This window comes from Pediococcus damnosus (assembly GCF_001437255.1).
Classification (GTDB): Bacteria; Bacillota; Bacilli; order Lactobacillales; family Lactobacillaceae; genus Pediococcus; species Pediococcus damnosus.
In genome coordinates this window covers 1-52,180 of record NZ_JQBD01000006.1, presented here as the reverse complement: position 1 = coordinate 52,180, position 52,180 = coordinate 1, and the positions used below count along the sequence as shown (strand labels likewise).

Here is a 52,180-nt window from a genome sequence, read left to right as displayed (position 1 = left end):
TTCACCAATACCAGAAAGTGTAGACCCTAAAAAGCCATCTGATTTTGAAATCAGATGGCTTTTAGTGTTTCATTAACTAATTAGTTAAATTAAGTTCAATACTTCATCAAGTGTTTTTACAGTATGAGTCGGTTCCACGTTTCCATCTGGGGTTTCGTTGTCACGATTTACCCAGATGCTTGGCCAGTTCATTTGGTTAGTTGCAACGATGTCAGAATCGAAGCCTTGGGCAATATGAATGTGATTTTCTGCAGTAAATTGATATTTATTTTGAACGTATTGAAAGAATTTTAGATCCGGTTTATACGCGTGAGTTGTTTCAGCAATTATGACATCTTCAAACGGGTTTTCTAAAGCTTTAACATTGGCTGGAATAATCGGCCAAGAGGAATTGGACATGGCAATCAGGTGATAGCCACGTTTGACTAGTTTATTTAAAGTTGGAATAACTTCTGGAAATGGCTTTAAGTCACGGATCGCTTGTAATACTTCAACATAATTTTCTTCAAATTTGTGTTCCAAGTTGAAGTGCTTATCCATTTCAGTTAAAGTCTGGCGAACTAACCGATCATAGTTTAAGTAAGGCACCATATGATTGCGGTCGTCTAAATAATTAATAAACCAGTTACGCGCAACTTGACCATCCACGCCGATTTTGTTAGCAATTTCCGCTACTTTAGTGTAAAGCCCTTCTTCGTTAAGCAGGGTCCCATAACAATCGAAAGTTAAATACATTTAGATATCCTCCATCTTAAAAATTTTATCAAATCAAAATTAGTGATCCTTGAACTAATTAATCGAATTATCCTTCATATTCGATTATATCTGATTATAAGTTAACTTGGTAGTCCTTATTAAAAAGTTCAAGTTTAGCAACTTATTCCTTAATTTCTTGTTCAACGGTATTTTCTGGGAGGTCTAATAACTTTTGTTTACGCATGAGGGTTAAAATCGAAATTGTGAACACAAGCAATGCAATCCCAGTAAGCAGGAAAACCGGGAGAGCAGCAACATGATCGAATAAGAAGCCAAAAATAAGGGTCCCAACTGGCATTAACAACATACTAATGGTGCTATCCAGTGAAAAAATCCGTCCTTGCATATGTTGGGGAATTAATTGTTGCATATACGTGCTCATCGGTGTATTGATGAATACTAATATTCCACCGTTTAAGACATTTAGACCGATAAAATATAAAGTGTTTAAGCTAGATGACCAGCCCAGCACCTCTGGAACTCCGGTGGCAATCAAAATAAATGACAGGAAGGCAATATTTAAGTAAGAGATAATAATAGGATGGTGTTTTAGTTTCAATAGACTAAGTAGGATACCACCTAAAAACATCCCAACTGCAAAGGCCGAGTCCGTGACCCCGTACTGGGTGTTAGACAGTTTTAGAGTTGTTACCAGCAGATAAGGCTGGCCAACGTTAAGGGCTGAAAAGAAGAAATTAATGGCTGCAGCTGAAACTATTAAAAGACTCATGAGGTGCTGGTTACGTAAATATTGAAAGCCAGTTCGAAAATTCTGCCAAACTGTTTCTGATGAACCAGTTTTTTTAATTTCAGGAGTTGAATTTGGGATTGGTTTCGAAAAATGAAGGAAAGCAATGGTGACTAAAGCGATTACTTCAAATCCAATCTCAATAAATGCAAAGCTATCAATTGAAACAAGGGTGTAAACAAACGCCCCCACAACGGGAGCTAAAAAAGAGGCCAACGAGGAAATGGACTGGTTTAACGAATTAACTCTTTGTAATTCATCTGAATCAAATAACTGAACAAGACTAGCCGTAAGCGTTGTTCCGAGAAAGTTGTCGGTTATTTGTAAAATGATGATTAAGCCAATCAATTCCGGATAGTACTGCGCCGGCCATAACCGAAAAACAAATCCGAATAAAAGCAATCCTAGACTGGTCGTAATTTGGGCCATAATCATGATTTTGCGATGGTTAAACGTGTCCACAATAAAGCCAACGAAAGGAGTCAGAATTAATGAAACGAGGGGACCGGTAATTAAAGAAATTCCCATGCCTAATGCTGAGCCAGTGCGATGAAGGATATATAGGCCGATTGCAAAAGATAACATGCCACTGCCAAATGTCCCGGTAAACTTGATAATTAACAATTTGATGGTCTGCGCCGATAATTTAAATTTGTTCATAGTAACACTCCCAGTTCTGAAGTAGACTTGTCCTTCAATTGTTTTTTTGAAAGGACTTAAACGTAATGGATCGTGATATCTCCCATTTTAAAATCGCCATTAATCACAATGAGTGGCCCGGTTTTGGTTGGTTTCAGGCCAACTTCAGATGTTTCTACGATAAAAGAGTTAAGTTGAATTTGTGTATTCCATTCTTTAGGAAAATACAAATCGATATCTCCCATGCTACCAGTGAGTTCAATATTGGCCTGGTTTTGGATAACTGCAGCTTTGTCAAAGTAAACCTTGGCATCGCCCATCGTGACGTTAATTAAAGCATATTGAAAGTTGGCAGATTGGACATAGCGAATTGCACTACCCATGCGCACATTGACAGTAACGTCTGATTCATAATCACTAGTTGTGCTTTGAGAAAAATGTTCACCGCCATTGATGGATTCATTTACAAAAATGTGTTGATGATGGCGATGTGATCGTCGTTTTAAAGGTTGCAAAACTAATGACAGGCCAATACTTAATAAAAGCGCGGCGCCTAAAATGGTCCATGGAACCAAGTTGGTAATGCCAAGCGGTTTTGAGTAAAGCATACTGATAAAGGCAAGACTAAAAATTGTGCCAGGGACACTAAAGTAAACGATACTTTTAATTGTGGCGGCCGCTAAAATTAACGTGAGAATTAGTGTCCACATATTGAGATGATAAGAAAACCAGCCCATTTTACTGGCAACGAGAATAACAGCACAGACTAAGAAAAATAGTCCCCAGAACCAGTGGCCCCATTTTGTTTTTGTGTTCATGATAATTACCTCATTTCGTTTAATCGTTCTTGAAGCTGTTTGTAGTAACGACGGGATGCATAGATCTGTTTATTGGAATTCTGAAAAGATATTAGGCAATTTGAAATTGATTTATTCAATGCGTTAACCTGATATAAATTAATAAGTGCAGATTTTGATATTTGTAAAAAATAACCAGGTAGGCGATCCGCTAATGCGTAAAGATGGTCTTTACTGATATAAATGTTATCTTTCGTATGGACTTGTAACCGCCGGTCTGCAGTTTCTATAAAGAGAATAGTGTCTAAGTTTATAAAATATTCTGTTGATCCTTGATAACAGGTCAGGGTGTTCGTAAGAGAAACTTTTTCTAATAATTTTTTAATTTTTTCAACATTGGGATCATGATTGGATGCTTTAATGATAACTTCGGGTTCCTGAAGGGTGTTATCAACTTCTAGTCGTATTTTCATTCCCGTCGCCTCTTTCCTTTTGGCTATGGTATTATTAGACTCCTTTTGAGCGAGAAATGGAATGCTTTTTGTTTAAGTGGTATAAAATTCTGCGTAACCGGTTAATTAGTTCTATGTTTAAAATTAAAATGTAATGTGAAAAAGCACTGCGATAATAGACCCAATTAAAAAGAAAACGTGGTAATTTTGAAGTTTCATTCATATTGTTGTCACGGATGAATTGGTAAATACTAATTGAAAGGAGGGGCATATGATACAATGAGATAAATGTAAGAATTCTGGTTTGTAGAGAGGAAACAGCAAAATGAATGTTTTGTATTGTGGGGATGCGAACATGGCCGATGGACTGATAATCTCGGTCCTATCGCTTTTAAAAAATAGTGATCAACCACTTTCAATATATGTTTTAACTGCTCAAATACATGATAAAAAGCATAAATTTCAAGCATTGCCAGATGTTGTTGTAGATACCCTCAATCAAGAGGTTCAAACAAAAAATCCTGCTAATAAAGTGATCAAGATTGATATTACTAAGCAGTTTCAAAACCATTTACCAACGGCAAATCTGAACACAATGTACACACCCTATTGTATGCTGCGCTTATTTGCTGATTTGGTTCCGGAAATTCCTGATCGTGTCTTATATCTAGATACAGATGTGGTCGCACGTCGCAATTTTGATAATTTTTACAATCAACCACTTACCGAAACAGATTTTGTGGGCGTGCTAGATTACTATGGGCGTTGGTTCTTTCACCATGAATTAAAAACCTTTGATTATATAAATTCCGGCGTGCTATTAATGAATTTAAAAGAAATTCGCCACGACGGCTTTCTTGCACGCTGTCGAAAATTATGTACAAACAGAAAGATGATTATGCCTGATCAGTCTGCTTTAAATAAATTAACGCACAAGAAAAAAATCGAATCCAATCGGTTTAACGAACAACATCGATTGCAACAAGATACTGTTTTTCAACATTTCACCACTAGCTTTCGGCTGTTTCCTTTGATTCATACGCTAACTGTTAAACCTTGGCAGATTAATTTAGTTCATCGTGAACTGAAGTTACATGAGTATGACGACCTGTTCGATCAGTATAAAAATATTTTGCAACGTTTAAAAGATGCAGCTTAATAAGAATCTTGCAAACAGGGACTTTAACTAGGTTGTTGTTCTCAGGATTCTTTTTGAATTTCAATGAACTTTAGAAACAAGAGGTTACTACTCCTTGGCCAAACTATTAAGTGGTAAACTATTGCTAGCTTATAAGATGCGGGTGGTAAATAATTATGAAACAAAATTCTCAATGGACGTTACTTTTAGCTACTTCAATGGTTTCTTTTATGTCGACCATTGACGCGAGCATCGTTAATATTGCAGTTCCACAACTTTCCCGTGACCTTCATGCACCTATGAATGAAGCTGAATGGGTTGTTTCTGTGTACTTAGTTTTAATTTGTGTACTGTTAATATTTTTTGGGAAACTATCGGACCAAATTGGGAGAATCTCAATCTTTCAAATTGGAACTTTAGTTTTCGTTGCGGGCTCGCTTGGCTGTGGACTTAGCGTAAACTTACCAATGATGCTTGGCATGCGTGTTATTCAAGCTGTTGGTGCTTCAATGACAATGGCCACAAACTTTGGGATCATTACTCAGATTTTTCCTAGTAATCGTCATGGGGTTGCCTTAGGAGTGAATAGCTCATTTGTGCAAGTTGGTAATATCATGGGTCCTGGGTTAGGTGGCTTAATCCTTGCAACGCTGTCGTGGCACTTTATCTTCTTTATTAATGTTCCCATTGGGCTAATTGCTTTTGCGTTCGGTCACAAGATCTTTCCTAAAGAAGAGCGGCCAAAACAAAAGATTAGCATGGATTATTCTGGGTACTTGGCTTATGTTTTAGCCATTATCAGTTTTTTTGTAGCCATTTATTGGGGACAAGAAATTGGATTCGTCAAAACACAAATTATCGGGTTATTCGTGATTGCGGCCGTGTGTGTTGCAGCTTTTATCCTACGCGAGAACCATACAGACAAACCTCTGTTAGATTTACATATTTTCAAGAATGCCGGGTTTTCAATTGGTGTTATTTCTGCGATGTTAGTGTTTGCGGTTAGTTACTTCAATAACATGATTATGCCCTATTATCTGCAGGAAACGTTAAAATATTCGTCTGCCATTGCTGGTTTAATTTTGATGTCGATCCCGCTGCTAAATATTTTTTCAGCTCCAGTTGGAGGAATGATTGGCGATCATATTGGCGCCGAAAAAGTATCATTAATTGCGCTTGTTCTTTTTCTGATTCCGGAAGCAATTTTCATGACGATTCAGCCAAGTTGGGGAATTGTTTGGTTAATCATTGGTTTAATGCTATATGGCTTGGCCAATGGCGCCTTCCAAAATAATCCGATGATCATGGGTAATGCTGGTAAACAGTATCAAGGAATTGCGGGATCCATTGCAGCCCTTGCTCGAAACCTGGGGATGTCAATCGGGCTATCCTTATCCACGTCATTGCTATATTTTGGAATTAGTCAAAAAGCAGGAAGACGCATTACTACTTACCCCACGCAACATCCAAGTTGGTTTGTTTATGGGATGCATTTTAGTTACCGGTTTGCATTTGCGATGATTTGTATTGCGTTAGTCCTGCTAATTAGTCTGGTTTGGCATAAAAGTCGTAAAGAAAGTTTATGATTTATGAAAAAATTGGGTAGTTTTGACCTTTAAACGAGATTTTTAAGGGGCTTTGCTCTAATATATAGATATAAATAATTTTAATGAGGAGTTTTCATGAAAACTTTAAAAAGTATTATGAGTTGGGTTGTACCGATTTTAATTGGTTTAATCATCGCATTGTTAGTTCGGTCGTTTCTTTTTGAGATTGTCCGTGTCGATGGGACGTCAATGGAACCTAATTTGCTTAATAACGAACGTGTTTTTGTTATGAAACAAGAAAAAATTAAGCATTTGAGTGTCATTGTTTTTGATGCATATGGTGCGGATCCAGAAGCAGCCCCTGGGACAGAATATGTTAAACGTGTGATTGGCATGCCCGGTGATAAAATTTCATATAAAGATGGTAACTTATATGTGAATAATAAATTGGTCCCACAAAAGTTCATTAATACCTACCAACGTGAAAACGGAACGGCAATTGGTGCTGAAGCAAACCAGTGGTCGTTGGCTTCTGTTGCCAAAGCACGTGGCTGGGGAAATAATCCAGAAACGGTTCCGGCAGGTCAATACTTTGTAATGGGTGATCATCGAAGTGTTTCGAATGATAGTCGTTATTGGGGATTTGTTAAGAAGAATGAAGTAATGGGAGTTGTAAAGGTTCCATTTTGGGGAAGTTCATCCGCTAAGAAAAATATTAATGATCGTACGGGTGACTATTAACGGAAGTGAGTGAGACAAGTCGGTAAAAAGAGAATCCTAAGTGTGACGGATGCGGGATTACAATCCCGCCGGAGTCATGCTTAGGATTCTCTTTTTGACTTGTCGAGCTGTCCTAAAGCTCAGCGGAAAGTAGTAGGCAAAGACGGACGGATGCGAGTTCTTGCGGCTGAATTGTGCCACAAGAATCGACAGCGTATGGAAGATAAAAGATTTTCGGAACGAAAATCACTCAATGCAATGAACTAGTGCGGGATCGCAATCCCGCGGGAGTCATGCTTAGGATTCTCTTTTTGACTTGTCGAGCTATCCTAAAGCTCAGTGGAAAGTAGTAGGCAAAGACGGACGGATGCGAGTTCTTGCGGCTGAAGTGTGCCACAAGNTGCTTAGGATTCTCTTTTTGACTTGTCGAGCTATCCTAAAGCTCAGTGGAAAGTAGTAGGCAAAGACGGACGGATGCGAGTTCTTGCGGCTGAAGTGTGCCACAAGAATCGACAGCGTATGGAAGATAAAAGATTTTTGGGACGAAAATCGTCCAATGCAATGAATTAGTGCGGGATCGTAATCCCACGGGAGTCGTACTTATTTAGCACCTTTTGCATTGTCGAGCTGTCCTGGAGAGTGGGAAAATAAAGTGATTAGAGTCTGAGCATGAATAAATCCATGCTCAGTTTTTTGTAAATCGGAAAAGGTTTGCTATTTATTGTAAAAGGATTAAAATATGCTTAGATTATTCTTATTTTAGAATCATAACTTTGGAGGTCGCTTATGGGAAAAGAAATATCACAAGAAAACGTGACGAAATTTAGAAAAAATTTTGGTAAAGATAATCGCAACAGTGCGGTTCAACGGGCTGCTACGAAGAATGGTGTTTTAAATGCCAGTGAGGACATTGCCGCTAAGGTTCGTTTGAATCGGACATTCTCAATCGAATTAGACACCGGTAAGGTAACTAATCAGCGTCATAGTGGGCGTTGCTGGCTATTTTCTCTATTAAATACCCTTCGTCATCAACTCGCAGATAAAGAGAACATGAAGGATTTTGAATTTTCCGAATCTTATTCTTTTTTCTGGGATAAAGTTGAGCGAGCTAATGTTTTCTATGAGAACATTATTCGGACTGCCGATAAACCAACGAGTGATCGAGAAGTGGCAGTTTATTTAGACTCACCTGATGATGATGGTGGCCAGTGGGCAATGGCAGCTGGCTTAGTTCAAAAGTATGGCGTGGTTCCAGCTTCTGTAATGCCGGAAAGTTTTAATACAAATGATACGAGCGGTTTTGCAAGTTCATTAAATTTAAAATTACGTAAGGATGCAGTTGAATTGCGTGAGCTTAAAAATAGTGGTGCAACTGAAGGTCAATTGAACGCCAAACGTGATCAGTTACTGGGTGAAGTTTACCAGATGACGGCGATTGCGGTTGGAACACCACCCGAAAAGTTTGATTTTGAATATTGGGATGACAAGAAGAACTATCATCGTGATGCTGATTTAACGCCTAAAGCTTTTTACGATAAATATATTGGGGTTGATTTGGATGATTATGTTGTAGTGACTAATTCACCCGACAAACCTTTTGATAAGTTATATAGTCTCCCTGCCGAAGACAATATTGTAGGTGGCAAAAAGATTACTCTATTAAATGTCGACATGGAAGTTTTGCGGAAAGCAGCAATTGCACAACTCAAAGACGGCGAAACAGTTTGGTTTGGCAATGATGTGCTGGAACAAATGGATCGTAATGATGGATTATTAGATAGTAAGCTTTATCGAACAGATGAGCTATTTGATGTTGATTTGAGTATGAGCAAGGCGGAACGTTTGCAATATGGCCAAGCGGCAGTTTCTCACGCAATGACCTTAACTGGGGTTGATGTGGTTAACGATGAGGCTACTAAATGGAAGGTAGAGAATAGTTGGGGCGATAAGAGTGGCGAAAAAGGCTACTTTGCGATGACTGATGACTGGTTTGAAAACTATGTTTATCAAGTTGTTGTCCACCGCAAGTATTTAACGGCTGCACAATTGAAAATCGCTGACTCGACACCAGAGCCATTACCTGTTTGGGATCCAATGATGTGATAAATTTAGTTTACTGAAGGCCGGGATAAAATTCAGGCCTTTTTGTTTTGGAGGTAAATATCAGGCGGTTGAACATTAAATGAAAATAAAAGAAAAGTATTTACATTTTTTTTCAGAACGCCTATAATATCATCTTGTATATTAAACTGGACATTCAAAGGAGATAAACATGCACAAGTTTGTAAAAAACCATGGTATCTCACTAATCATCTGGATTGGGATTATTTTGATTAGTGTGATTAGTTTGCCAAATATAGATCAATTAGTTAGAACACATGCGGAAACTAAGATACCTAGTTCGGCGCAAAGCCAAGTTGCGAATCGAATTCAGTCCAAATGGGGATATGGACAAGGAAATACGACGCAAGTGGTTGCCATTTTTAATAATGGTAAGCAAAAATTAACGACGGATCAAAAAGAAAACGTTAATAGTACAATTAGCTATTTACGTGATAATAAAAAGAAATTCGGGATTAAGTCTGTCACAGCGGCAAACGATAATATATATACCCGGAAACAACTAATTTCGAAAGATAAGACAACCGAGTTAGTTCAACTGTCTGTATCTAAATCTCACGGATCTTATAAGGAGATTGATAAGCAACTAACTAAAGCCGTTAAAACACCAGGTGTGAAATCCTATATCACTGGTGGGGAAATCTTGAACGAAAAGTTTTCCGAAGCGACGCAAGAGGGTGTTAAGAAAACTGAAGTAATTGCGGCAATTTTCATTTTTATTGTCTTAATTTTAGTTTTCCAATCGCCAATTGTGCCGATGATTTCGGTTTTTACAGTTGGTGTGGCGTTTATCACAACGTTATCAATTGTTACAAATTTAGTTGCTCGGGTTAATTTCCCATTTTCAAACTTTACCGAAGTCTTCCTTGTAGTGGTTCTGTTTGGGATTGGAACCGATTATAATATTTTACTTTATGAACAATTTAAAGAGGAATTAAGCAAAGGTGAAGATCGACATACAGCTAGTCGTAAAGCGACTCGAACGGCGGGACGCACGATCCTATTTAGTGGATCCACGGTATTTATAGGATTTTGTGCCCTTGCATTTGCGAAGTTCTCAATTTATAAATCTGCCTTTGGAGTTGCTCTCGGGGTTGCTGTCTTGGTTGCCGTTTTACTGACATTAAACCCATTCTTTATGAGTGTATTGGGCAAAAAGATGTTCTGGCCTTCTAAAAAATTCGGTGGCCATTCACAAAGTAAGATGTGGCATGCATTAGCTAATTCATCAATCTTGCATCCTATTATTGCGGTTGCCTTAGTCTTATTGTTGACGATTCCGTTTGTGATTAAGGGACCTGGAACTTTAGACTATAACGATTTGGATGAATTAAGCGACACGTTACCTGAGAAGGTTGGTTTCAATGTTGTTAAGGATCATTTCTCTCCCGGAACAGCTGAACCTTCGACGTTATACATTCGTTCGAATAAAAAGTTAGATAATGAACAAACCTTAAAGTTAGTTGATCAAATTACAAAACAACTGCAAAATGAAAAAGGTGTGAAGACTGTTGCATCGGCCACTCAACCAGGTGGTTCGCCAATTGCAAAGTTATATGTGAAGGGCCAAGTTAAGACCGTGACAACGGGAATTGATAAAGCTCATGGCGGTCTTAATACCATTGGTAAAGGATTAAACAGTGCTTCTGATCAGTTAGCGGCAACCAACATGGATAGCGGTTTAAACAGTGTCCAAAAGCTGATTGCTGGTACGGAAGTTTTACGTGACGGATCGCTTAAAGTCACTGATGGTGCAAACCAATTATCAAATGGGGCAACTAAGATTTCTTCAGGTGTTTCTCAAATGAGTGGTCAGATGGCACCATTGATTACTGGATTAAACCAGTACACAGGAGGCGTTAACACCCTGAGTTCTGGATTAAACACACTTAATGCTAATTCAGGTCAGTTATCTGGTGGTTCACAACAATTACTAACTTCAGCACAGCAACTTTCAACCGGAGTTTCTACGTTGAATAGCGCGGCAGTTAGCATTGATGGTCAACTAGATGGGTTACAACAAACTCTTAACTCTGGGAATGCGGCTATGAGCCAGTTATCTGGTTTAAGCAGTAGTGTCAAGCAACTAGATACTTTGAAGGCTGAGTTAGCCCAATCACAAAGTGCTATTAACAGTCTTGAACAGTTGGCACCATTATTGACTGAATTAAATTCAGCCAAGAAGAACTTAGCTTCTGTAAATAGTTCGTTTGCAAGTCTAAACAAGGTTTCAGGATCACTTACTTCAGCAGCAACAGATTCTGCAAAGGCTGCTGAATCAAATACAGCAGCCCTTAAGACTTTATCTAGTTTGGATCAAAGCACGATGTCGACAGCGGATAAGCAAAAATTAGCAACAGCGGAATCGCAAATTACTGCTGGGGCTAAAACAGCCGGTGCATCTGCTCAGACCATTAAAACAACTGGTAATACTTTAAGTGGACTGTCAAGTGTTCAGGCACAAGTATCCAGTTTAGAAAAAGAGTTAAATTCAGTTAATATTGACTCCAATACAATCAGTGAATTAAATAAATTAAGTTCTGTGATGAAACAAGCAGAAACATTGATAAATTCGACGAATATTAGTACGGATCAGTTAAATCAATTAACAGCGCTTGGGTCACAACTACAAGCAGCTTCTGGCAGCATTTCAAAGCTGAAACAATTTACAGCAGGCGTCGAACAACTCAACGCACAAGTTAATAAGAATTCAGCCTTAGTGAATGGTGTTTCTAAACTAAATAATGGGATTAATACCTATGCTAATAGCGTTCAATTGGCTTCAAGTGGTGCTTCTACTTTGGCTGGGAAGAGCGGTGAACTTACTGGCGGTGTTGGTCAATTAACTAGCGGTATGGGAACTCTTACAAGTAGTTTGAATCAGCTTTCAACTGGTGCTGGAAGTTTGGCAAGTTCAACGCCAGCATTAACAAATGGCCTTGATCAAGAAGTTTCTGGACAAAAACAAATGTACGGAACTTTGAAGGGCATGTCTGGCAAGGTAGATACGCTTCGGTCTGGTTTAAAGACTGCGGCCAAAGGAACTAAGACAATTGGTTCTGGAATGACCTCTGCAAATGGCTATCTCAATGGAATGGGTAATTCCTCAGTTGGGAAATCATTCTATATTCCAAATAGTCAATTGCACGGTAAAACGTTTGAACCAGTGCTTAAGTCTTATTATTCTGAAGATCGTAAGGCAACCAAACTAACGATTGTGCTTGATTCGGATCCAAGTTCAAGTGCATCAATGGCCAAAGTCCGGGATCTTCAAAGACAAGTTAAGGATGATCTTCGGGGTACAGAATTGAAAGGTGCCACGGTAGCAATTGGGGGACAAACTGCTCAAACAGCTGATATCAATAAGACGGCAAGTGGGGACTTTACTCGAACAGCCGTAATTATGATTGTTGGAATTTTGATTGCATTAGTATTTGTTACCCGTTCAGTCTTAATGCCGTTTTATATCATTGGAACGTTACTTTTGGCTTACTTTGGTTCATTGGGAATTACCAAGGCAATTAGCACGGTCGTCTTAGGGCAACCAATGCTAACTTGGAATACACCTTTCTTCGGATTTATTATGATCATCGCACTGGGTGTAGATTATAGTATCTTCTTGATGATGAGGTATCGTGATTTCAATAAGGATCTTAAACCAAGTGCAAGGATTCTTGAAGCTGCCGGGGTTATCGGTGCAGTTGTGCTTTCCGCAATGGTTATTCTTAGTGGAACATTTGCTGCGATGATTCCTTCAGGAGTACTTACGTTAATTCAAGTAGCGATGGTAGTTATTATTGGACTGATAATTTTAGTTATTATTATTCCAATTCTCTTGCCAAGCTTAATTAAATTAACTTACGAGGGTGTTTCGTTTAAGAAGAAAAAGAATAAAAAACATTAATTTTGGGGATTAATGTGAAATTAAGGATGTTGCGAATTAAAAAATCGCAACATCCTTTTTGTTTTAAACTAGAATTCACCAATTAACTAGATAAACAGGATATAATACAGATGTTGGGGGATGAGACAATGGATTTTGATCCGAACTGTGTATTTTGTCAGAAGCAGTCATCAGATTTTGTTATTGAAGGTGATTTGTGCGTCGCTTTCTGGGATATTCATCCAGTTAGCAAAGGACATCTACTGATTGTTCCTAAACGGCATGTCGCGCAAATTTGGGATGCCACAGCGTCAGAAAAGAAAGAACTAGGACAAATGGCCGAAGATGCAAAGAAACTGTTAGACAAGCAATTTAAGCCGGATGGCTACAATGTGTCAATAAATTCTGGTGCGGCTGCTGGTCAAAGCGTTTTTCATTGTCACATTCATCTAATTCCGCGTTATTGGAATAAAGTAACTAAAGGAGTTGGTGCCGTTCCAGGACAATTTTTGGTGCCAAAGCAACGACCAGAATTTAAATAACTTTGATAGTAAGCAAATTTGAAACGAAGTATAATCTAAGTAAGAAGTATAATCTAAGTAAATAGAAATAATGGGGTGAGTAACATGAAACGAATGAAGAAATTGTATCTGATGATTGGGTTACCACTGGTTTGTTTGTGCTTGCTTTTGGCAGGCTGTGCAAAGACTGGAACCGATTCAGGAACAACCATTAAATCGAGTGTACCAAGGGTTTCAAAGGTTTCAGCTCGTAAACAAATTCGCAACAACGGTGGATTATGGTATTTCGCCAAAGATTTGAAGTATAAATCTAATTCAGGAATAGAGGCCTTTACGTTTACCAAGAATGGCAAAGTGACAGCTTACAACGTTAAAAAATATTATGCGTCTTATGCGGCTGCAAAGAAAGCAAAGGGGTTAAGTTCATTTGGAAAAGGGACTTATAAACTAACAACAAATAAGCAAAAACAAACTGTGCTAACTTTGAAAATGAAACTTTCTGGAATTCCAGCAACATATTCATTTAAATTAAAAAAAGGTCTTGCTAAGAAATATAAGGGGCTTACGTTCCATGGCTTCAATGCTGCCCGAACGGTAGACAGTGATACGGTTAACGGAATTCTTGTCCAAGCCAAGAAGTAAACAAAAGGAAGATTATCCCAACAACGGGTAATCTTCTTTTTTGGTGTCCATGAGGGTGTAATAGGCAGGCGATTTCCATAATGATTTGCCAACAATTTTAAAACCTTTTGTTTTGTAGAAAGCCAAGGCGTCATGGTTTTGGCGGACGCAATTTAAAGTGACCGGTGCTGTAGCCAATTGACGAATTGCGGAAAGCAATTGGGAACCAATCCCAAAATGAATATATGCAGGATCAATGAATAAAAGATGGATGAAGTTTTCTTGGCTATAAAAACTGAGAAATCCGACAATGCGATTATCTAAAATGGCTTTTAAAATGAATTCGTCTTTGGAATCACGAATAAAGTCAGTTGACTGGGGATTTTTAACCCAAGAGAAAGTAGCAATTCGAGATTGGAGATAAATTTCAGCTAATTCAGAATTATCTGAAGCTGTTGCAGGTAAAATTGTTATATTTTTAGTTGATTTCATCACATGTTTTCCTTTTTAAATAGAATTTTTTCCAATAATTTTAAATGTAATTTAACTGACACATGTTCTTCACAAAATATTCACATTTTGTGAATACTATTAAATACATAAATAACTTTTTCATTTACTCCCCCCATAAAGTGAATGGATGATCATATAATGATCATGTTACTTATTAAGCGTTGCGACGGCAGCGCTTTTTTTGTGTCTAAAAGTATTTTTAATTAGGTTTGAAATATCAGTTGATCTACTGACTGTAACAGTTTTTCTCGTATTTAAGCGCCAACAGTTTTAAATTAGTGGCGATAAGGGTAAAATGAAAATATATTTAGCTGGGAAGTTATCATATTAATTCATATTTTTTATAAAAACCAGTAATAACTTAATTATCGGGGGATAGCCATGAACTGGGTACATATTGTTATAGAACTTATTATTGCTGTGAACTTAATTGCTGCCGTCATAACCGTTTTTCGTGAAAAGCGGGATATCGCAGCAACTTGGGCTTGGCTGCTTGTCCTCTTTTTTCTTCCTGTTGTAGGATTTATTTTCTATTCTTTTGTAGGACGTAAATTGCCGAAGAATAAGATGTTCCAATTAAAAAAGGAAACCAAACTCGAACTGGAGATCATTCTTGAACGTCAATCTAAAGAGCTAAATGATGACCATACAGAGGCTGACAAAGTCGTTGAAGATGCTAGTGGCATGGTGACGATGTTCATGAATGCTGATTCTGCTTTTTTAAGTCACCGTAATCGGGTGAAACTAATTACGGATGGTAAAGAATTGTTTCATGATATGTTTGAGGATATTGAAAAAGCTAAAAAACATGTTCATGTTGAATTTTACACCTTTTACGATGATCAAATTGGTCGTGATGTTTTACATTTATTAGAAAAAAAGGCTAAAGAAGGCGTTGAGGTTCGTGTGCTCTGGGATTCATGGGGCTCAATGGGAACTAAAAGTAAATTTTTCAAACACCTTCGTGAATTGGGTGGTTATGCGGCCCCTTTCTTGGGAACCCATTCGGCAGTAACTGATTTTCGTTTAAACTTTCGGGATCACCGAAAAATTGTGGTGATTGATGGACAAGTTGCGTATACTGGAGGCTTTAATATTGGTGACCAATATTTAGGACGGAGTAAAAAATTTGGTTATTGGCGCGATACCCATATGCGAATCGTTGGTTCTGCTGCATACAGTCTTCAAGCACGATTTGTGCGAGATTGGAATGCAACCGATCATGAAAATCCAATTAATACGGTGTTTGATCCAGGGTCTGAGTATTTTCCAGTGGCAAAGGTAAACGGGAATACAAGTCTTCAAATTGTATCCAGTGGTCCTGATTCAGAAACTGAAAATATTAAACTTGGATACTTGAAATTGATTAATTCTGCTCATCGTTCAATTTGGATTCAAAGTCCCTATTTGATCCCAGATGACAGTGTTATGGATGCCCTGCATATGGCTGCATTATCGGGCGTTGATGTTCGAATTATGATCCCCCACATGCCGGATCATGTCTTTGTTTATCGGGCAACACAATACTATGCACGCCAGTGTGCTAAATGGGGAATCCAGGTTTATAACTATGATGCCGGGTTCTTACATGCTAAAACCATGGTAGTAGATGGTAAACTTGGATCAGTTGGTTCCGCAAATATGGACTTTCGCAGTTTTAGTTTAAACTTTGAAGTAAATGCTTTTATTTATGATAAAAAAATTGCGCACGAATTAGAAGAAATTTTTAAAGATGATATTCAAAAATCAACCTTACAAACAACGGAAATGTACGATAACCAGTCTTGGTGGCTAAAATTCAAGCAAGATTTTTCCCGATTACTTTCACCAATTCTATAATTTGTTTTTAATTATTGGTTGACGAACATATTTTGACGTGGTAAGATGCATTCAACTTAATATTTAACGTGAACTTTCATACCAAGTAGCTAATTATCTGGGTGTCAGAAAGTCGGTGGTTGCTGCGAACCGATCAGGATAATTTAGATGAAATACCATGAAACAGTTTCAATTGAACGGATAATAACTAGAGCCGTTACCTTCTAGTGAGTGGAAAGAATCTGATTTTTGGGTTCCTTCAATTTGGGTGGTACCACGGTTTATTTATCGTCCCTGTTGTAAAAAAATTACAGCAGGGACTTTTTTATTACCTAAAATTTGAAACTAAGGGGCACGATGATATGGATAAATGTAAGTGCGGAGGCATATCTCGTTATTAGTCTTTAAAGCTAACTGATTGAGCTGGTGAATAAAAACTAAAAATGAGGTGCAATATGGAAAATAAAGTAAGTTTTAAAGAAGCAAGCATTGTGTTATTGGGAATGCTGTTGGTAATGGGATTAGGAGTTATTAAATTTGGATTATCTCCTCAAACTCCCGTTTTATTGGTGTTAGTGATTGTGACTTTCTGGGCCAAGTTTCGGCATTTTGCCTGGTCAGATGTAGATGACGGAATTAAAGAAGGTATTCAAACGGGAATTATTCCAATTTTTATTTTTATTCTAGTTGGCGCACTGATCAGTACGTGGATCGCCGCTGGGATCATTCCTTCAATGATGGTCTTAGGATTTCATATGATTAGCGTTAAATGGTTTGTACCGTCCGTATTTGTCGTTTGTGCGTTAGTAGGGACTTCGATTGGATCAGCATTTACCATCATTTCAACCATCGGCATTGCATTCTTTGGAATGGGACTCACAATGGGCGTAAATCCAGCCTTGGTTGCTGGTGCCATCATTTCTGGAGCAATTTTTGGAGATAAATCATCACCACTTTCAGATTCAACCAATTTAGCTTCAGCGGTTGCTGACGTAGATTTGTTTAAACATATTAAGAATCTCATGTGGTCAACAATTCCAGCCTTTATTGGTTCGCTTATTTTATACGCGATCTTAGGCTACCAAGCAACAACGACGGCTAATTTGGGTAAAATTAACCAGACCGTTGCAGTTCTGGAATCACATTTTAGTGTGAGTGCTTGGGCAATTATTCCGATCGCATTAATGTTCTTTTGTGCATGGCGAAAAATCCCCGCAATTCCAACTTTGTTTATAAATATTGTGGTTTCTGTGGTGATGATTTTTATTGAACAGCCCCAAACCCAGATTAGTAAGATTGCGACAATTATCGAAAACGGTTTTGTCGCTAAAACTGGGAATGCGAGTGTTGATGCGTTATTAACTCGAGGTGGCATTGGCAGCATGATGGGAACAGTTTCCCTAATCATCTTAACCTTGTCGTTAGGCGGCCTGTTAATGAAGTTTGGTTTGATTCAAGCGGTCATGACGCCCTTAGCGAAACGATTGAATTCCGATGGTAAGTTAGTTACTGCAACAATTTTTACTGGAATTGGCGTTAATCTTTTTATCGGTGAGCAATACTTATCCGTTATTTTACCCGGCAAGGCCTTTAAGAAACCATTTCAGGATGCCGGACTAGCCAATGAAGCATTAAGTCGAGTTCTTGAAGATGGCGGAACTGTTATTAATTACCTGATTCCTTGGGGAGTTGCGGGGGCCTTTGCAGCAAATACCCTTGGCGTTCCAGTTCTTCACTTTTTGCCATTTGCATTCTTTAGCATCCTATCACCAATTTTTTCCATTATTAGTGGGTTTACAGGGATTGGCATGAAACATGTTACAGATTCTAAAAAAACAGAAGCTGTACCAGATTCTGAAGGTGGCTTGAACTAAAAACTGTGATCATTATTGATCACAGTCCTATCAAACATAATTTAAATTTTAAAATAATCAGATCCATAGTGGTTTACAAGTACCCTGGAAAGGTATTGTGCGGCCAGGGTGGAACCCTTTAGATCTGGATGGGCCTGATCAGTATAAGTAAGGGGCCACTGAGCGGTCTCAATTAGAAAGAATAGTTCGGAATTCTCTTGCGAGAGTTCACGCAATTCTTTGGAAAAAGCTTGGTTAAACGGAATCAAAACATTTAAAGTTGCTTTCGGAAAAAGGTCCTGAAGTTCGTGAAAGAAGTTTAAAAATTGAATTTTCATCAGGTTACCATCAAAACGTTGATCATTAGTCCCGATATTAAGCACAACAAGGTCAGGATGGTAGCTTGGAGCAGGAGTTTCAAAGTTAATGTATTTTACAAAACGAGGAGCAGCGGGTACACCACCAGTTCCGTAGCGTAAAAGGCCAGCTGCACTGTAGGCAATTCTTAAATCTTGCGCGTTAAGAATTTGGGCAGTCTGTGCCGCATAATTTTGTTCGGCAGCGTAACCGACAGAGGGGGTTCGTTTTAGAACCCAACAGCCTGCCGTAATTGAGTCACCAATAAAAGCAATAGTTTTTCCGGCTGGTTTCACAGGGATCATAATGCCGGGATTCGTAACAGCAAGTTGGGTAATTGCCAGTCCTTGTTGGTATTGCCAAAGCTCATCTGAATCAGAGTTGCCAGCAAAGACAATGCGAATCAAATGAGGACCACTCAGCTTCATATGAAGTTCATCAGGGACTTCATTGACCTTAAATCGCAGCTCGGGGTTATCATCAATAAAGATACCAATTTCTGGTTGAAAGCGAGCAGTTGGGGTAGTGTTTGCAAATGCTAATTTCAAACAATCGGTGTCCTTAGTCATAAATAAAATGGCGGCACCAAGGTTGGTTGTATACATGGCGCGTTGGTTTAAAACCGATTTTTGAACCCAACGACCCATAAAATAAGCACCGGCAAAGCAGCCGTTGGCAGTTGTTTGAACGTATTTTGATTGCGCCATAATTATTACCGTCCTTATTTGAAGTTAACCAGGATTGTCCATACAACTAATTTCATGATCATTTACTAAGCCAATTGCCTGCATGAAAGAATAAGTAATTGTGGGTCCCATAAATTTAAAGCCATGCTGTTTCAAGTCTTTAGAAATTTTTTCTGAAAGTGGAGTCTTTGCATGAATTTCTTCAGGAATTCGAATGTGGTTGTTAACTTGATGATTGTTCACGAATTGCCAAATATATTTATCAAAGCTGCCAAATTCTTTTTGAATTTTTAAAAACGCCTGTGCATTGATTACAGTATCTTCAATTTTTAAACGGTTTCGAATAATCGATGAATCAGTTAGTAAGTGGTCAGTTTCATCAGTCGTCATTGTGGCTACTTGCTGGGGATTGAAATTATGGAAAGCTCTTTGAAAAGCGGGTCGTTTCTTTAAAACAAGTTCCCAATTCAATCCGGCCTGAAAAATTTCCAAACTCATCATTTCAAAAATATATTGGTCATCATGAGAAGGACGGCACCATTCGTTTTTGTGATAAGCGCGAATTTCAGGTCCACTATTTTTAGCCCAGGTACAGATGAAGTCATCTAATGTTTGTTGCATACTTTAACCTCCAGCAGTTATCGTGGTATTTCTACCACCCATAATTATTTAAGTCTATTATATCGCAATTTAGCCGGTAGCTTGACTTATTAAATTTTGATGATAGAATGAATTCAATTATTAAATAATGATGCGAAGAAGAGAAGAGTAAATCCTTTGGTTGTTTAGAGAGTTCCGTTTGGTGAAAAGGAATCAATTGTTGGGGTTGAAGATGAGCTCAGAGCTAATATTTAAGGTGCAAGCTTTAAATACGTGAGGATACGATATAATCCCAGACATAATTTTTGGTGTCGATGAGGTGTTATTTGTGAGAATAACATGAATATGGGTGGTAACGCGAAGTTTTCGTCCCTAATCTTTAATTTGAAGATTTAGGGGCGGAAACTTTTTTTATTCTAAAAAGAAGGTGATTGGATGACTGAAAATATCATTGATTTAAATCAGATAAACGTTGAATTTAAAGATGGTGAGAAGCAGGTAAAGGCCGTTACGGATGTTGATTTACAAGTTGAAAAGGGCGATATATACGGAATTGTGGGTTATTCAGGTGCTGGAAAAAGTACTTTGGTGCGCGTGATCAACCTTTTGCAAAAACCGACCTCGGGAAAAGTTAAGGTTAACGATCAAGATCTATTGGCTTTGAAACCAGAAGCATTGAGGCAAGCACGAACTAAGATTGGCATGATTTTTCAGCATTTCAATTTGATGAAATCCCGCACGATTCTGGGAAATGTGGAATATCCGTTATTCAAAACAAAATTGTCAAAGGATGAACGCCTTAAAAAAGCAACCGAGCTTTTAAGGCTAGTTGGTTTAGACCAACGTAAAAATGATTATCCACGTCAGTTATCAGGTGGCCAGAAACAACGGGTGGCAATTGCCCGGGCCTTGGCCAATGATCCGGATATTTTAATTAGTGATGAGGCCACCAGTGCCTTGGATCCAAAAACGACGCTTTCCATTTTGAACCTTTTGAAACAATTGAACCAAAAATTAGGACTGACCATTGTTTTAATTACGCACGAAATGCAGGCCGTTAAAGAAATTTGTAATCATGTGGCGGTCATGCAAAAGGGGGAAGTTGTAGAACGGGGCACAATTGAATCTATTTTTTCAACACCTAAAAAATTGTTGACCCAAGAATTTATAAATATTGCCACAAATGTGGGTCCTGCTGTTCAAAAGGTGACTGAAAATCCAAAGTTTCAACACCTTAGTCCGGACCAACAATTAGTGCAATTAAATTTCATTGGTAAATCAACTGAGGAACCAATTATTTCAACCTTAGCAAAACAATTTAATGTAGATGGCAACATTCTATTTGCGAATGTTGAACAGTTACATAGTGAAACGCTAGGATTTATGATATTAGTTTTGGCGGGCAAGCCAACCGATATTACTGAAGCGATTAGTTTCCTAAAGGTCAATCAAGTTCGTGTAAAACTATTAAACCAAGCAACAGAAAGTGAGGTGACTGGCTAATGGCAAGTTGGCTACCAAATGTAATTCATATGCAATCTGAGTTTGTTCAAGCAACGTGGCAGACAATTTATATGACACTGATTTCTTCACTGGTGGCAGGTGTTTTTGGATTAGCAACCGGTATTTTCTTAATTGTTAGTCAGCCTGGCGGAATTCTTGAAGATAGTTTCTTATATGGATTGTTAGATAAAGTAGTGAATATTTTAAGGTCGATTCCGTTTATTATTTTGTTGGCTGTGATTGCGCCATTTACAAGATATTTAGTGGGAACGACGATTGGGACAACGGCCGCGTTAGTGCCTTTGATCATTGGCATCTTTCCCTTTTATGCGCGGCAGATTCAAAACGCCTTAACCGAAATTGATCCAGGGGTGGTGGAAGCAGCAGAGGCATCCGGATCTAGTCCCACCGAAATTATTTTTCGCGTGTATCTGCGAGAAGGATTACCGGATATCATTCGCGTTTCAGTTGTGACGATCATTAGTTTGATCGGGTTAACAACCATGGCCGGAGCAATTGGTTCAGGTGGGTTAGGCGATATTGCAATTAGCATTGGTTACGCGCGTTTTGAAAATGACGTAACCATTGTGGCAATGATTATTATTTTAGTGATGGTGTTTATTGTCCAGTTTGTTGGTGATTGGTTGGCCAAACGATTGGAACATTAATGAAATGAACTTAATTGAAGGTTAAAGGTGGTGTTAGCAGAGGGTTTCAAGAGAAATAACTATGTTTAAGATAAAGGGGAGAAAAACATGAAAAAAAGTGCTTGGTGGGTTTTAGGAATTGTTGTAGTATTGGTGGCGGCCGTGATGGGGGTTCATCAGATAAGTCACTCGGCCAAAGCAAAAACGAGTACAATTACGGTTGGATCAATGGGCTCAGATTATGATATTTGGAAACATATTGCTAGTAGTAAAGATGCAAAAGAAGCGGGTTTAAAAATTAAAGTTCAGCAAGTAACTGATGGTGTGCAGTTGAATAATGGCACGGCGCAAGGAAACATTGATGTTAATGCGTTTCAATCGTATTCTTACTATGAAGCGTATAATAAACAACATCCAAAGCAACAGTTACGGGCTTTAGGAACCACTTACTTAGAGCCGATGGGAATTTATTCAAAGAAGTACAAGGCAATTTCAGAAATTCCTGATGGTGCCACAATTGCGATTGCGAACAACCCAGCCAATACGGCGCGTGATTTGTTGTTATTACAGACAGCGGGGCTGATTAAATTGAAAGCTAATTTTGGGGCGTTAGGAAATACTAACGATATTACACAAAATCCTCGTCATCTGAAATTTAAAGAAATTGATGATACAACGGGGCCCCGAGTGTTGAAGGATGTGGATGTCGTTTTAATTTCAAATACCGTTGCTCTTGAGGGTCATTTGCATGTACTGAAGGATTCAATTTTTCATGAAGAAATTAACCAAAGTACTCGCTCCAATATCAATATTTTAGCAACGGCAAAAGGCAACGCGTCGAATCCACAATACAAAAAATTAGTGAAGTTGTATCACAAGAAGGATATTCAGCGTTATATTAAGGATAAGTACTATGGTACGAAAATTGAGGTTCAAAAACCGATTTCATATTTGAAATAAGAGCCAATAGTTGTAGAATAGACGTGAAGAATAAAAGAGAAGGGGTCAGTCCGACTAGCCATTTTAATGGCGTAGCGAGGATGGACATCCGTTTCGAAAATAAGATTTTGCAAATGCAAAAAGATATTAAAATTGAGAAGGAGCCAGTCCGACTAGCCATTTTAATGGCGTAGCGAGGATGGACATCCGTTTCGAAAATAAGATTTTGCAAATGCAAAAAGATATTAAAATTGAGAAGGAGCCAGTCCGACTAGCCATTTTAATGGCGTAGCGAGGATGGACATCCGTTTCGAAAATAAGATTTTGCAAATGCAAAAAGATATTAAAATTGAGAAGGAGCCAGTCCGACTAGCCATTTTAATGGCGTAGCGAGGATGGACATCCGTTTCGAAAATAAGATTTTGCAAATGCAAAAAGATATTAAAATTGAGAAGGAGCCAGTCCGACTAGCCATTTTAATGGCGTAGCGAGGATGGACATCCGTTTCGAAAATAAGATTTTGCGAATGCAAAATAGACATAAAAATTGAGAAGGAGATATATATTATGGCAAAAGTTGAAAGCTTCACATTGGATCACACAAAGGTAAAGGCACCATATGTTCGTTTGATCACCGTAGAAACTGGTGCTAAAGGCGACAAAATTTCAAACTTTGATTTACGTTTAGTTCAACCAAATCAAAATGCAATTCCAACTGCTGGGTTACATACAATTGAACATTTATTAGCTGGCCTGTTACGTGACCGTATGGATGGTGTCATTGATTGTTCACCATTTGGCTGCCGCACAGGATTCCATTTGATTACTTGGGGTGAGCATTCAACTGAAGAAGTTGCAAAGGCTTTGAAGGGTTCATTAGAAGATATTGCCAACAAGATTGAATGGAAAGATGTTCAAGGAACAGACAAGTACAGTTGCGGAAATTATCGTGATCATTCATTGTTCTCTGCTAAGGAATGGTCAAAAGCTATTCTTGAGAAAGGTATCAGCAAAGATCCATTTGACCGTCAGGTTGTTTAAACACAATTAAGTTAGAATAACTGAAAAAGGTATCAAGTAAGTCCTGTTAAAGGGATTTACTTGATACCTTTTTTAGTTAATAAAGTTTTATTTAGATTTTTGAACTTCAGAATTCGAATCACCATGCAACCCATTAAAACATAAATTAAGCACAACGGCGACAATGCTGGCAACGACAATTCCGTTGGTAAAAAGCATCCGCGCAGCCGTCGGTAGAAATTGGAAAATTTGTGGATAAATTGTAACACCTAATCCCATTCCAATCGAAAGGGAAGTAATTAAAATATTTTTATTTTTGGAGAAATCAACTTGTTGAAGAATCTTTATTCCTTGGGCGCCAACAATACCAAACATAACGATCATGGCACCACCTAAAACTGGATCAGGGATGACGGTAGCAAGAGCGCCAGCCTTTGGCAACAACCCAAGAAGAATCAGGAAGAACGCTGAGTAATAAATTGGTTTACGTGTTTTTACACCAGAAAGTTGTAAAACCCCAACATTTTCTGAAAAAGTTGAATAAGGAAATGTATTGAATATTCCACCTAAGATGGCTGCAATGCCTTCAGCGCGATACCCACGTTTTAGGTCGTCTTGCTCAATCTTTTTACCAGTTAAGTCACTTAAAGCAAAGAAAACTCCTGTAGATTCAATCATCGTTGTTAGAGAAACCATGATCATAGTTATAATTGCTGATCCGTGAAATGTAGGAGTTCCAAAATAAAAAGGCTGAGGAAGATGAAACCAGCTGGCTTGAGAAACTGGCGATAATGATACCATTCCCATGGCTCCGGCCAAGAAAGTGCCTCCCAATATACCAATGAGAATGGCAATTGAATGCATGAATCCTTTGCCCCAAATGTTAACTGCGACAATGATAATAACGGTTGTAAAACCAACAATTAAACTTTTGGGATCTCCGAAAGATTTGGAAGAGACGTTTCCACCACCTAAATTTTGAAAGGCTACCGGAATTAAAGTGAATCCAATAATTGTAATTAACGAACCGGTAACTACTGGTGGAAAAAGATCTTTTATTTTCGAGAAGAGCCCACTGATTAAGAATACGAAAATCCCGGCACAGATAATTGCACCATACATGGCGCCAACTCCCAATGTTCCCCCAATATTTTGCAGAGGTTGAACCGCTTGAACTGCGCAACCTAAAACAACAGGTAACCCAATTCCGGTAAGAGCAGTTCTCTTAAGTTGGAGCAGAGTAGCAATTCCGCACATGAAAATGTCAACTGAAACAAGGTAGGTCATCTGAGCAGCGGTGAAATGAAGATAACCACCAATTAACAAAGGGACGAGCACATCTCCTGAATACATGGCCAGAAGATGCTGCAATCCCAGTAAGGCCGCTTTAGGGTTTGAAATGGATTGTGCTGGTACATTTGAATTTGGTTCAATAGACTTCAATGAATTTCTCCTTTTCTATCACTTAGGGATGCGCCAGTCGTAGTATATGAATGAAAAAAGGTCACAACATTGCTGTTGTGGCCTGTACAAGTCGTCTATTGTTAGAGATAGCCAAAATAAGCATCTATCTAAAACACTATTCGCCCATAGTCCAACATTTAAGGTGTCGGGTAGAAACTTATCAACCATATTATGACATTATACAGGTAAGTGCTATTAAATTCTGTGACGCTAATCTTAACACACGAAAAATCGGTACACAATAGGCGAGGCCGATTTAAATAACAATTCCACACCAACACTACCTTAAATTAAGTTAATTTAAGCAAACTATGAAGCAAAATTAAACTAGATTTGTTAACCCATCATGAAGAATGCCGATTCCTTTAGTGAGTTCTGCCTTAGTGATGACCAGCGGCGGTTGAAAACGGATAATGTGGTCCATTGTTGAGATGACAATTAAACCGTGTTCAAAGCAATAATTACAAAGATTTGTAACTAACTGTGATTGATCTTCGGCAAATTCGATTCCGCCGTTTAGTCCAATCATTCTAACGTGCTTAATGACAGGAAACTCTTTTTGTAATTTTGAAAATTGTGTTTTAGAAAATTCACCTAATTTTCGCGAGCGCTCGACTAGATCAAGAGATTCAATTTCATCGATGGTTGCCAGGGCTGCCGCACAACAAATAGGATTAGCAGCAGTTGTAGTTGCATTTGCTGGAGACGCGAGAGAATCCATAATCGGAGCTTTTCCGATAATTGCAGAAAGTGGCATTCCGGAAGCTAGCGATTTGCCGACCGCCATTAAATCAGGTTCTAAATTAAAATGATCAATTGACCACATCTTTCCGCTTCTGCCAAAACCTTGGTTAATTTCGTCTGTACAAAATAAAATGCCGTTTTCATGACAGATTTTATACAGTCCCTGCATATAAGAAATTGGTGGCATAATGATTCCGGCGTCACCTTGAATGGGTTCGATTAAAATAGCCGCAATCTGGTCTGCTGGAATGTCGCGCGTAAACAAATCAGTGAGTTCTTTCAAATATCGTTTTGAAAAATCTGCCAGTGATTCACCAGGGAAACGCTTGTCTGGATTTGGGAAGGGAATGTGATGAATATCGGGGATCAAAGGGCCAATATCGCGGTGCATATTGCCATCGATAGCAGATAAACTCGCCGCACCTAAAGTTGTACCATGCCAAGAATTTTGAAAAGTTAAAATTACAGATCTTTTGGTGTAGCTTCGCGCAAACTTTACAACCGCCTCAGCAGCTTCAGATCCAGAAGTACTAAATGAAACTTTTTTCGGTGTTTTTCCGGGAGCCAAAAGTGCTAATCGTTTTGCCAATTTAATAGCAGGTTCATGATAAAAATAGCCAGAGATGTAATGAATCAGTTTGTCCGTCTGATTGTGAATGGCAGCTACTACTTTTGGATTACTATGACCAACGTTGACTGCTGATGCACTGGCTAGAAAGTCGATATAAACATTGCCATCCACGTCCCAGACTTTTGCTCCCTTGCCATGATCCACGACTAAATCAAACTTGGAAACACGGCCAGCTGGTGCAACGTATTGGTGATCTATTGCAATTAATCGTTGACGTTCAGGATTTTTTGATTGGCTCACGGTTAAACACTTCCTAATTAAACAAATTTGCATTGATTATAGCACAGCAATTTTTGTCCGTTCGTTTTATAATGAAACTATCAATAAAATACGGAGGATTAAGCATGAAACGCGTTTTAGTAATGGGGATAAATAATCTGGTTGGACAAGCTTTGTTGGAAATGATAAAAAAAATTGATGATTCTGAACTTCAATTTATGTTTATTGATAATGATGTGGCAGGAAAAAATGCTAAAATTGACTTTCAATCAGCAGATCAGTTAGCACCAAAACTTAAGTTAGCCGATATTTTGGTTATAAATACCGTTGATTGGGATGCAGATTACATGTTAGACGCAATAATAGATGCTATTGAAATGCAGACAATTAATTTGGATAAGATTATTTTTCGGACAGTTGCTGGCGTTAATGACGAATACCCGCTCGAAAAAATTCAGATTGCAAAAAAGGATCCTGTAGAATTTATAAAACAGCAACAATATGCGGGAAAATTAGTGGATGAGTCAGAAATTCCGTACACCATTATTCGGCCTAGCAACATTGCGGAAACTACTGGTCCGGATTATAAATTAATTGAAGAAGGACAATCGATGCAAGATGCGAAAGATGTGAGTGCGCACAGCGTTGCAAAGGTTATGATGCAAGCTATTCAAACGAATGATTTACTTAATCAATCGATTGGAATTTGTGGCTGAAAAGTTTGCCAAAGTTCTGTATAATAATAGTTAGATTCGAACATACGTGCGTATTTATTAAAAGATGAGCAAATTGTCTTTTCGCGTTTGCCTTAACAGTTTTCATATAGAAGATAAATTTTTTAAACATAAAAATTAGTTTTGAGAAAAGAGGCATTTAATGACATTAAAATTTATTCTGGGTAAAGCCAGCCGGGATGGACAAGGCGCGATGATTGACCAAGTGGATCAAGTGTTAAGTGAAAATTCGCAAAACCGTGTCTATTATATCGTACCCAATCACGTTAAATTTCAATCAGAATTAACAGTCCTAAATGAATTACGCAAACGGCATAGTCAAAATAGTCATACTTATGCTCAGAATCAGTTGCAAGTCTTTTCGTTTTCACGATTAGCTTGGTATTTTATGAAAAATGAGCCAATTTATCAGGTCCCTCGTCTATCAAAAGCGGGCGTAGCGATGTTAATCGATCGAATTATTTTAGAACATCAAGATGAATTAACTGTGTTTAATGGTGAGCAGACGCAGCCCGGATTTATTCAGCAACTTGCTAGTCAATTTGATGAACTTCAAAAGGGCCGAATATCGGCAGAAGATTTGGTGAATCTGACTGATGAAGTTAATAGTAATGAAAATTCTACTGTTGATTTAACTGCCAAGATGCACGATCTATCGATTATTTATACTGCTTTTGAAGAAGAAATGCTTGGAAATTATGTAGATAGTAATACGTTAATACAAGCCTTGTGCGAATATTTAGCTACTCAGGATTTAAGTCAAATGGTGTTTTTCTTTGACAGTTTTTCTTCATTATCAGCTCAAGAGATGAAATTAGTTCAAGTTTTAATTGAAAATGCCAAGGCCGTTGTTGTAGGACTGGTCTTGGATCGTCCTTATTATGACAAATTGCCCGAACCAGAGAACTTGTTTTATGAATCTGGTAAAACCTATTTCAAACTTTATCAATTTGCGCAGGCAAAGCATTTACAAGTACAAACGGATACGTATGCTAAAAAATCTCGGGTAATCTCTGATTTAGTTAAATTAGAGGATTTTTGGATAAAGGCCACAAATTTAGAACCAACCGAGGTCACAACTTTATCTGATCAAAACGCGATTCAGATTTTTCGAGCAGATAGTCGGCAAACTGAGGTGGAACAAATTGCGCGTAAGATAAGGCAGGCCGTGGCTAATAATCCCCAAATTCATTATCGTGATTTTTCGATTTTGACGCGTCATTTGGATACATATGCCACAGTTTTGAATCCAACTTTTGATGAATATGAAATTCCTTATTTTAATGATTTACAAATTTCAATGAAAGATCATCCATTTGTGGCCCTAATTGAGGCACTGTTTGCGGTTAAAGATCATTATTATCGTTATCAAGATGTCATGCGCTTATTAAAAACTGAGCTGCTGATACCAACCGTAGATGAGCAGCCAATGCCAATTGAAGCATTTAGACGGGCCAAAGATTTAACTGAAAATTTGGTTTTGAAAAATGGATACGAGGGTGGTCGCTGGCTTCAAAAGGAAGACTGGCAATACCTACGTTTTAATTCAACTGATTTTGGAACTCAAACTGATCAAGATTTGGCAATTACGAAACAAATTAATTTGATTAAGAACTATATTCGTCGCGTATTACCCCCATTTTTCAAAGCTTTAGATAATGCGAAAACTGGTAAAGAAGGGGTCACGGTTTTATACAAATTTTTGATTGACCAGGGCGTTGCCGATCGACTCAAACAATGGCGTGATGAGGCGGTTGATAGAGGTGATTTATCAAAAGCAGCTCAACCAGAACAGACTTGGCAAACTTTTTGCGATATGTTGGACGAGTATGTGGCCATTTTAGGTGATCGTGAATTTACAATTGATAACTTTTCAGCACTACTGAAGGCAGGCTTTGAGGGTGCTTCTTATTCCTTAATTCCATCGACTTTAGATCAAGTCATGATTTCGGAAACAGGAATGGCACAAATGGGTGATCGTAAGTACACCTTCATTATGGGAGCCACCGATGCGGTGATGCCGGAGCAATTTAATAACCAGGGAATTTTAACTGATGACGATTGCGACAAATTACAAGATGACTTAAAAGAGGATCAGTTTTTTGCCAGCAACAACAACCAACAAGCTCATTTTGAACGTTATTTGAACTATGCGGCGTTTCTGTCAGGTTGCAAAGGGCTAATTCTGTCGTATGCCAGCAGTGATGGTGAAGGCGCTGAACAGAAAATTTCTCCCTATGTAAAAGAAATTAAAACGCATTTCCAAATTACGGATTCACAAGTCTTAAAGTACTTTGATCGGCCAAAAGTTGACGAAGAATCGGTAGTTGATTTTTTGGGTTCGAAACGAAGTACATTAACTCATTTATTGCAGGTAAGTCGTGATAGTAAAAGTATTAAAAAAATGGTTAAGCCAAATTGGCAGTACATTTACCGTGTTTTAAACAACGATCCGCAATTAGGTGAGCTAACCAAGCGTGTATTTGAAAGTTTGACTTATAAAAATGAGCCTGTGAAACTGTATCCAGAAATTGTTCAGGGACTATATGGCGACACGATTAATACTTCAATATCAAAGCTTGAAGAGTTTTATCAAAATGAGTATGCCTATTTCTTGAAATATGGCCTTAAGCTGCAAGAAAGGAATGTCTTTGAACTTTCACCAGCAAGCACGGGAGAATACTTTCATATGGCATTAGATCACTTTGTGAAGCTAATTGGCCAGCAAAATCTGGAAATTAATCAGTTATCAGATTCAGAGTTGGATAATCTTTTAAATGAAGTAGTCAAGACAATTAAAACGGAACCCCAGTTTGAAATCTTGGGTAGCTCAAATCGAATGCACTATATCAATGACCAATTAAACCAAACGATCAAACAAATGCTGAAAATTTTCGTTTTACAAAGTGATAATTCTAAAATGCGGCCAGTTCAAACAGAAGTATTATTTGGTCATGTCGGTTCAGAGGCAGGATTGCATTCTCTTGACTTCGAGGTGGCACCAACTAAAAAAGTTCATGTGCGTGGCAAAATCGATCGGATCGATGAACTTAATTTAACTTCAGAAAATGGTCAATCACAGAAATACTTTGGGATTGTTGATTATAAATCCAGTGATCATGACTTTAACTTTAGAGATATTTACTATGGTCTGGCAATGCAGATGCTAACGTATATAGACGCCTTAAAACAAAATATTAACCTAATTGATCAGGATAAGGATTCACCACTGATCTCAGGGGCATTATATATGCACCTGCAAAACCCTGCCGTTAATGTAAACAAATTGCGTAATACGGATTCAGATACCGTTCAAAAGGAACTTTTAAAGCAAACTAAATATAAAGGGATTATCCTAAGTGATCCAGATTTACTGGATAATTTAGATACGAAACTAGATTCTGGTAGTTCTTTAATTTATCCCTTCAAGAAAAATAAAGCCGGGAAATATTCGTCTTATGATAATCATATTGTGACACAAGAGGAATTGACAAGGTTAATTAAGCATGCTGAACGAAAGATTGTGGAAGCTAGTAAGAAAATCTTTGCGGGCGAGTTGAAGTTAAACCCAGCTCGTTGGCCAGATACACATACGGCTCTGCAATACTCACCATATAAGTCAATTATGCAGTTTGATGAGATGTTGCCTGAAAATAATTATCATAAACTTGAGAATTTGAGCGGTAAAGATGTTTTGGCGAAACTGAAGGAAGAGGATGATGAGCATGGGGAAAAGTAGGTATACAAAAGATCAGCAGCAAGCGATTAGTCATAGCGGTCATAACGTGCTTGTCTCGGCCTCAGCAGGTTCTGGTAAAACATCGTTGCTCGTTCAACGAGTTATTAAAAAAATATTAGGTGGTACAGATGTTGATAAATTACTGGTAGTTACCTTCACGGATGCGGCAGCTAAAGAAATGCATGACCGAATTCAGGGTGCAATAAACGATCAAATTCGCATTGAAAAAGATGCCGGTCAACGACATCATTTGATCGAGCAGCTCACCAAATTAAATACGGCTAATATTAGTACAATTCATGCATTTTGTTTATCGATTATCAAACGATATTATTACGTGATTGATTTAGATCCCGTTTTTCGACTTTTAACTGATGATACAGAAGGGATTCTCCTACGAGAGGAAGTGTGGAGTGATCTGCGCGAGTCGCTTTATGAATCAGAGGGAGAAATATTTTCTCAACTTACAGCAAATTTCTCAAATGATCGCAGTGATGATGGTTTTACTGACTTAATGTTGCGAGTATATGATTTCGCAAATGCTACTGCTGATCCTAATAAGTGGTTGAAAAGTCTACCTGAGGTTTACAAGATTGATGGCGATCTTGATGATACAAAATTTTATCAAGAACAAGTCGTGCCGGTCGTTAAATCAGAGTTACAAAATAGTTTGGAAGAAGCAAGGTCACTTCAAAATATGATTGAAGTGGGAAGTACAGATCTAGATAAATTAAGACCCATAATTGATGCTGATGTGAATCAAATTAAAGATGTTTTGGACACGGGATTAAGTGATTGGGATACCTTACGTGGTAAGTTACAAGGATTTACATTTGGCACAATGCGGGGTGGTAAGCGTACTGATGACGTTAAAGCCTTTAAGCAACGTGTTAAAGAAATTCGTGGTGACACTAAAACTGGTTACAAAGCGCGTATTCAGGAACTAACTAATAAATATTTTAGTTTAGATAAAGTCCAAATGACCGAAGTCTTAAAGAATTCGGAAACTTTGGTTGTGGAACTATGCAAGGTGACCCTTGCATTTAAGGAAGCTTATGCGGCCGAAAAACGACGTCGTCAGATCCTCGATTTTAGTGATCTGGAACATTTTGCCATGCAAATTTTGAATGGTGATTCAGCAGAGTCTAAAAGTGCACGGACAGCCTATCAAAAACAATTTGATGAAGTGATTGTGGATGAATACCAGGATATCAACCCGTTGCAGGAGGCTATTTTAACAAGTGTGACGACTGAAGATCCTGGCAATATGTTTATGGTTGGGGATGTCAAACAGTCTATTTATGCATTCCGGTTAGCAGATCCTCATCTGTTTATCGGGAAAGATCAAGCATATCAAGCAGATGATGCGAGTGGTGAGCGAATAATTTTATCGCAGAATTTTCGATCTGTACAAAATGTTGATAATTTTACCAACTTGATTTTTGAACAATTAATGGATCGGAATTTGGGTGAAATTCCATATGATGAAGACGCCAAGCTCGTATACGGCGCGAAGTATTATCCTGATGATGCCTCAAAAGAAACTGAGGTTTTAGTTTATGATGATGAAAAGGCGGGTTCACCTCATAATTCTGAAGAGTCAACTAGTTTTGAAATTGACGATAAATCACGTGGCCAAGTTGCACTAGCGGGTCAACGGATAAAGCAACTGATGGCAGACAAAACACTTATTTATGATAAGGACAAGAAAGAGGAACGTCAGTTAGCATACAGTGATATTGTGCTATTAACGCCGACCAGAAGAAACAATTTAACGATTGTTGAGTTGTTTAAACAGATGGGAATCCCGGTAGTGGTAAATGATGCGCAAAACTATTTTCAAACTACTGAAATTGCGATCATGATGGCTCTTTTAAAGGTTATTGATAATCCCTACCAGGATATTCCTTTAGTTGCTGTTTTGCGGTCACCAATTGTGAATTTAAACGAAAATGAATTAGCGTTCTTACGAATTAATAATAAAACGGGTGATTATTTTCAGGCCGTGATGGATTTTTATAAACATTTTGATTCGAACTCCAGTCAACCCTTTCAAGCAAAAGTATTTAAAAAAATTAGCCATTTCTTGGAACAATTGAAGCATTTTCAGGATATTGCAAACCAAAATCAGTTAGCTACTTTAATTTGGACAATTTATAGTGAAACAGGTTTTCTTGATTATGTAGGTGGAATGCCAGCTGGACAGCAACGACAAGCCAACCTGCATGCCTTGTATGAGCGTGCTCGCGGTTATGAGCAGACTAGTTTTAAAGGCCTATTTCAGTTCGTTCGATTTATTGAACGGATGCAAAAACGGAGTAAAGACTTAGCAGAAGTTCCGATTAATAGTGATGAAGAAGCCGTTCAGGTTATGACGATTCATGGTAGTAAAGGCTTAGAGTTTCCAGTGGTGTTCTTGATGGATGCCTCGCATCAATTTAATACGGATTCTATGAAAGGTAAATATATTCTAGATTCCAAAGAAGGGATTGGGATTACTTATCTGAACCCAGAAACACGTGTCCAGGTTGATACGCCACAAAAATTGGCAATTATTGATCATGTCAAAAGAAGTAGCTTGGCTGAAGAAATGCGCCAACTCTATGTAGCGTTAACACGGGCCGAACAAAAATTAATCATTATTGGTGCGTGTGACACACAAGAAAAATTACTAAAGAAATGGCAAACTGCTTGGCGAAGTGACCAGTTACTATTAACTGAAGCGACCCGTTTAAATTCCAATAACTTTCTAGATTGGATAGGTGAGGCATTAGTTCGCCATCCGAAGTTTAATCAAGAATCAGAGGGAGAAAATCCTTTAGCCGCTTTAAGTGGAGATACTTCTGAATTTGAAGTTCAGTTTAAAACAAAGGCTGATCTGCAAGGAATCGTTGGGATTCAAACAGACAAAGAACAAAAGGATTGGTGGCAAGAGTTTGAAAAAGCCATAGGTGAATTAGATGTTGCCAGCATAGATGCGCAGAAAATTGATCGAGTGCTGAACTTCAAATATCCTCATGAAGTTGCAACCCAGACTACCGCTTATCAATCTGTTTCGGAAGTTAAACGCCTATTTGATGATCCAGACAGCCTTGAAATGGGACTTTCAACTGTAGAACAAGACCAAAAATTAAAAGCTCAAAATCGTTATGTGTCTAGTAATTTAGCGACACCTAAATTTTTACAAACTGCTGCCAAACCGAAACCAACAGAGATCGGGACAGCGACGCATTTAATTTTGCAAGAAATTTCATTAACGGAAAAGCCTACTGAAAAGAGTGTAAAAGATCTTATTGGCGAATTGGTTATGAACAAAGCTTTGGCGCCCGAGGTTGCAGAACTAGTTGATGTAGATAATATTTTAAGATTTTTTGATTCTAGTTTGGGGAAAATATTATTAGATGTACCAGAAAAAGTTCATCGTGAAGTTCCATTTTCTTTGCCGATGCCGGCCAACCAATTATTTAGTGGTTTTAAAGATTTTTCTAATGATGAAGAAACGCAAATCTTAATTCATGGAATTATTGATGGGTACGTTGAATTGGAAGACCGAGCAATTTTATTCGATTACAAAACGGATTACGTAAAACCGGGCAGTCCAAAAAATGGGGTTCAAAATATCATTAATCGTTACGCTGGCCAAGTTAATTTATACGCGGCGGCGTTAACTGATATTTTGAAACACCCAGTAGAGGAATGCTATTTGTATTTACTTTCAATTGGTGAATTGGTTGAAGTTCAGTAGTCTGATTACTTTAAGAACAATTGATAGGCTAATCTTAGTTCCTTGGGATCTTCATCCAGCAAGACAGTTCCACAATAAGCAAAGCCACATTTAGTAATCAGGTGTTGCATGAGTTTGTTGTCGGGGTGGGTATCAATTCGAACTTGGTTATAGCCTAATTGGCTTGATAATGTCAGCAAACCGGAAATCATTTTTTCAGAAAGATGTTGGCCACGAAAATCAGCGGACATGGCGATTCGATGAATTGAAGCATATTTTGCAATTGCTGGTCCTTCCCAGGCACCATCATTAATGACATCATAATTCTTATCGTGATCATGTAGCAATGCGGCGGTTCCAGCAATTTGTCCGTCAATCATCAGGACATAGCTTATTTGGTTGGTCACATCGGCCTGAAGATCAGGTAATGATGGATAGCCATCTTGCCACTGATCAATATTTTGAGATTTTAGAAACTGTTTAGCAGAGTCGATAATTTTAGAAACTGTTGGTAAGTCTTGAAGCGTTGTTTTTCTTAAATATGCAATCGTCAAGAGAGACACTTCCTTAGTAATTTTTAGGATCTAATTTTACCCCAAAATAATCAGAATGTCATCTGGCTAATAAGTATAAAATAAATAATAGGAGCCGTTTAACTACAATTATTGCAGTTAAACGGCTCCTATTTTTGTAGCTATTTAGTCAGTTGCGTCGTTTACTTTTTTTGCGGCCTTGTCTTTTAAATCAGCCTTTTTATCCTTGAGTTTTCCAGTTTCCTTTTGTGTCTTACCTTCTAACTCTTTGGAATTATCACCGGTTGCTTTTCCGGCTTCTTCCTTGGCCTTACCAATGGTTTTATCTTTTAATGCGTCGAACTTATCGTTAGTTTTTGACATTTCTAAAGCCTCCTTATGGTTTGTATAACCATTATCTTTGTTTTGGAGAGAAACGTCAACAAGTTTGCCTATTGATAAAATTTTATGGTTTTAGTTTTTAATAGTTTCTAAAAGTGCAAATGGTTGAAACTCAAACTGTAAGCATTATAATTACAGTTGAAATCAAGAAAAGGGGTTTTATAAATGAGTAAAGTTATTATCTTGGGGGCTGCTGGACATATTGCCCGACTTGCAGCAAAACAATTAATCAAAGAAACAGATGCACAATTAACATTGTTTGTGCGTCATCCAAAAAAGTTAACAGATGTTAATCAAGATCGTGAAACCATTGTGGTTGGTGATGTAAATAATGAGACTGAATTGACCGCAGCATTGAAGGGACAAGATCTTGTTTACGCAAATCTTGGACCAGATGATACAGATAAAATGATTCCTCACATTGTGAATGCCATGCATAAAGTGGGCTTGAAACGTTTGATTTGGATTTCCACATTGGGTGTCTTTGATGAAGTTCCTGGTAAATTTGGTGATTGGAATAAGCAAATGCTTAATCCAAGTGGCTATCTACCAACGCAATCTAAAGCAGCTAGTGAGATTGAAGCTTCTGATTTAGATTACACAATTATCCGACCTAACTGGTTAACGAATAATGATGAAGTTGACTATGAAACTACCGGTCGTCATGACGAGATGAAAGGAACAGAAGTTTCTCGAAAATCAGTAGCTGATTACGTTGTTAAACTCATTCAAGATCCGAAAAAAGATGTTCGGACCTCAACAGGTTTGAATAAACCAAATACAGATGGCGATAAACCAAGTTTCTATTAATTTTAAATAAACAAAAACGATCATTTGAACCTGGATGTGTTTAATCCAGGTTCAAATGATCGTTTTTTAGTTAAAATTATTTTTTGGTTAGAAACAATCGGTATCCAATGAATAATAATCCGCTGATCGATCCAACTGCAAACAAAGTGAAAATAATGCGGCTGATTATCAGTGTTATCAAAACGAGTGATCTGTCCATAATTTCCCTCCAAATGTTAAAGCGACGTTGTTTTAAAATTATGTGTGGCCGGATCATACACATGTTTAAATAGTAAATTGTCGTGTTTTTCAAAAAAAACATTGTCATTCTCTGAATCAAGATAGAAAAACGAACTTTTCCCGTCATTTTCAAAAAGTAAGCCAGCTTCAGGAGGGTTGATTTCCGTCAGGGATGCTGTTGGTGTGGCCAGGTGAGAGGCAATGTATTTTTTATTAATTGATAATTCATGGTTAGTTTTCCTCATTTGAAATTGTATTCGTGTTAGTTGTTTCATCAGTATTCAAAATATATTTATTTAAAATATCGGATGAGATTCCGGGCGTTTTTTTGACGATAAATTGCGCTACTGGAGAATCAGATAATTGGGCCTGATAGGCATCATTTGGTAAAAATTGGCTGACACTCAAAAGGATAAAAATCACAAAATAGGCAATGATAATGCTGACAATTCCACCAGCCAGACCGTTTACCTGCTTGATAACCGGAATCCATGTAATTAGACGTGACCAGCGGGCGATCAGACGAACTAGTAACCAACCAATAGCCATCAGGATTATGAAAGAAACGGAACTCATGACGGCCGTATTACCGGCAGAACTTTGATTATTACTGAAACTTGTGGATAGCAAACTGGCTACAGGGCCACACAAAACTTTGGCAAAGATGAAGACGGCAAAATAGCCAATTGTATATAGCAGTTCAACAACGAATCCTTTGTGGAGACCACTAGTAAATTTCCATAGTAAAATGGCAATAATGATAATTGAGAGAAGCATCGCGCCACCTCCTTTAAAGTAAGTACTTTGAATTTACCATAACTTAGAGGTGAATTACGAATAGCTTGAAAAACTTAACATAAATTAAATAGACGACTGGTTGTTTGAATCTATGGCATCAGTGAACAAGCGGTACCTAGTTAACTTTTTTAACGTTTCCGCGCCAAACCCAACCTTTTGCAGTACCATGTTGAGATTTAACGTAGTAATAGATTGCACCATTTTCTACTTTTTCTTGTTTTGTTGCTAACCATTTAGTTTTGGGATAATTTTTTAGATGATGCAATCTTTTGCCACCTGGTTTTGAGTAGATCCATGCAGTGCTATTTTTACGTATATACTTGGCCAATTGCATTTTTTGTGACCATAACACATAGTTTTTATTATAGAGAGTGACCCAATTTGTTTTACCAGTATGATCATTTACCCAATAATAATGTTTTTTACCAAGTCCATTTGCAAACCCTTTTTTCTCCACAATCCAGTCGTGACTGGCCGAATGATGAATGGTAATTACATCACCTCTGTGTAAATTTGCAGTAGCGCAATAGTAACTTAAATAGTCCGGATTTACTGGGTGAACTTTGCTGATCGTTGTTGTCTTGGTGACAATAACTTTTCTTGGAAACGACCACCAGTTAAAACTGTGTGCACTGACACTGGTTGGTATTCCCAGCAAAATAAGGCTTATTCCCAGAATTAGTGTGATTCGTAATTTGCGCATTGAAAAACTCCTCCAATTATTTATACAGCTTTTTATGTCGTCAGATTTGGACAAAACTGTTTACCTAAATGGAATTTACGCGATAACCAACCGAAATAATGGCATCTAAATTATAGAAATTAGTTAGTTTCGATTGAGTTTTTCCTTTTATGGCACCATGTTGAGTGTTTAGTGCAGATTTTGCACTGATCACTTTTTTATCTAGTTCGCCAGTTTCAAAAATATCTTTTAGGTGTCGATTTATGGTTGTACGATTAACCCCAAATAATTCGGCTATTGATTTTTGAGTTGCCCAAATGGTTTTATTGCCGATAATGACATCAATGCTGACTGCTCTATTATCAGTTTTGTAGAGTAAGAAATTAGCTTTTTCAGTATTCATTATTTTCTTCCATTTTTAAACTGGTCGCAATCTATCACTTTAGAATATGAACATTATGTAAAACTGATTATGACGATTTTTTGTTTGTGAATAACTCCGTGGTGGGCTTTTAGGAATAAACTCAAGCTTTTAATGTCATCAAGAGTATTAGACAAAGTATTTATTTAATAGTCCAAATATTTGTATCAGAGTTAAACTCCCATAAAATCTCCTCTCTCGTTTTTGCAGTGTATTGATCCCATAGGGCACCATTATCAAAATTAGTTGGGTTTCCACAGTCGGCTGGACTAAATGTTGAAATCCAATCACTATAAAAGTCATTTGTATCCGGTTTAATGGCGTAAAAACAAGTAGTATCGCCATAAATAATGTATCCTTGCACACCGTTTAAAATGACCTGCTGATATGTCTGTCCATTATGAAAGACCATGTCTTTAAAATCACTATTAATCTTTACCGAAACAGATGCGCCAGTTGTTCCAATTCTATTGAAATTTGAATCATAAAAGTTAACGCTATATATGATGACTCCATCTATTGCATTTTTATATGGCTTTTCCAAATTAAAAGCATTTTCTGCAGTACTGAAGTTAGATTGAGCCGTTTGAACTTTAGCAATTAAGTTTTGCACATTTGTATTAAATGATGTGTCGATATTGCTGGTTGAAAATTGATCTAACGAGTAAGGAGCTACAAATTGATTTAATTTAGTTACGGCGTCAGAATATGCCTTAATGGTTTTGTCGTTGCCTGTTTTATAAAAATCATCGCTTTTAGCAGAATTAAATTTATTATTAATGGTTGCTATTTGTTTATTCAATGCTTGCTTATCATTTATAGTGAGTGTGTGTAATTTATCATATGCACCTTTTGCGGAGTTATAAGCAGATTGTGTAGTTTGACAAGTATTCAGCAATTTAGTTTCATTGTTGATAAAACTAGAACTAATTTTGCTAGGAGAAGTTGTGCTCTTCAAATATGATGCTACATAGGTATCTAGCTTGGGTATCTAGCTTGGTTACAGCATTATTATATGCAGAGATAGTCTTACTACTATTTGATTTATAAAAATCACTATTCTTAGTTGATTTCAGAGCATTATCAAATTTTGAAATCTTACTCTTTAATACTTTTTTATTGGCTGGTGTCAATACATTTTTAGCGTATTTGTATGTAATCGTATAGGTAGGTTTTTTTGTTAATTTGGTGATCTTACTTGATTTAAGAGTAAAACCTGAATATTTTGACTTAGAAGCGGTATAACAACTAATATTTTTCTTTGGGGCTTTAAACTTGGAATTTAATTTGAGTGTTTGTTTGCTCGTTGCTAGTAGCTTATTACTTGGATCCTTGTAGTAAACAATCATTGAGGCACTTTTAATTGTCTTAGGTAGCGATGCGACTTTAATGGTAATAGTTTTGGTTCGATACTTTTTTTTCGATGCAGAAACTTTTAGAGACCAAGAACCTAATTTACTTACTTTGACTGAATATTTGCCTTTATTAGAGGCTTTTGAAGTACCTAACGTCTTTGATCCATGTTTTACAGTTATCTTTGCTGATTTTGTAGCAGTACCGGTAACTGTTTTTGATGCCGTATTAAGTTTTGATACTTTCAGAACGGTATACTTAGCAGATTTGGCCATAACAGTAGGTGCTGCAGTTAATGGTGTAATGATTGCCAAACATATCACCATTTTTTTAATGAATTTATACATAATAAAAAACTCCTCCAAAATATTTCAGCTTTTTTTGTCATCAGTTTTGGACAGAATTTTTGATTTAGAAACTAATTCAGATATCTAATTGTGTTCTTTATCAATCATTTTTTTAACTTGTTTATCGAAATCAGATGTTATTTTTTGAGTTTTATTAAATTCGTCATATTCCTTTGAAGCTTTATTTTTAGCGCTTTTCATGGAGATGGATCCATTATCGGGAAGTACTGCATATTCTCGAAATGATAAGAAACGATCAATGCTATCAGAAAATTCTTGCATAGTAAAAGTGTTGTGTCGTTCGGTTAGATCCTCTACATAATCAAAATAGCTGGATACATTACGTTCAAGTTTTCTAATTTGATCTTTATCTAAATAGTTTTTAGCAACTTGGGCATCTGATTTTAAAACGCGCCCATTAGGTGAATTTTTCCACGTGGTTAGTCCCATGTGTGGCTTGCTATGGTCAGCGTGTTTGTAAATGATTTCGGCGCCTGTTTGTCCTGTAATAGCGTAGTGAAATTTATTTTGCACGGTAGCATAGAAGTTTTTGGTGACTAGACTTTTAGGGTCGTAGTCTGAACTGATTTCCGCAAAGATATCTGTAACCTTCTGCCATACTCTTCTTTCACTAGCGCGAATTGAACGTACTCTTTCAAGCAGTTCATCAAAGTAATCTTTATCAAGCAAATTAGAGCCCTGTTTCAGCCGTTCATCATCAATGGCAAATCCCTTTATCATATACTCATCAAGGGTCCGGGTAGCCCACTGACGAAAGTGGGTAGCTTGGATGGAATTTACGCGATAACCAACCGAAATAATGGCATCTAAATTATAAAAAGAAGTTAGTTTTGATTGAGTTTTTCCTTTTATAGCACCATGTTGAGTGGTTATTACACTTTTTGTAACAACCACTTCTTCATTTAATTCTCCAGAAGTAAAAATATCTTTTAAATGGCGACTTATGGTAGCAATGCTAACTCCAAATAATTCGGCTATTGATTTTTGAGTAGCCCAAATGGTTTTATCACTGATAATGACATCAATGCTGACCGCTCTATTATCGGTTTTGTAGAGTAAGAATTTAGCTTTTTCAGTATTCATTATTATTTCCCCCATTTTTAAACTAGTCGAAATCGATCACTTTAGAATACGAACATTCTGTAGAACTGATTTTGACAATATTTTATCTGTGAATAACTTTTTTAGTCATCATGAATAAGTACGTGTTAAGCCGTTTTACTTTTTTATTTTTCTGCGTCTGTATTTTCGCGTATGAAAAACACTATGTTTAATTTTGTCGTTCTCATCATCAGTGTTGGCTGTAGCATTGCTTATGCCTATGGATAAAAACATAAACAGCGCAAAAGCTAGAGCTAAAATGCCACGTTTATTTTTCATTTGATCCTCTTCTATCTAAAATTCGAATAGGTTCCTTAATTAAATGCTGATTAATATATTCATTTCTCATAATCTTTTGAAACCGCCACGGTTTATTAAATTATTTTCCTACTGCCATTTATACTGTCATTTGTATCTTTTAATCAGTTGTATAAAAAATAAAAAGGTTGGTACAATAGGCGGTTAAAGTCGCCTATCCGTACCAACCTTTTTCTATCAATGGACCCTAACGGATTTGAACCGTCGACCTCTTACATGCGAAGCAAGCGCTCTCCCAGCTGAGCTAAGGGCCCAAAAAGCTTACTTAACCAGTATAACGCAAAACTGCAGAAGAAGAAATTTAAACTTTTGAGTACTTTCAAAGCTAAATAGACAAAAAGATAGAACAGATTGTATTCTGTTCTATCTTTTAACTTAACAAACTTATTTACTTAATCGTTTTCTCGAAAACCAAGCTAGACCGCTCAACAACACAACACCTATCACAACTAGTAAAACATCTCTGCCACTCCCAGTTTGAGGAAGGACACCTTTGATAGCTTTTTTAACTTTCTTAGCTAACGTTGTGTTTTTCTTAGTATGAGGTGTTTTATGCTGAACCCTTTGTACTTTTGGTTTAACAGGTGGTTTAGGATTTGGTTTATTGGGTACCTTAGGCGTCTTGTGTTGATTTGGTTTATTAGGCTTATTAGGATTAGGAGTATTTGGAATAAGCGTATTGGTAAAGCTGTTTCCAGCCTGTTTGCTTGTGTAACCAGACACTTTTTCTTCCTTAACTGTATAAGCAATTAATTTACCATTGGAATCATATTTCGCTAAATTAGAGAAACTATACTTCCAATCATCGGCGGCAGTAACTTTCTTACTGTCGATTTTATTACCATTCTTATACAAATCAATGGTAATGCTATCAGGCCGCGTATGATCCGAATTGTTATCGTCTTTCCAAGTCTTGGTTCCGCTGATATTAGTTTCGCCAGTAACGGTATTTGTGAAGTCATTGCCATCTTGTTTACTTGCGTAATCAGATACTTTTTCTTCGTTAACCGTGTATTTGTTTAACTTACCATTGGAATCATATTTCGCTAGGTTAGAGAAGCTATATTTCCAATCGTCGGCGGCAGTAACTTTCTTACTATCGACTTTGTTATCATTCTTGTATAAATCAATGGTGATGCTATCAGGACGCGTGTGATCCGAATTATTGTCGTCTTTCCAGGTCTTAGTCCCACTGATATTAGTTTCGCCAGTAACGGTATTTGTGAAGTCATTGCCATCTTGTTTACTTGTGTAACCAGTGACAGGAGCTTCTTTAACTGTAAATTTATTTGGGTTACCTTGAGAATCATATTTCGCTAGGTTAGAGAAACTATATTTCCAATCATTAGCGGCAGTAACTTGTTTACTGTCGACTTTATTGCCATTCTTATACAAATCAATGGTGATGCTGTCAGGCCGTGTATGATCTGCGTTATTGTCATCATTCCAAGTCTTTGTCCCACTAATTGCAGTTGGTTCAGACACGGTATTGGTAAAGTTGGTTCCATTTTGAGTGCCTGTATAATCAGGAACCTTTTCTTCAGAGACCGTATAGTTAATTGAGTTGCCTTGGTCATCATACTTTTCTAGATTTGAGAAATTATATTTCCAATTATCTGCGGCAGTAACTTGTTTACTATCTACCTTGGTACCGTTCTTGTATAAATCAATGGTGATACTGTCCGGACGTGTGTGATCGGCATTTCGGTTATCAAGCCATGTCTTTTCACCACTAACTGCGGTGGTGCCAGAAACAGTGTTGGTGAAGTTGGTACCAGATTGATTGCTTGTATATCCTGGCACCTTTTCTTCGGAAACAGCATATAAAATTCGGTTACCCTGAGCATCATATTTGGCTAAATGAGAGAAGTCATATTGCCAATTAGTAGCTGCACTAACTTGTTTGGTAGCAATTTGTGTGCCGTTCTGAGACAAGTTAACGGTGATGTGATCAGGACGCGTATTGTTGACGTTGTTGCTATCATTCCAAGTTTTGTTACCAGCAATTTCAGTTTCGCCAGTAATCGTATTTGTAAAGTCGTTATTCGTTTGACTACCTGCGTAGCCCGGAACAGCTTCTTCTTTTACGCTGTAAGTAATTAAATTACCATCGGCGTCGTATTTATCTAAATTATCAAAACTATATTTCCAGTTGTCAGCAGCAGTAACTTGTTTACTATCAACTTTGGTGCCGTTTTTGAACAAATCAACGATAATGCTATCTGGTCGGGCACCATCAGCATTGTTATTGTCGGCCCAAGTCTTGGTTCCACTAACGGAGGTTGTACCAGTTAAGGTGTTTGTGATGTTATCGCCATCTACCTTGCTGGTATATCCTGGAACGGCATCTTCTGTCACAGTATACGAATTATCTTTTCCGGTGGTGCTATCATACTTATCTAAATCCTTGAAACTGTATTGCCAATTGTCGGCCGCCGTGACGGTCTTGCTGTCAACCTTTGAACCATTCTTTAATAGGTTCACGGTGACACTGTCTGGCCGGGTATGATCAGCATTATTGCCATCCATCCATGTTTTAGTACCACTAATATTGGTTTTATCAGCAACGGTATTTGTGAAGTTGTCACCATCTTGTTTGGTTGTATAACCAGTAACAGGGACTTCTTTAACGGTATATTTATTTAAATTTCCTTGAGCATCATATTCATCTAAGTTTGAAAAACTATATTTCCAATTATCGGCCGCGGTTACCGTTTTACTGTCAGTCTTTGTACCATTCTTATAAAGATCAACGGTGATACTGTCCGGCCGGGTGTGATCAGCATTATTATTGTCTACCCATGTTTTTGTACCATCGACCTTAGTAGTACCAGAAACAGTATTGGTAAAATCATCGCCATCTTGCTTGCTTGTGTAGCCTGGAACCTTTTCTTCAGAAACAGCATATAAAATCCGGTTACCCTGAGCATCATATTTGGCTAAATGAGAGAAGTCATACTGCCAATTAGTTGCTGCACTAACTTGTTTGGTAGCAATTTGCGTTCCGTTCTGCGACAAGTCAACGGTGATGTGATCAGGGCGGGTATTGTTGGCGTTGTTGTTGTCATTCCAAGTCTTGTTACCAGCAATTTCCGTTTCGCCCGTGATCGTATTTGTAAAGTCGTTATTCGTTTGACTACCTGCATAGCCCGGAACATCTTCTTCTTTTACAGTGTACGTAAATGCTTTACCGTCGGCGTCGTATTTATCTAAACCATCGAAACTATATTTCCAATTATCAGCAGCGGTAACTTGTTTACTATCAACCTTGGTACCGTTTTTGAACAAATCAACGGTAATGCTATCTGGTCGAGCGCCATCCGCGTTGTTGTTGTCGGCCCATGTCTTGGTCCCGCTAACGGAGGTTGTACCAGATAAGGTGTTTGTAATGTTATTGCCATCTACCTTGCTGGTGTAATTCGGTACGGTATCTTCAGAAACTGTGTAGGGGATTTCTTTTCCGTTACTATCATTTTTATCTAAATTATCGAAACTATATTGCCAATTATCTGCAGCAGTAATTGTCTTACTGTCAACCTGCTGACCATTTTTTAAGAGGTTTATAGTGACACTATCAGGACGGGTATGATTGGCATTATTGTCATCAGACCAAGTTTTGGTTCCACTAACCGAAGTTTTATCAGCTGAATTCAATGTATTGGTAATATCAGTTCCATTTACTGCTACTGCACTCGTGTAACCATCTACTGGATCCTCAGTCACCTTATACTTATTTTCCTCAGTCCCAGTTTTATTTACATATTTATCTAGTCCAGTAAAACTGTATTTCCATTTATCAGCGGCAGTTACCTTTTTACTGTCAATTTTCGTATCATTTTTAAGCAGATTAACCGTTATACTATCCGGACGTTTACTGCTTGCGTTGTTGTTATCGTCCCAAGTTTTAGTCCCACTGATTGAAGTTGTGGCAGAATTTGTAACTGCAAGTTTCTGATTAAGATCTGTGTCTGAACCTTCTTTAATCGTAAATGGTATGGGTGTGTTGTCCAATTTATAACCATCTGGTGCTGCAGTTTCAGTAAATTTGTAAGAGCCGGATGCCAGTTTAGATACTGAAATGGTCCCATTGCTATCTGTTGTAAGATTTTGTTCAAATTTGGGATCATCGTCCTTTGTCAAACTGAATTCAGCACCTTGTAAGGATTTGCCAGTATTGCTGTCGGTCTTGTTAAGCGTGACTGAACCGTCATAACCGCCTGCAGTACCGCCGCCACCCCACGGAACATCTCGTTGGCTAGTGTTACCATCACCGGTACCGGTGCCGCTACCTGTATAGGCTGCGGATACTTTGTTTGACCAAGTGTAGCCGGTATCCGGGTTAAGATTAGGTACCTTTACACTGGCATTGTAAACAATACTAATGGCAGTAGTGATGTTGCCCAAATCAATTGTAAGAGTATTACCGTCCTGAGTTACTTTTGCGTCTTTATCTCCAGTTGCTGTAAATTCGCCATTTGCATAAGTCCCTGTTTGAGCTTTTAATGATCCGGCTATGTACTCTTGTCCAGAACCAAGGGTGTCCGTTAAGACAACGTTATTTACATTTTTGCCATCGCGATTTAATAATAAGTTCCAATATAATTTGGTTGGAATACTATCAACTTCACTTGGGGCATCAACCCAACCGTTTTTGTTGATGAATCCAGTATTAGTTGCACCGTTGTTGGTAGTACCTATAACGTTAAGCGATAGGGTTCCCTTTCGACCGTGACTGTTAAATGCTTGAGTAAACGTAATTGTCCCAGTATGTTCGCCAGCTTTTATAGTCACAGTACCAATTTGTGTGCCATCTTCATCTTTGATGGGTACAGTTGTATCAGACTGTGGCGTAACTGTACTTGGTAAAGTTACGGTTGCGGTGTCACCAACATTGATTGTAACGTTGTCAGCTATTGTCCAATTATAATTAACTTTATAATTTGTACCGTTATCCAGGCTAGTTTCATCTGTAACATTATTTCCAGAACTATCTGTAATTTTCGCACCACCGGCTCCCAAACCATCAACGGTAATCCCCGCAGCATTAGCTTTTTGAGAAGTCATGCTGGAAGGAGAAGGAAACGATGTGAAAATCGACATTAACATTGCGACTAGCATTAGAATCGCTTGGAATCTCCGTTTAATTGTATTTGTCATAATAAGCACCCCACATTTTTTAACTTTTAACTTACATATCATTTGCGAATAAATTGGTACACTTACATGTATATATTATCATTTATTGCCGGTAATACTTACATTAATTTGGTTATCTTTACTTTTTTTCAGAAACGTTTATGCAAATACTTCCGATTACTTGAATGCAATTTTTAATTAAGACATGCAAAATCTCCCCAAAATACTTAAGCTGTTATTTTTAAGAATGAGTCATTGATAGTGAACTCATTTATAAGGCTGTTCCATGTTTTAATTATTGTTCTAGGATATAATGAAGGTAATAAATAATACGAGGAGATGATGACGTGCGCACAAAGAAGATTTTAAAAGTAGCTGGCATATCGTTAATCGGGGTGGCTGCTAGTCTTGGAATCAGTAGTTTGGTGAGTTATCAGATGGGGATTAAAACCACTAGTTCGCAGAAGAGACATGCCATTCGTAAAGCCCATAAAAAGGATGACACATTAGATAGTTATGACTGGTATAAACAGTTGGTCAAACAAACCTGGTTTATTCGGGCTGAAGATGGCATTCATTTAGCAGCTGTTTACCTTTCCAATGATAGCGATAAAACAGTTATTCTGGCGCACGGCTACCATAATGTTCATGATCAAATGATTCCGTATGCGAAAATGTTCATGGATTTAGGGTATAACGTCTTAATGCCAGATGCACGTGGCCACGGTGTCAGTGATGGTCACATTGTGGGCTTTGGCTGGTTAGATCGGCGTGATTATATCAAATGGACTGAAGAAATTAATAAACGAAGTACAAGCAAGCAGAAAATCGTGCTGTTCGGTGTCAGTATGGGGGCAGCCACTGTTCTAGCGGCAGCTGGCGAACCTGATTTACCATCAAATGTGGATGCCGTTATTGAGGATAGTGGGTTTAGCTCAGCTCAAAAGGAATTTAGTTATCGTTTGGGCCATCACTACTTTCTTCCACCATTTCTTAGCACATTTGTGAGTCTTATGACACGCGTGACCGGTGGTTATTCACTTAAAGAGGCTGACATTGCTCATCAAGCAGCTAATATCTCAATTCCTGTTTTGATGATTCACGGGGATTCAGATCGGTATGTGCCGGTTGAAATGATGGCTGAGATTAAGGCTTCACTTGCAAAAAAGCTGCCAAAAGAAAGTCATAAAGTTCATGGCGCAGATCATGTGCAATCACGCAAAGCAGATCCTGAGAAGTATCAACAAACAATTGAAGAATTTCTAAAACAATGGGTAGACAAAAACTAAATATCTTATAATGAAGAGATTGGGAAAAGTGCTTTCCTAGTCTCTTATTTTTCTGCTCTTTAGTTTTATATCTAAAACGTGGAAAACAAGGCAGATTTCTCCGCTTAGCTACGATAACCAAATGATTCTCAAACCGAATCGTTAGGTTATCTAGGCTATGCTCGAAATCTAATCGCCTTATTTCCCACTCTTTTTTATAAAAATTATGATAATGTCGCTATTCGTCTGGTTTTCGGTTAAATTCGTATGGTAAACTAGAGCGTATTGATTATAAAATTAAGAGTGGTGAGTTTCGGTGACAGAAATAAGACCAAACTTCCTAATGATCGTGAACCCCTTTGCAGATGCTGGACAGGCTAAAAAAATTTGGCAAAAAATTGAAGTTCAATTGAAGGAAGAAAAAGTAAATTATAGAGTAGAAATGACAGATCATCCCGGAAACGGGGTTCAGCTTGCCCGTGATTTTGCGCTCCATCACAAGTTGGGTGAAAAATGGGTAGTTGTTGCTGTTGGCGGTGACGGAACCTTGCACGAAGTTTTAAATGGGCTTCATTTAGGTGGCGGAGATCAGATTCCCCTGGGCTATTTACCAGCAGGATCAGGAGATGACTTTGCCCGAGGCATTAAGATGCCAACTCAGCCATTAGCAGCAGTTAAACAGTTTCTTGAAGTTCAGCATGCAATTAGTTTAGATGTTGGAGTTTATAAAAATAGAATGGATTCACATGAGACCTTCTTTACAAATAATGTGGGGATTGGTTTCGATGCATCAGTGGTTCATGCTGCTAATGCTGGCCAAAAAGATAATCTAAAAAAATACCATTTACAATCAAATGCCTATGTTGCCTCTTTGATTAAGACCTTTTTTAGGCAAAAGCCGTTTGGATTGTCTGTGAAAACTAACGAGACTGAACAGAAGTTTTCACGTGCTTTTTTAGTCACCACAACAAACATAAAATATTTTGGCGGCGGGGTACCAATTATGCCACTTGCCGATTTGCATGACGGAAAATTAGATTTGGTGGTTGTTGAGCAATTAGGTGCACCTCGATTTATAAGATTATTTATCCAAATGCTGACAACTGGCAACCATCTTAAATCGCGAGTGGTGCATCATTTTCGAACCAGCCAATTGCATCTCGAAACTACTTTACCTGAAAACGGGCAAGTAAATGGTGAAAATATTCAAAAACAAAAGTTTAATATTGATTTCTGGGTAACACAGCGTCCTTTTTGGATAAAAGATGTGGCTCAGTAAAGTAAACAGAATTTCAGAGATAATTGGGGGGATTTTAAATTGAATGCTGTAACTATTTTTGTTCACGGATTTAATGGTGGTGTCCATTCAACGAGAAACATGATTTCATCGGCTCAGCATGCGGGCTTGGCCAAACAAGTTATGACAGCCACGATTACACGTTACGGCAGAATCACCATTTCTGAATCTAAAAATATGAGGGTGAAAAACCCAATTGTGCAAGTGCTATTCGAAAATAACCGCGCACCAGAATTTGTCCAGATTAATTGGTTACATAGCCTATTGATCCTACTAAAACGTGAATTTAATGTGATGGAATATAATGGTGTTGGCCATTCGTTAGGCAGCAACGACTTGGTAAATGAGGCGTTGATGTATGGGGATGACTTACGCGTTCCTAAGTTAAAAAAGTTGCTTACCATTGCAGGACCGTTTGACGGACTGCAAGGATTCCTTGGGGCTCAGCCGGTTCCAAAAATTCTTAAAATGGATTACCGACCCGTGCACCAAACCAAACATTTCAAACGGATGTTGACCTACCGCGATCATTTTCCTAAGGGCGTGCAACTATTTAATGTGGTTGGAAAAATAGAAGGCCATTTTGACAATGATTGTTTTGTGTCGGTTAATTCAGCCCGGTCAGTTAAATATCTTTTACATGGCGTTTTGAAAAATTATCGGGAACTCCTCGTTACTGGTGAGGAAGGTTATCACTGCAGTTTGAATCATAATCCGTTAGTTTTTAACTCCGTGAATGATTTCTTATGGACTGAGCATCCTAACCTACCAAATATGCAAACGCGAAGTACTGATGCACAAGCGTTAGAATCAAATGAAAACAAGACATTAGCTACGACTGCCGTTTAAATTGCAGAGGTAGCTATTTTTTAAGATTTAATTTAGATTTTTTATTTGAGGCGAATTATATGCTTTTTTAATAAACGACGTTCAAAATGAATGGTGTGATTAGAACAAAAGAAATAATTCGATTAAACATTAGCAGGGAAGAGGAGACTATTTAATGGTAGAAAATGTAAAAATTGGTAAGACAAATGTGATGGCAAACCCACTCGGATTGGGAACGAACGCGGTTGGTGGCCATAACCTGTTTCCCAATTTGAATGATGAACAAGGAATTCAAATTGTAAAAGCAGCGCTAGATCATGGCGTCAATTTTCTAGATACAGCCTATGCGTACGGATTTGGTCGTTCGGAAGAGTTGATTGGTAAGGCCATTCAAGGCTATGATCGCAAGAAAATCGTGATTGCTACTAAGGCGGCTCAAACACCGGGGCATCCTGATCAGCTGAATAATTCACCTGAATTTTTGAAACAGGCGGTTGAAGACGCTTTAGAAAGATTGCAGACAAACTATATCGATATTTTTTATATTCATTTTCCAGATGGCAAAACGCCGTTAAATGAAGCTGTTAAGGCGCTGGACGAAAAACGACAAGAAGGAAAAATTAAGGCGATTGGGATTTCCAATGTCTCGCTTGATCAAATCAAGGAGGCCAATAAAGATGGTCTGGTCGATATTGTGGAGAATCAGTATAGCTTGATTCATCGGGATGCCGAAAAAGAACTCATGCCTTATCTAAAAGCCAACCAGATTTCATTTGTGCCATACTTCCCACTAGCATCAGGCTTATTAACCGGTAAGTATTCAAGTACAGTCTCATTTGAGTCGGATGATATCCGACATAATAATCCTGATTTCCAAGGGAAACGGTTTGCAGAAATCATTAAACGCGTGCAAGAATTACGGTCGATTGCGGACAAACATCAAGGCACAATTGCCCAGATTGTTTTGGCATGGTACATTAAAAATCCAGATGTGTCGGTGGTTATTCCAGGCGCCAAGCAGGTTAAGCAGGTTGTAGCTAATGCAGGAGCGCAAAAAGTTACCCTATCTAAAGAAGAATATGGTACAATAAATTCATTGTTTAAAGACTTATAAAAAGTAAGTGCTAAGCAAAGAAATTTCAATTTACGGGAGGAATTATAATGGATGCACAAGAACAACAATTAACGGATCAAGAAATCCTTGATACGATTAAAACTGGTAAAAAAATGCTATTTTTCACAGCTGGATGGTGTCCTGATTGCTCATTCATTAAGCCAGTAATGCCTGAAATTGAAGCTGAATACAATCAATATGATTGGGTAACAGTGGATCGTGACGCAAATATTAAAATCGCGCAAAAATTCGGGGTTATGGGAATTCCTAGCTTCATCGCTTTAGAAGATGGCGAAGAAATTGGTCGTTTTGTGAATGGTGATCGTAAGACTCGTCAAGAAGTAGAAAATTTTGTCGATAGTATCGAAAAATAATCAAACGGATCATTAAAAGGGGTCTCTGTCAAATCGTATTGGTGGA

41 protein-coding genes, 1 tRNA gene and 1 riboswitch are annotated in these 52,180 nt (G+C 37.9%); of the genes, 22 read left to right on the top strand and 20 right to left on the bottom strand.

Annotated features, from left to right (window positions below; all coding sequences use genetic code 11):
• Positions 1 to 84: 84 nt before the first annotated feature.
• From IV84_RS01570 to IV84_RS01555, 4 genes are all read right to left on the bottom strand, one after another.
• A complete protein-coding gene (locus IV84_RS01570) occupies positions 85 to 735 on the bottom strand; it encodes an HAD family hydrolase (protein ID WP_046870957.1) in 651 nt (216 codons plus the stop codon).
• Positions 736 to 877: 142 nt separating this feature from the next.
• Positions 878 to 2,164, bottom strand: a complete 1,287-nt coding sequence (locus IV84_RS01565; RefSeq protein WP_056986018.1) for an MFS transporter — start codon at positions 2,162 to 2,164, stop codon at positions 878 to 880.
• A gap of 56 nt (positions 2,165 to 2,220) precedes the next feature.
• Positions 2,221 to 2,961: a LiaF transmembrane domain-containing protein gene (locus tag IV84_RS01560; RefSeq protein WP_046870959.1), complete on the bottom strand. Its 741-nt coding sequence runs from the start codon at positions 2,959 to 2,961 to the stop codon at positions 2,221 to 2,223.
• 5 nt (positions 2,962 to 2,966) lie between these two features.
• Positions 2,967 to 3,413, bottom strand: a complete 447-nt coding sequence (locus IV84_RS01555; RefSeq protein ID WP_046870960.1) for a LytTR family DNA-binding domain-containing protein — start codon at positions 3,411 to 3,413, stop codon at positions 2,967 to 2,969.
• Between the two features lie 304 nt (positions 3,414 to 3,717).
• On the opposite strand from IV84_RS01555, the gene IV84_RS01550 reads away from it, so the two are divergent.
• The 7 genes from IV84_RS01550 (at position 3,718) to IV84_RS01520 (ending at position 13,964) form a co-directional block, all read left to right on the top strand.
• Entirely contained in the window at positions 3,718 to 4,551 is an 834-nt protein-coding gene (locus tag IV84_RS01550) for a glycosyltransferase (protein WP_080945493.1), read from the top strand.
• 155 nt (positions 4,552 to 4,706) lie between these two features.
• Positions 4,707 to 6,116, top strand: coding sequence for an MFS transporter (locus tag IV84_RS01545; protein WP_056986017.1), 1,410 nt, complete (start codon positions 4,707 to 4,709; stop codon positions 6,114 to 6,116).
• 96 nt (positions 6,117 to 6,212) lie between these two features.
• Positions 6,213 to 6,818 carry a signal peptidase I gene (gene lepB, locus IV84_RS01540; protein ID WP_046870961.1) on the top strand — a complete coding sequence of 202 codons (606 nt, stop codon included), beginning with the start codon at positions 6,213 to 6,215 and terminating at the stop codon, positions 6,816 to 6,818.
• A gap of 765 nt (positions 6,819 to 7,583) precedes the next feature.
• Positions 7,584 to 8,900 (top strand): C1 family peptidase, encoded by a 1,317-nt coding sequence (locus IV84_RS01535; protein WP_046870962.1) that lies wholly within the window; start codon positions 7,584 to 7,586, stop codon positions 8,898 to 8,900.
• Between the two features lie 169 nt (positions 8,901 to 9,069).
• Positions 9,070 to 12,822: an MMPL family transporter gene (locus tag IV84_RS01530; protein ID WP_056986016.1), complete on the top strand. Its 3,753-nt coding sequence runs from the start codon at positions 9,070 to 9,072 to the stop codon at positions 12,820 to 12,822.
• A gap of 128 nt (positions 12,823 to 12,950) precedes the next feature.
• Positions 12,951 to 13,343, top strand: coding sequence for an HIT family protein (locus IV84_RS01525; protein WP_046870964.1), 393 nt, complete (start codon positions 12,951 to 12,953; stop codon positions 13,341 to 13,343).
• An 84-nt stretch (positions 13,344 to 13,427) separates the two neighbouring features.
• A complete protein-coding gene (locus tag IV84_RS01520; RefSeq protein ID WP_052694467.1) occupies positions 13,428 to 13,964 on the top strand; it encodes a hypothetical protein in 537 nt (178 codons plus the stop codon).
• Positions 13,965 to 13,976: 12 nt separating this feature from the next.
• Here the strand turns inward: IV84_RS01520 and IV84_RS01515 are convergent, their stop codons facing one another.
• Positions 13,977 to 14,435, bottom strand: a complete 459-nt coding sequence (locus IV84_RS01515) for a GNAT family N-acetyltransferase (RefSeq protein WP_046870965.1) — start codon at positions 14,433 to 14,435, stop codon at positions 13,977 to 13,979.
• A 402-nt stretch (positions 14,436 to 14,837) separates the two neighbouring features.
• On the opposite strand from IV84_RS01515, the gene cls reads away from it, so the two are divergent.
• Together cls and nhaC are read left to right on the top strand one after the other, a co-directional pair.
• Entirely contained in the window at positions 14,838 to 16,295 is a 1,458-nt protein-coding gene (cls, locus tag IV84_RS01510) for a cardiolipin synthase (protein ID WP_056986015.1), read from the top strand.
• 434 nt (positions 16,296 to 16,729) lie between these two features.
• On the top strand, positions 16,730 to 18,148 hold the full coding sequence (gene nhaC / locus IV84_RS01505) for a Na+/H+ antiporter NhaC (RefSeq protein WP_046870967.1): 1,419 nt from the start codon (positions 16,730 to 16,732) through the stop codon (positions 18,146 to 18,148).
• 41 nt (positions 18,149 to 18,189) lie between these two features.
• On the opposite strand, the gene IV84_RS01500 is transcribed toward nhaC, so the two are convergent.
• On the bottom strand, positions 18,190 to 19,191 hold the full coding sequence (locus IV84_RS01500; protein ID WP_046870968.1) for a GDSL-type esterase/lipase family protein: 1,002 nt from the start codon (positions 19,189 to 19,191) through the stop codon (positions 18,190 to 18,192).
• Between the two features lie 24 nt (positions 19,192 to 19,215).
• The gene (locus IV84_RS01495) at positions 19,216 to 19,791 is read right to left on the bottom strand and encodes a DNA-3-methyladenine glycosylase I (protein WP_046870969.1); all 576 of its coding nucleotides are present in this window, start codon (positions 19,789 to 19,791) and stop codon (positions 19,216 to 19,218) included.
• A 414-nt stretch (positions 19,792 to 20,205) separates the two neighbouring features.
• Here IV84_RS01495 and IV84_RS01490 point away from each other — a divergent pair, with 414 nt between their 5' ends.
• From IV84_RS01490 to IV84_RS01475, 4 genes are all read left to right on the top strand, one after another.
• Positions 20,206 to 21,273 carry a methionine ABC transporter ATP-binding protein gene (locus IV84_RS01490; RefSeq protein ID WP_046870970.1) on the top strand — a complete coding sequence of 356 codons (1,068 nt, stop codon included), beginning with the start codon at positions 20,206 to 20,208 and terminating at the stop codon, positions 21,271 to 21,273.
• Positions 21,273 to 21,941, top strand: coding sequence for a methionine ABC transporter permease (locus IV84_RS01485; RefSeq protein ID WP_046870971.1), 669 nt, complete (start codon positions 21,273 to 21,275; stop codon positions 21,939 to 21,941). The genes IV84_RS01490 and IV84_RS01485 overlap by 1 nt, the downstream gene beginning before the upstream one ends.
• Positions 21,942 to 22,028: 87 nt before the next feature.
• Positions 22,029 to 22,880: a MetQ/NlpA family ABC transporter substrate-binding protein gene (locus IV84_RS01480; RefSeq protein WP_056986014.1), complete on the top strand. Its 852-nt coding sequence runs from the start codon at positions 22,029 to 22,031 to the stop codon at positions 22,878 to 22,880.
• Positions 22,881 to 23,425: 545 nt separating this feature from the next.
• Positions 23,426 to 23,899: an S-ribosylhomocysteine lyase gene (locus tag IV84_RS01475; RefSeq protein WP_046870973.1), complete on the top strand. Its 474-nt coding sequence runs from the start codon at positions 23,426 to 23,428 to the stop codon at positions 23,897 to 23,899.
• Positions 23,900 to 23,986: 87 nt separating this feature from the next.
• On the opposite strand, the gene IV84_RS01470 is transcribed toward IV84_RS01475, so the two are convergent.
• Positions 23,987 to 25,312, bottom strand: a complete 1,326-nt coding sequence (locus tag IV84_RS01470; RefSeq protein WP_257722207.1) for a nucleobase:cation symporter-2 family protein — start codon at positions 25,310 to 25,312, stop codon at positions 23,987 to 23,989.
• A gap of 136 nt (positions 25,313 to 25,448) precedes the next feature.
• Positions 25,449 to 25,547, bottom strand: a riboswitch (purine riboswitch).
• 117 nt (positions 25,548 to 25,664) lie between these two features.
• Positions 25,665 to 26,990, bottom strand: coding sequence for an aminotransferase class III-fold pyridoxal phosphate-dependent enzyme (locus tag IV84_RS01465; RefSeq protein WP_046870975.1), 1,326 nt, complete (start codon positions 26,988 to 26,990; stop codon positions 25,665 to 25,667).
• Between the two features lie 71 nt (positions 26,991 to 27,061).
• Here IV84_RS01465 and IV84_RS01460 point away from each other — a divergent pair, with 71 nt between their 5' ends.
• From IV84_RS01460 to addA, 3 genes are all read left to right on the top strand, one after another.
• Positions 27,062 to 27,652, top strand: coding sequence for an NAD(P)H-binding protein (locus IV84_RS01460; RefSeq protein WP_046870976.1), 591 nt, complete (start codon positions 27,062 to 27,064; stop codon positions 27,650 to 27,652).
• A gap of 160 nt (positions 27,653 to 27,812) precedes the next feature.
• Positions 27,813 to 31,409 carry a PD-(D/E)XK nuclease family protein gene (locus IV84_RS01455; RefSeq protein WP_046870977.1) on the top strand — a complete coding sequence of 1,199 codons (3,597 nt, stop codon included), beginning with the start codon at positions 27,813 to 27,815 and terminating at the stop codon, positions 31,407 to 31,409.
• Positions 31,396 to 35,154, top strand: coding sequence for a helicase-exonuclease AddAB subunit AddA (gene addA, locus IV84_RS01450; protein ID WP_056986013.1), 3,759 nt, complete (start codon positions 31,396 to 31,398; stop codon positions 35,152 to 35,154). The genes IV84_RS01455 and addA overlap by 14 nt, the downstream gene beginning before the upstream one ends.
• Positions 35,155 to 35,159: 5 nt before the next feature.
• On the opposite strand, the gene IV84_RS01445 is transcribed toward addA, so the two are convergent.
• Positions 35,160 to 35,687 carry a GNAT family N-acetyltransferase gene (locus tag IV84_RS01445; protein WP_056986012.1) on the bottom strand — a complete coding sequence of 176 codons (528 nt, stop codon included), beginning with the start codon at positions 35,685 to 35,687 and terminating at the stop codon, positions 35,160 to 35,162.
• A 144-nt stretch (positions 35,688 to 35,831) separates the two neighbouring features.
• Positions 35,832 to 36,029: a CsbD family protein gene (locus IV84_RS01440; RefSeq protein ID WP_046870980.1), complete on the bottom strand. Its 198-nt coding sequence runs from the start codon at positions 36,027 to 36,029 to the stop codon at positions 35,832 to 35,834.
• A gap of 183 nt (positions 36,030 to 36,212) precedes the next feature.
• Between IV84_RS01440 and IV84_RS01435 the strand changes: the two genes are divergently transcribed.
• Entirely contained in the window at positions 36,213 to 36,857 is a 645-nt protein-coding gene (locus IV84_RS01435; protein WP_046870981.1) for an SDR family oxidoreductase, read from the top strand.
• 450 nt (positions 36,858 to 37,307) lie between these two features.
• On the opposite strand, the gene IV84_RS01425 is transcribed toward IV84_RS01435, so the two are convergent.
• The 9 genes from IV84_RS01425 to IV84_RS01390 form a co-directional block, all read right to left on the bottom strand.
• On the bottom strand, positions 37,308 to 37,853 hold the full coding sequence (locus IV84_RS01425) for a CvpA family protein (RefSeq protein WP_046870983.1): 546 nt from the start codon (positions 37,851 to 37,853) through the stop codon (positions 37,308 to 37,310).
• A 136-nt stretch (positions 37,854 to 37,989) separates the two neighbouring features.
• The gene (locus IV84_RS01420; protein WP_056986010.1) at positions 37,990 to 38,577 is read right to left on the bottom strand and encodes a hypothetical protein; all 588 of its coding nucleotides are present in this window, start codon (positions 38,575 to 38,577) and stop codon (positions 37,990 to 37,992) included.
• A 64-nt stretch (positions 38,578 to 38,641) separates the two neighbouring features.
• The gene (locus IV84_RS01415; RefSeq protein ID WP_046870985.1) at positions 38,642 to 38,959 is read right to left on the bottom strand and encodes a virulence RhuM family protein; all 318 of its coding nucleotides are present in this window, start codon (positions 38,957 to 38,959) and stop codon (positions 38,642 to 38,644) included.
• A gap of 160 nt (positions 38,960 to 39,119) precedes the next feature.
• The gene (locus tag IV84_RS01410) at positions 39,120 to 39,935 is read right to left on the bottom strand and encodes a hypothetical protein (RefSeq protein WP_056986009.1); all 816 of its coding nucleotides are present in this window, start codon (positions 39,933 to 39,935) and stop codon (positions 39,120 to 39,122) included.
• Positions 39,913 to 40,677: an Ig-like domain-containing protein gene (locus IV84_RS01405; protein WP_056986008.1), complete on the bottom strand. Its 765-nt coding sequence runs from the start codon at positions 40,675 to 40,677 to the stop codon at positions 39,913 to 39,915. Before IV84_RS01405 ends, IV84_RS01410 begins: the two co-directional genes overlap by 23 nt.
• An 84-nt stretch (positions 40,678 to 40,761) precedes the next feature.
• Positions 40,762 to 41,781 carry a virulence RhuM family protein gene (locus IV84_RS01400; RefSeq protein ID WP_046870987.1) on the bottom strand — a complete coding sequence of 340 codons (1,020 nt, stop codon included), beginning with the start codon at positions 41,779 to 41,781 and terminating at the stop codon, positions 40,762 to 40,764.
• Between the two features lie 135 nt (positions 41,782 to 41,916).
• Positions 41,917 to 42,078, bottom strand: coding sequence for a hypothetical protein (locus IV84_RS10845; protein WP_155386953.1), 162 nt, complete (start codon positions 42,076 to 42,078; stop codon positions 41,917 to 41,919).
• A gap of 220 nt (positions 42,079 to 42,298) precedes the next feature.
• Positions 42,299 to 42,371, bottom strand: a tRNA-Ala gene (locus IV84_RS01395).
• 130 nt (positions 42,372 to 42,501) lie between these two features.
• On the bottom strand, positions 42,502 to 47,274 hold the full coding sequence (locus IV84_RS01390; protein ID WP_056986007.1) for a Cna B-type domain-containing protein: 4,773 nt from the start codon (positions 47,272 to 47,274) through the stop codon (positions 42,502 to 42,504).
• A 326-nt stretch (positions 47,275 to 47,600) separates the two neighbouring features.
• Between IV84_RS01390 and IV84_RS01385 the strand changes: the two genes are divergently transcribed.
• From IV84_RS01385 to IV84_RS01365, 5 genes are all read left to right on the top strand, one after another.
• Complete coding sequence (locus IV84_RS01385; protein WP_046870988.1) at positions 47,601 to 48,542, top strand: alpha/beta hydrolase; 942 nt, start codon at positions 47,601 to 47,603, stop codon at positions 48,540 to 48,542.
• Positions 48,543 to 48,837: 295 nt separating this feature from the next.
• Complete coding sequence (locus tag IV84_RS01380; RefSeq protein WP_062916630.1) at positions 48,838 to 49,800, top strand: diacylglycerol/lipid kinase family protein; 963 nt, start codon at positions 48,838 to 48,840, stop codon at positions 49,798 to 49,800.
• Between the two features lie 39 nt (positions 49,801 to 49,839).
• A complete protein-coding gene (locus IV84_RS01375) occupies positions 49,840 to 50,667 on the top strand; it encodes an alpha/beta hydrolase (protein ID WP_056986006.1) in 828 nt (275 codons plus the stop codon).
• 154 nt (positions 50,668 to 50,821) lie between these two features.
• A complete protein-coding gene (locus tag IV84_RS01370) occupies positions 50,822 to 51,760 on the top strand; it encodes an aldo/keto reductase (RefSeq protein WP_056986005.1) in 939 nt (312 codons plus the stop codon).
• 47 nt (positions 51,761 to 51,807) lie between these two features.
• A complete protein-coding gene (locus IV84_RS01365) occupies positions 51,808 to 52,134 on the top strand; it encodes a thioredoxin family protein (protein WP_046870991.1) in 327 nt (108 codons plus the stop codon).
• The last annotated feature ends 46 nt before the right edge of the window (positions 52,135 to 52,180 follow it).

Coding starts and splice junctions, on each gene's coding strand:
- IV84_RS01570 (WP_046870957.1), bottom strand. CDS start 735: ATGTATTTAACTTTCGATTGTTATGGGACCCTGCTTAACGAAGAAGGG.
- IV84_RS01565 (WP_056986018.1), bottom strand. CDS start 2,164: ATGAACAAATTTAAATTATCGGCGCAGACCATCAAATTGTTAATTATC.
- IV84_RS01560 (WP_046870959.1), bottom strand. CDS start 2,961: ATGAACACAAAAACAAAATGGGGCCACTGGTTCTGGGGACTATTTTTC.
- IV84_RS01555 (WP_046870960.1), bottom strand. CDS start 3,413: ATGAAAATACGACTAGAAGTTGATAACACCCTTCAGGAACCCGAAGTT.
- IV84_RS01550 (WP_080945493.1), top strand. CDS start 3,718: ATGAATGTTTTGTATTGTGGGGATGCGAACATGGCCGATGGACTGATA.
- IV84_RS01545 (WP_056986017.1), top strand. CDS start 4,707: ATGAAACAAAATTCTCAATGGACGTTACTTTTAGCTACTTCAATGGTT.
- lepB (WP_046870961.1), top strand. CDS start 6,213: ATGAAAACTTTAAAAAGTATTATGAGTTGGGTTGTACCGATTTTAATT.
- IV84_RS01535 (WP_046870962.1), top strand. CDS start 7,584: ATGGGAAAAGAAATATCACAAGAAAACGTGACGAAATTTAGAAAAAAT.
- IV84_RS01530 (WP_056986016.1), top strand. CDS start 9,070: ATGCACAAGTTTGTAAAAAACCATGGTATCTCACTAATCATCTGGATT.
- IV84_RS01525 (WP_046870964.1), top strand. CDS start 12,951: ATGGATTTTGATCCGAACTGTGTATTTTGTCAGAAGCAGTCATCAGAT.
- IV84_RS01520 (WP_052694467.1), top strand. CDS start 13,428: ATGAAACGAATGAAGAAATTGTATCTGATGATTGGGTTACCACTGGTT.
- IV84_RS01515 (WP_046870965.1), bottom strand. CDS start 14,435: ATGAAATCAACTAAAAATATAACAATTTTACCTGCAACAGCTTCAGAT.
- cls (WP_056986015.1), top strand. CDS start 14,838: ATGAACTGGGTACATATTGTTATAGAACTTATTATTGCTGTGAACTTA.
- nhaC (WP_046870967.1), top strand. CDS start 16,730: ATGGAAAATAAAGTAAGTTTTAAAGAAGCAAGCATTGTGTTATTGGGA.
- IV84_RS01500 (WP_046870968.1), bottom strand. CDS start 19,191: ATGGCGCAATCAAAATACGTTCAAACAACTGCCAACGGCTGCTTTGCC.
- IV84_RS01495 (WP_046870969.1), bottom strand. CDS start 19,791: ATGCAACAAACATTAGATGACTTCATCTGTACCTGGGCTAAAAATAGT.
- IV84_RS01490 (WP_046870970.1), top strand. CDS start 20,206: ATGACTGAAAATATCATTGATTTAAATCAGATAAACGTTGAATTTAAA.
- IV84_RS01485 (WP_046870971.1), top strand. CDS start 21,273: ATGGCAAGTTGGCTACCAAATGTAATTCATATGCAATCTGAGTTTGTT.
- IV84_RS01480 (WP_056986014.1), top strand. CDS start 22,029: ATGAAAAAAAGTGCTTGGTGGGTTTTAGGAATTGTTGTAGTATTGGTG.
- IV84_RS01475 (WP_046870973.1), top strand. CDS start 23,426: ATGGCAAAAGTTGAAAGCTTCACATTGGATCACACAAAGGTAAAGGCA.
- IV84_RS01465 (WP_046870975.1), bottom strand. CDS start 26,990: ATGCAAATTTGTTTAATTAGGAAGTGTTTAACCGTGAGCCAATCAAAA.
- IV84_RS01460 (WP_046870976.1), top strand. CDS start 27,062: ATGAAACGCGTTTTAGTAATGGGGATAAATAATCTGGTTGGACAAGCT.
- IV84_RS01455 (WP_046870977.1), top strand. CDS start 27,813: ATGACATTAAAATTTATTCTGGGTAAAGCCAGCCGGGATGGACAAGGC.
- addA (WP_056986013.1), top strand. CDS start 31,396: ATGGGGAAAAGTAGGTATACAAAAGATCAGCAGCAAGCGATTAGTCAT.
- IV84_RS01440 (WP_046870980.1), bottom strand. CDS start 36,029: ATGTCAAAAACTAACGATAAGTTCGACGCATTAAAAGATAAAACCATT.
- IV84_RS01435 (WP_046870981.1), top strand. CDS start 36,213: ATGAGTAAAGTTATTATCTTGGGGGCTGCTGGACATATTGCCCGACTT.
- IV84_RS01425 (WP_046870983.1), bottom strand. CDS start 37,853: ATGCTTCTCTCAATTATCATTATTGCCATTTTACTATGGAAATTTACT.
- IV84_RS01420 (WP_056986010.1), bottom strand. CDS start 38,577: ATGCGCAAATTACGAATCACACTAATTCTGGGAATAAGCCTTATTTTG.
- IV84_RS01415 (WP_046870985.1), bottom strand. CDS start 38,959: ATGAATACTGAAAAAGCTAATTTCTTACTCTACAAAACTGATAATAGA.
- IV84_RS01405 (WP_056986008.1), bottom strand. CDS start 40,677: ATGTATAAATTCATTAAAAAAATGGTGATATGTTTGGCAATCATTACA.
- IV84_RS01400 (WP_046870987.1), bottom strand. CDS start 41,781: ATGAATACTGAAAAAGCTAAATTCTTACTCTACAAAACCGATAATAGA.
- IV84_RS10845 (WP_155386953.1), bottom strand. CDS start 42,078: ATGAAAAATAAACGTGGCATTTTAGCTCTAGCTTTTGCGCTGTTTATG.
- IV84_RS01390 (WP_056986007.1), bottom strand. CDS start 47,274: ATGACAAATACAATTAAACGGAGATTCCAAGCGATTCTAATGCTAGTC.
- IV84_RS01370 (WP_056986005.1), top strand. CDS start 50,822: ATGGTAGAAAATGTAAAAATTGGTAAGACAAATGTGATGGCAAACCCA.
- IV84_RS01365 (WP_046870991.1), top strand. CDS start 51,808: ATGGATGCACAAGAACAACAATTAACGGATCAAGAAATCCTTGATACG.